The sequence below is a fragment of the Kitasatospora sp. NPDC051705 genome, from assembly GCF_044453265.1.
Classification (GTDB): Bacteria; Actinomycetota; Actinomycetes; order Streptomycetales; family Streptomycetaceae; genus Kitasatospora.
On record NZ_JBITCO010000035.1, the window covers coordinates 1 to 57,671 of the forward strand.

Below are 57,671 nucleotides of genomic sequence, written 5' to 3' on the forward strand. Positions count from 1 at the left end.
TTCGGTCTGCCTTCCAGCAGGCCCTCCGGGCGCTTCGTTCTTTCGTGTTTCCAGCTTATCAGATGTTTTCCGCTCCGTTTTCCCGGAGTTTCATTCACCCGACTGGCTTTTTGCCTTTCGGCGCTCCCGAACTCTACCAGAGTTTTCCGGGCCGTTTTCCGCGGTCATTCCCGAATTCATATTCGAGAACTTCCGGCGGGGCCGTCCCGTGGGGCAACCCGGAGAACATTACGCACCGGGCTGCCCCACGTCAAACCGGGACCGGCCTGGCCCGCTCCTGCGGGGTGGCACCCCTCAGGAGCCGGCCCGGGCCAGGGACCAGGCCCTCACGGCATCAGACCTCGACGACGACCGGGAGGATCATCGGCCGGCGGCGGTAGTTGTCCGCCACCCACTTGCCGATGGTCCGGCGGACCAGCTGCTGGACCTGGCGCGGCTCCAGGACGCCGTCGCTCGCCGAGCGGTCCAGGGCCTCCTGGAGCTTGGCGACGACCGGCGCGAACGCGCTGTCCTCGATGCCGGAACCGCGGGCCTGGATGGTCGGGCCGCCCACGATCTTGCCGTTGGCCGAGTCGACCGCGACGAAGACCGAGATGAAGCCCTCCTCGCCGAGGATTCTGCGGTCCTTCAGCGAGGCCTCGGTGATGTCACCGACCGAGGCACCGTCCACGTAGACGTACCCGGCCTGCACCTTGCCGACGATGCGGGCGACGCCGCTCTCGAGGTCGACGCAGACGCCGTCCTCGGCGATGACCACGCGGTTGCGCGGCACACCGGTGGCGATGCCCAGGTCGGCGGCGGCGCGCAGGTGCCGCCACTCGCCGTGGACGGGCATCAGGTTGCGCGGCTTGCAGATGTTGAAGAAGTACAGCAGCTCGCCGGCCGAGGCGTGGCCCGAGACGTGCACCTTGGCGTTGCCCTTGTGCACGACCTTGGCGCCCCAGCGGGTCAGGCCGTTGATGACCCGGTAGACGGCGTTCTCGTTGCCCGGGATCAGCGAGGAGGCCAGGACGACGGTGTCGCCCTCGACGATGCGGATCTGGTGGTCGCGGTTGGCCATCCGGGACAGCGCGGCCATCGGCTCGCCCTGCGAGCCGGTACAGATCAGCACGACCTCCTTGTCCGGCAGGTCGTCCAGCTGCTTGACGTCGACGACCATGTTGCCGGGGACCTTGAGGTATCCGAGGTCGCGGGCGATGCCCATGTTGCGGACCATCGAGCGGCCGACGAAGGCGACCTTGCGCTTGTACTCGTGCGCGGCGTCCAGCACCTGCTGGATGCGGTGCACGTGGCTGGCGAAGGAGGCGACGATGATGCGCTTGTCGGCGTTGGCGAACACGTTCCGCAGCGCGGCCGAGATGTCCCGCTCGTGCGGGATGAAGCCGGGGACCTCGGCGTTGGTGGAGTCCACCAGCAGCAGGTCCATGCCCTCCTCCGCCAGCTTGGCGAAGGTCGGCAGGTCGGTGAGGCGGCCGTCGAGCGGCAGCTGGTCCATCTTGAAGTCGCCGGTGGCGACGACCATGCCCGCGGGGGTGCGGACCGCGACCGCGAGGGCGTCCGGGATGGAGTGGTTGACCGCGATGAACTCGCAGTCGAAGGGACCGATGCGCTCGCGCTGGCCCTCCTTCACCTCCAGCACGTACGGCCGGATGCGGTGCTCGGCGAGCTTGGCCTCGATCAGGGCGAGGGTCAGCTTCGAGCCGATCAGCGGGATGTCCGGGTTCTCCCGCAGGAGGAACGGTACGGCGCCGATGTGGTCCTCGTGGCCGTGGGTGAGGACGATGCCGTCGATCTTGTCGAGGCGGTCCCGGATGTAGCTGAAGTCCGGGAGGATCAGGTCCACACCGGGCTGCTCGTCCTCGGGGAAGAGGACGCCGCAGTCGACGATCAGGATGCGGTCCCCGTACTCGAAGACCGTCATGTTGCGGCCGATCTCGCCGAGGCCGCCGAGCGGAGTGATGCGGAGGGCGCCCTCCTTCAGGGCGGGGGGCGCGCCGAGTTCGGGATGCGGGTGACTCAAAAGACTCTCCTCACGACGCACGCCATATGTCCAGGGTCCTCCCCTGGAGACATATGGCGTGCGTTCTCAGTGTCGTTTTCCTACCGGGTCTGTGCTCTCGCGCCTTCGGTCCGGTCCAGCGGCGGGCCCGTGAGGGTCCGGCGAGCCGGGGCGCGCACGTCTGTGTCTGCTACAGGTGTACCCCGCCGGCGGCGAGATCCTTCGTCAATTGCGCGATCTCCTCGGGAGTCGCACCGACCAGGGGCAGCCGCAGCGGGCCGGCCGGGAGGCCCTGGAGCCCCAGTGCCGCCTTGGTGAGGATGACGCCCTGCGTGCGGAACATACCGCTGAACACCGGGAGCAGGCTCTGGTGGATCGCAGTGGCCTTGGCCACATCGCCGGACAGGTACGCGTCGATCATCGCACGCAGTTCGCCGGCCACCACGTGCCCGACGACGCTGACCACACCGGCGGCCCCGACGGAGAGCAGCGGCAGGTTGAGGACGTCGTCGCCGGAGTACCAGGCGAGGCCGGAACGGGCGATGGCCCAGGAGGCCGCGCCGAGGTCCCCCTTGGCGTCCTTGTTGGCGACGATCCGCGGGTGCTCGCCGAGGCGGACCAGCGTCTCGTGGGAGAGCGCGACGCCGCTGCGGCCCGGGATGTCGTAGAGCATGACCGGCAGGCCGGTGGCGTCGGCGATGTGCACGGTGTGCCGGTACAGGCCCTCCTGCGGGGGCTTGCTGTAGTACGGGGTGACGACCAGCAGGCCGTGGGCTCCGGCGGCCTCGGCCTGGCGGGCCAGTTCGGCGCTGTGGTGGGTGTCGTTGGTGCCGACGCCCGCGACCACGTGGGCACGGTCCCCGACCGCCTCCACCACGGCGCGGACGAGCTGGGCCTTCTCGGCGTCGCTGGTGGTCGGGGACTCACCGGTGGTGCCGTTGACGACGAGACCGTCGTTGCCGGAGTCGACGAGGTGCGTGGCGAGGCGCTGGGCGCCGTCGAGGTCGAGTCCGCCGTCGGCGGTGAACGGGGTGACCATCGCGGTCAGGACCCGGCCGAAGGGCGTCTGGGGGGTGGAGGTCGGAGCCATGCGTCCAAAGCTACTCGTAGGCGGTGGGGCGGTACCCACACCGGTCCAGGGTTCGGACATCGGGCAGGTGCCGTGAGCGGCCGAAACGGGCGGCGGCCGGACGGGGCCGGGCGGGGGGAACGGCGGAGGGGTGGGATCCCGGTGCTGCCCGCTCGGGGGTTCGGGCAGCACCGGGATCCGTGTTCACGAATGTAGGGAGCGGCCAGAAAAGCCGCAATCCAGACATGCCAGACACTCAGGCCATATGCCCATCGCCCCAGGTCAGGGGGCGACCCGGCCGTGCTTCTCGAAGGCCGCATGGGTGAGCGGCATCAGCCTCGCCCACTCCTGCTCCATCTGCTCGGCGACCATCTCGATCTCGCGCTGCGGGAAGGACGGCACCGCCGAGTTCTCCCGCTTGGTCCGCAGCGACAGGAAGTGCATCAGCGAGCGGGAGTTGCAGGTCGCGTACATCGAGGAGAACAGGCCGACCGGCAGCACCGCGCGGGCCACCTCGCGGGCCACGCCGGCCGCCAGCATCTCCCGGTAGCGGGCGTAGGACTCGCGGTACGCCGCCTCCATCGCCTCCGTGGTGGTGCGGTGCTGCTCCGGGGTGCCCTCGACGAACTCGTAGCGGCCCGGGCGGCCCTGCTGGACGAGCTTGCGCTCCTCCGCCGGGACGTAGAAGACCGGCTGCAGCTCGCGGTAGCGGCCGGACTCCTCGTTGTACGACCAGCCGCTGCGGTGCCGGTGGAACTCGCGGAACACGAAGATCGGCGCACTGATGAAGAAGGTCATCGAGTTGTGCTCGAAGGGCGTGCCGTGCCGGTCCCGCATCAGGAAGTTGATCAGGCCCGCGGACTTCTCCGGGTCCTCCCGCACCGCCTCCAGGGACTGCTCCCCCGCGGTCGAGACCCGGGCCGCCCAGATGACGTCCGAGTCGGCGGCGGCACTGCGGACCAGCTCCACCGTGACGTCGCTGCGGAAGCCGGGGACCGGCGCTTCGTCGCTCACGCGTTGCTCCTTGCGGGATCGGTGCTGTGCAGCCTGATGGCGTGCTGCATGGTCTTGCGGGCCCGCGGGGTGTCACCGGCGTCGGCGTACGCCACCGCGAGGCGGAACCAGACCCGCCAGTCGGCCGGCGAGGCCTCCGCCTCCGTCCGGCGCCGGGCGAACACCGCGTCGGCCGAGGCACGGTCGATCCGCCCGCCCCCGGTGCGCACCAGCTCGTCCACGGGCAGGCCGCCCTCGGCCTCGAGCTGCCGGGCGAGCAGCTCGCTGGCCCGGCCGAAGCGGACGGTCTGGCGCAGGAACCAGACGCCGATCACCGGGATCACGAAGGCGCACACCCCGATGCCGATGCCGAGCGGCTTGCCGGTGGCGACCAGCTGGACGCCCTCCCCCACGCAGATCAGGGCGACCAGCAGCAGCACGCCGGACAGGACGAAGAAGCCGGTACGGGAGGTCATGACGCGCTCCTGGGGATCGGCACGGTCACAGGTCCAGGAAGTGCTCGAGGCCGAAGGTCAGCCCCGGGTGGTCGACGACCTTGCGGACGCCCAGCAGGATGCCCGGCATGAAGCTGCTGTGGTGCAGCGAGTCGTGCCGGATGGTCAGCGTCTCACCGGTGTCGCCGAACATCACCTGCTGGTGCGCGAGCAGGCCGCGCAGCCGGACGGCGTGCACCGGCACCCCGTCCACGTCGGCGCCGCGGGCGCCGGGCAGGCCGTGGGTGGTCGGGTCCTGCTGGGGCGGCCGGCCGGCCTCGGCGCGGGCCGCGGCGATCAGCTGCGCGGTGCGGGTGGCGGTGCCGCTGGGGGCGTCGGCCTTGCGGTCGTGGTGCAGCTCGACCACCTCGACCGACTCGAAGTACCGGGCCGCCGTCTGGGCGAACTTCATGCCGAGGATCGCACCGATGGAGAAGTTCGGCGCGATCAGCAGACCGAGCTCCGGCGCCCCGGCCAGCAGGCCGCGGACGGTGTCGAGCCGCTCGTCGGTCCAGCCGGTCGTGCCGGTGACCACGTGGATGCCGTGGTTCAGGCAGTAGTCGAGGTTGCCCATCACCGAGTCCGGGTGGGTCAGCTCGACGGCGACCTGGGCACCGGCCTCGGTCAGCTCCTGCGGCTTCGACCCGCGGCCGAGGGTGGCGACCAGCTCCATGTCCGGAGCGGCCTCCACCGCCTTGACCGCCTCGGAGCCGATCCGTCCCCGGGCGCCGATCACGGCGACACGCAGCGTCATAGCGGTAGTCCTCTCACACCAGCAGGTCGGCGAGCTTGGCCGCCCGCCTGTCGTTGACCGGGCCGATCAGCGCCAGCGACGGCCGGTACGCGCCCAGCACATCACGGGCCACCTCGTGCACGTCGTCCAGGGTCACGGCCGCGATCCGGCCCAGCATCTCGTCCACCGACAGGTGGTGGCCGTAGCTGAGCTCGGCCTTGCCGATCCGGTTCATCAGCGAGCCGGTGTCCTCCATGCCGAGCACGGTGGAACCGGAGATCTGGCCGATCGCGCGCTGCAGCTCCTCCTCGGTGATGCCCTCGGCGACCACCTTCGCCAGCTCGGCGCGGCAGATCCGCAGCACCTCCTCGACCCGCTTGGGCTGGCAGCCGGCGTAGATGCCGAACAGGCCGCTGTCCGCGTAGGAGGAGGAGTACGAGTACACCGAGTAGGCGAGGCCGCGCTTCTCCCGGACCTCCTGGAACAGCCGGGAGCTCATCCCGCCGCCGAGGGCGGCGTTGAGCACGCCCATCGCCCAGCGGCGCTCGTCGTGCCGGGGCACCCCGGGCACGCCCAGCACCAGGTGGGCCTGCTCGGTGGAGCGGTTGAGCACCTCGACCTTGCCGGCCGTGCGCAGCGCCTTGACGCCGCGGCGGGCCTCGGCGGGGGCCGCCTCCGAGCGGGCCAGCACCGGCGCGAAGGCCTGCTCGACCTGCTTGACGACCTTGCGGTGGTCGAGGTTGCCGGCCGCCGAGACGACCAGGTTCTCGGGCCGGTAGCGGCGGTGGTAGAAGCCGGCGATCTGGTCCCGGGTGAGCGCCTTGATGGTCTCCTGGGTGCCGAGGATCGGGCGGCCGAGCGGGCCGCTGCCGTAGATCACCCTGGCGAAGAGGTCGTGCACGACGTCGCCCGGGTCGTCCTCGGCCATCGCCATCTCCTCGAGGATGACGCCGCGCTCGGCGTCGACGTCCTCGGGGCGGATCAGCGAGCCGGTGAGCATGTCGCAGACCACGTCGATGGCCAGCGGCAGGTCGGTGTCCAGGACCCGGGCGTAGTAGCAGGTGTTCTCCTTCGCGGTGAAGGCGTTCATCTCGCCGCCGACCGCGTCCAGGGCCGCCGAGATGTCCAGCGCGCTGCGCCGCTCGGTGCCCTTGAAGAGCAGGTGCTCCAGGTAGTGGGTGGCGCCGTTGAGCTGCGGGGTCTCGTCCCGCGAGCCGACGCCGACCCAGATGCCGAAGGTCGCGGAGCGCACCGTCGGCAGGGTTTCGGTGACGACCCGCAGGCCGCCGGGGAGGACGGTGCGGCGCACCGTGCCGGCGCCGTCGACGCCCTTGAGCAGGGTCCGGGTGGTGCCGGGGCGCTGCTTCGCCGCCGGGGCCTGAGCCACGGGGGGTACCTCCAGAGGAAACGCGCGCGGGAACGCGCGGACGAACGCGGGGGCAACAGGGTGCGGCCCGCACGCCGGGAGGCGTACGGGCCGCAAGGGGTCAGCTAGCGGCGCTTCACTCGGAAGCGGCCTCGCCGCCCTCCTCGCCCTCGATGACGGGGATCAGGGAGAGCTTGCCGCGCGGGTCGATCTCGGCGATCTCGACCTGCACCTTGGCGCCGACGCCGAGGACGTCCTCGACGTTCTCGACGCGCTTGCCGCCGGCCAGCTTGCGGATCTGCGAGATGTGCAGCAGGCCGTCCTTGCCCGGCATGAGCGAGACGAACGCGCCGAACGTCGTGGTCTTCACCACGGTGCCCAGGTAGCGCTCGCCGACCTCCGGCATGGTCGGGTTGGCGATCTGGTTGATCGTGGTGCGGGCGGCCTCGGCGGCCGGGCCGTCGGCGGCACCGATGTAGATGGTGCCGTCGTCCTCGATCGTGATCTCGGCGCCGGTGTCCTCCTGGATCTGGTTGATCATCTTGCCCTTGGGGCCGATGACCTCGCCGATCTTGTCCACCGGGATCTTGATGGTGATGATGCGCGGCGCGTTCGGGGACATCTCGTCCGGGGAGTCGATGGCCTCGTTCATCACGTCGAGGATGTGCAGGCGGGCGTCGCGGGCCTGCTTCAGCGCGGCGGCGAGCACCGACGCCGGGATGCCGTTGAGCTTGGTGTCCAGCTGCAGGGCGGTGATGAAGTTGCGGGTACCGGCGACCTTGAAGTCCATGTCGCCGTACGCGTCCTCGGCACCCAGGATGTCGGTCAGCGCGACGTAGTGGGTCTCACCGTCGATCTCCTGGGAGATCAGGCCCATGGCGATGCCGGCGACGGCGGCCTTCAGCGGCACACCGGCGTTCAGCAGCGACATGGTGGAGGCGCAGACCGAGCCCATCGAGGTGGACCCGTTGGAGCCGAGCGCCTCGGAGACCTGGCGGATGGCGTACGGGAACTCCTCGCGCGAGGGCAGGACGGGGATGATCGCCCGCTCCGCCAGCGCGCCGTGGCCGATCTCGCGGCGCTTGGGCGAGCCCACGCGGCCGGTCTCGCCGACCGAGTACGGCGGGAAGTTGTAGTTGTGCATGTAGCGGCGGCGCGTCTCCGGGGAGAGCGTGTCCAGCTGCTGCTCCATGCGCAGCATGTTCAGCGTGGTGACGCCCAGGATCTGGGTCTCGCCGCGCTCGAACAGGGCCGAGCCGTGCACGCGCGGGATGGCCTCGACCTCGGCGGCCAGGGTGCGGATGTCGGTGACACCGCGGCCGTCGATGCGGACCTTGTCCTTGATGACGCGCTCGCGGACGATCTTCTTGGTCAGCGCGTTGTAGGCGGCGCTGATCTCCTTCTCGCGGCCCTCGAACTCGGGGAGCAGCTTCTCGGCGGCCAGCGCCTTGACGCGGTCCAGCTCGTTGTTGCGCTCCTGCTTGCCCGGGATGGTCAGGGCCTGGGCGAGCTCGTCCTTGACGGCGGCGGTCAGCGCGGCGAGGACGTCGTCCTGGTAGTCCAGGAAGACCGGGAACTCGCCGGTCGGCTTGGCGGCCTGGGCGGCGAGCTGCGACTGGGCGGCGCAGAGGACCTTGATGAACGGCTTGGCGGCGTCGAGACCGGCCGCGACGACGTCCTCGGTCGGGGCCTCGGCACCGTCGCCGACCAGCTTGATGGTCTTGTCGGTGGCCTCGGCCTCGACCATCATGATCGCGACGTCGCCGTCCGGCAGGACGCGACCGGCGACGACCATGTCGAAGACGGCCGACTCCAGCTCGCTGTGGGTCGGGAAGGCCACCCACTGGCCCTTGATCAGCGCGACGCGGACGCCACCGATCGGGCCGGAGAACGGCAGGCCCGCCAGCTGGGTGGAGGCGGAGGCGGCGTTGATCGCGACCACGTCGTACAGGTGGTCGGGGTTGAGCGCCATCACGGTGACGACGACCTGGACCTCGTTGCGCAGGCCCTTGACGAAGGACGGACGCAGCGGGCGGTCGATCAGGCGGCAGGTGAGGATCGCGTCCTCGGAGGGCCGGCCCTCGCGACGGAAGAACGAGCCGGGGATGCGGCCCGCGGCGTACATCCGCTCCTCGACGTCCACGGTCAGCGGGAAGAAGTCGAAGTGCTCCTTCGGCTGCTTGGACGCGCTGGTGGCCGACAGCACCATGGTGTCGTCGTCCAGGTAGGCCACGGCGGAGCCGGCGGCCTGACGGGCCAGGCGGCCGGTCTCGAAGCGGATGGTACGGGTGCCGAAGGAGCCGTTGTCGATCACGGCCTCGGCGTAGAACACGTTCTCTTCCACCTGGAAGATCTCCTCTTTCGTACGTCTCCGGGAGAGCGTCCCCGCGTACTGCCTGCCGGCCGACCGGGTCCTCCCGTCAGGGAAGCCGGCAGTCGGGCCGGTCTTCGATCGAAGCCTCCGGGGCTCCCCGCTCGTCCGGCGGGGTTTCCGGGGGCCACTACCGAGGACCGGCGCCTCACGGCTGCCGGGCCGGGGCGGGCGGTCCGCGTCTGGACGCTCTCTCGGATGCGGGCGGCTTCCGTTTGAAGCCTTCGGCCCGCGGGGGTTCGGGTCCTTGTGCCCGGGTGGCGCGCTGGTGCGCCATCACCCGGCATGCCCACAACCCTACGGTGCAATCCTCGGGCACCCGGGGAGGTGCGCGCGAGTTGTTATGTCCGGGCGCCGCGGTTCGAACACCGCGGCATACGCGCGAGGGGCGGCTCCCCGGTGTGGGGAGCCGCCCCGAGCGGCGGTCTTAGCGGGCGCCGCCGGCGGCACCACGACGGATGCCCAGGCGGTCGACGAGCGTACGGAAGCGCTCGATGTCCTTCTTGGCCAGGTACTGCAGCAGGCGGCGACGCTGGCCGACCAGGATCAGCAGGCCGCGGCGCGAGTGGTGGTCGTGCTTGTGGGACTTCAGGTGCTCGGTCAGGTCCGAGATGCGACGGGAGAGCATGGCCACCTGGACCTCGGGGGAGCCGGTGTCGCCCTCCTTGGTGCCGAACTCGGCGATGATCTGCTTCTTGACGTCAGAGGCGAGAGCCACTGCAACTCCTTCGGGGTCTACCGAGCGGTCCTGGTCGACAGCACAGGACTCAGTGAGAACTCGGTGTCGTACGAGCGCGGCCGGCGGTCTGCGACCCAAGGGGGCGGACACACGGCTGCGCTCGAAGGCCAAGCGTACCAGTGCCGCCCACGCCACCGGTCGGCGGGCCGGGGCGGGCGGCCGCGGAGGGGTGCGGGCCGGTCAGCCGGTGGCGCCGCGGACCAGCCGGTAGACGTCCAGCACGGCGAGCGCGAGCGGGACCAGCGAGATCAGCGTGAGGCTGTCGACCAGGTCCAGGATGCGCCCCCAGAACGGGGAGACGCCCAGCCGGGGCACCACCAGGGCGATCGCGGTGAGCAGCGCGGCACCGAACGCGATCGAGGCGGCCAGCCAGACGGTGCGCAGGTCGACCTGGGCGGCGCTGGTGGCGCGCAGGACGTACTGCGGGGTGTGCAGGGACAGGCCGACGATCAGCAGGGAGAGGCCGAGCAGCCCGGCGATGGTGAGGCTGAAGACCTGCGCGGTGTAGCGGAACAGCCGGGCGCGCAGCATGGTGGCGATCCCCAGGGCGAGCGCGAGCAGCTCGGGGAAGGTCCGGTCGGTGAAGCCGAGCACCGCGCAGGAGCCGACCACGACCGCGGCGCAGCCGCCGACCAGGCCGACCAGCACCTCGTGGCCGCGGCGGGCCTGGTGGGCGATCCGCTCGTACTGGACGGCCTCGGCGCGCTCCGCCTCCTCGTCGTAGTCGCGGCTGCGGGTGCGCGTCTGGCCGGGGGCGCTGAAGCCGACGGGCAGCCGGGCGAAGCGGGCGGACAGGCCGGGCAGGAAGCCGACGGCGGCCACCGCGGCGACGCCGGTGACGGCGGCGATGTGGCCCGCCGGGGTCTCCGGCAGCAGGACGGCGGCGAAGGTGGCGAGCGCACCGGCGGCGGCGACCAGCGCGGCGGCGACGAACACCGCGTCCTGCTCGGGCAGCAGGCCGACCAGCAGCACGGCGACGACCAGGACGGTGACGCAGCCGGCCAGGAACTGGAGCCGGCCGGGGCCGTCCCACGGGTGGGTGACGGCGATCAGCCCGCTGCCGCCGATCATGGCGTGCGGCAGGGCGCCGAGGCCGAGCGCCAGGGCGGCGTGGGCGTCCTGGTAGACCCGGGCGCGGACGCCGGCCAGTGCGGTGAGGACGACGGCGGTGACGCCGGCCAGGACGCCGGGCAGGCCGTGCATGTCGTGGCGCAGGTCGGAGAACCAGAGCGCGAAGCCCAGCAGGGTGAGCAGGAGCCCGGCGCCGATCAGGCCGAAGGCCCGCATCAGCTCGGCGCTCCAGAACCGGCGGTCGGCCTCGACGGCGCTGGCGATGGCGTCGGCGACGTCGTCGTAGACGGCCGGCGGGAGCGACTCGGCGAAGGGGCGCAGCGCGAGCAGGTCGCCGTCGCGGACCTGCTGGGCGGCGAGCGGCAGGCCGCTGTCGAGGACGGTGCCGTCCCGGCGGACCAGGTAGAAGCCGGTCGGGGCGCCGTCGGGCTGGGACTGGTTGGCCAGCCGGAGCACCTCGGGGTAGACGTCCGCGAGCGGGACGTCCTCGGGCAGGGCGACGTCGATCCGGCGGTCCGGGGCGACGACGGTGACCCGGCAGTAGCCGGTCGCGGCGGCGCTGCTCATGCCCGCCCCCCGCTCCGCCCGGCGGGTGCTCCGACGACGGGCCCGCGCTGCTCGCTCATGCCCGCACCTCGATCCTTCGACGCACTGGGCGCTCCCCCTCGTTGACGGTGCCGCGGCACGGCGGCACTCGGTGTGGCTGCTGCGCGGGCGTCCGGTCGTCCGTGAACGGGCCCGGCCGGGCCGCCGGTTGGCGCGGCGTTACCCTACCGCTCGCTCCGTGCCCGGCGGCGGCGCGGGGCCGGGGCCGGCGGCCGGTGCGGGGCCTGGCGGGGGCGGCGGCGACGACCGTTAGGATCGGCGCCTGCGCACGGTACGGGGCGGCGGGCCCGACCCGGTACCTGCGGTCGGCGGAGCGGGGGCGGCGCCGTGCAGGCGCGTCCTCACCCGTGGTGAAACCCGTACGAGCCGTGCGGGTCCAGTTGCGTGAGGGCTGATGCCGAAGTGATCGATCGACGCCGCGGGGTGGATGACACATGGGTGTGATCACGGTCAAGCGCCCGGCCAGGGCCTATCCGCCGGCGGTGCCGGACGAGCCGGTGGAGCTGGTGAGCCCTCCCGAACTGCCCCGGCAGGGCGGCGAGGACTGGCTGATGAGCATCCTGCCGATGCTCGGCATGGGCGGCTCCGCGGTGTTCTTCTTCGCGCCCGGCGCGGCGGCCCCGATGAAGATCATGGGCGGTCTGATGATCGCCTCGACGGTCGGCATGGTGCTGGCGCAGATCGTGCGGGCCCGCAAGGGCGGCTCGACCGCGCTGGCGGACGAGCGCCGCGACTACCTCAAGTACCTGCAGCAGATGCGCCGCCAGGTGCGCCGCACCGCGGAGCGCCAGCGCGGCGCGCTGCTGTTCCTGAACCCCGCGCCGGACCAGCTGTGGTCGATCGTCGCGGACGGCCGACGGCTCTGGGAACGCCGCACCGGGGACGGCGACTTCGCCCAGATCCGGGTGGGCCTGGGCCCGGTGCAGCTGTCCACGCCGCTGGTGGCCCCGCAGACCGCTCCGATGGACGAGCTGGAGCCGCTGTCCTCGGCCGCCATGCACTCCTTCCTCAAGGCTCACGGCACCCTGCAGGACCTGCCCCTGGCGGTGTCGCTGCGCGCCTTCTACCACATCACCGTCTGCGGGGACGCGGACTCGGTGTACGGCAACGTGCGCGCGATGATCGCCCAGTTGACCACCCTGCACTCCCCCGACGACCTGCTGGTCGCGGTGGCCGCGGCGCCGGGCGCCGCCGAGGAGTGGGAGTGGACCAAGTGGCTCCCGCACAACCAGCACCGCAAGGAGGCCGACGGCGCGGGCTCGCGCCGGCTGGTCGCCACCGACCTGGGCGAGCTGGAGCACCTGCTCCAGGAGGAGCTGGCCGGCCGCCAGCGGTTCGTCCGGGACGCCTCCCCGGTGGCCGACCAGCCGCACCTGGTGGTGGTGATGGACGGTGCCGGGGTGCCGCACGACTCGCTGCTGGCGGGCTCGGAGGGCGTGCAGGGGGTGACCGTCATCGAGGTGGTCCCGGGCGACCTGGACGAGCCGAGCGGGCACCTGATGGTGACGGTCGGCCCGCAGGAGCTGGTGCTGCGCTCGGCCTCCGGGGCGACGTACACCGGCAAGCCGGACCTCCTGTCGGTCTGGCAGTCCGAGGCGCTGGCGCGCCAGTTGGCGCCGTACCGGATCTCGGCCGGCGGTGACGACGAGCCGCTGCTGTCCAACCTGGACTTCACCGACCTGATGAACTCGGGCGACCCGGGCTCCTTCGACGTGACCCGCAGCTGGCGCCCGCGCGCGCAGCACGAGCGGATGCGGGTGCCGATCGGCGTCGGCGCCAACGGCGAGCACGTGTACCTGGACATCAAGGAGGCCGCGCTGGAGGGCATGGGCCCGCACGGCCTGTGCGTCGGCGCGACCGGCTCCGGCAAGTCGGAGCTGCTGCGCACCCTGGTGCTGGCGCTGGCGATGTCGCACTCCTCGGAGATCCTCAACTTCGTCCTCGCCGACTTCAAGGGCGGCGCGACCTTCTCCGGCATGGCCGACATGCCGCACACCTCCGCGGTGATCACCAACCTGGAGGGCGAGCTCACCCTGGTCGACCGCATGCGCGACGCGATCGAGGGCGAGCTGCACCGCCGCCAGGAGCTGCTGCGCTCGGCGGGCAACTACGCCAACATCCACGAGTACGAGCGGGCCCGGGCGGCCGGCGCGGCGCTGGACCCGCTGCCCTCGCTGGTGCTGATCATCGACGAGTTCTCCGAACTGCTCACCGCCAAGCCGGACTTCATCGAGATGTTCATCCAGATCGGCCGGATCGGCCGGTCGCTCGGGGTGCACCTGCTGCTGGCCTCGCAGCGCCTGGAGGAGGGCAAGCTGCGCGGTCTGGACACCTATCTCTCCTACCGGATCGGTCTGCGCACCTTCTCGGCGGCCGAGTCGCGGGCGGCGATCGGGGTGCCGGACGCGTACCACCTGCCGCCGGTGCCCGGCGTCGGGTACCTCAAGTTCGGCGAGGACGTGATGGAGCGGTTCAAGGCCGCGTACGTCTCCGGGCCCTACCGGGCGCCGGGGCAGCAGCGGTCGACCGGCGGGCACCGGGTGAACGCGCGACCGGTGCTGTTCACCGCGGCCCGGGTGGAGCTGCCGGAGCCGGCGGCCGAGCAGGAGGTGCCGCAGACCCCGGAGCAGGACGACGCGCTGGTCGACACCGTGCTCGACGTGTTCGTGCAGCGGATGACGGGCCAGGGCCCGGCCGCGCACCAGGTGTGGCTGCCGCCGCTGGAGGAGGCGCCGAGCATGGACCACCTGCTGCCGCCGCTGCAGGTGGTGCCGGAGCGCGGCCTGACCGCGCCCGGCTTCCCGATGGGCCGGCTGCGGGCGCCGATCGGGATCGTGGACAAGCCCCGGGAGCAGAAGACCGACATCCTGGAGGTGGACTACGCGGGGGCGGCCGGCCACGGCCTGGTGGTGGGCGGCCCGCGCTCGGGCAAGTCGACGGTGGTGCGCACCACCGTCGCCTCGTTCGGGCTCACCCACACCCCGCTGGAGGTGCAGTTCTACCTGCTGGACTTCGGCGCGGGCAGCTTCCGGTCGCTGGCCGGGCTGCCGCACGTCGGCGGGGTCGCCGGGCGCCTGGACGTCGACAAGGTGCGCCGGATGGTCTCCGAGGTGCACGGGGTGCTGAACCGGCGCGAGGAGCTGTTCCGGGCCGCCGGGATCGACACCATCGGGACGTACCGGGCGCGCCGCGCGGCCGGGCAGCTGCCGGACGAGGCGTTCGGCGACGTGTTCCTGGTGATCGACGGCTGGAACACCTTCAAGCAGGAGTTCGAGGTGCTGGAGCCGGTGATCGGCGACATCGCCCAGCGCGGCCTCGGCTACGGCGTCCACCTGATCATCACCGCGGCGCGGTACGCGGAGGTGCGTCCGGCGCTGAAGGACCTGCTGCAGAACCGCACCGAGCTGAAGCTCGGCGACGCGATGGAGTCCGAGGTGGACCGCCGGGTGGCGCAGAACGTGCCGCCGCTGGCCGGGCGCGGCATCACCCCGGAGCGGCTGCACTTCCTCTCCGGCCTGCCGCGGCTGGACGGGGCCTCCACGGTGGACGACCTGCAGGACGGGGTGGCCGGCCTGGTGGCCGCCGTCGACGGGGCCTGGAGCGGGCCGCGCGCCCCGCAGGTCCGGATGCTGCCGGCCGTCCTGGACGGGCACGCGCTCCCGAAGGGCTTCGAGCACCCGGAGCGCGGCGTCGCGTTCGGCGTGGACGAGGCCGAGCTGGCACCGGCCTTCGTGAACTTCGAGACCGATCCGCTGTTCATCGTCTTCGGCGACACCGAGTCCGGGAAGTCGGCGCTGCTGCGGATGCTGGTCAAGCAGATCACCGAGCGGTACACGCCGGACCAGGCGGGCATCGTGGTCGGCGACTACCGCCGCGCGCTGCTGGGCGCCGTCCCGTCGGAGTACCTGGTGGAGTACGCGGCGGCGCAGCCGGCCATGGCGTCCGTCGTGGACATGCTGCGCGGGGCCTGCGCCCGCCGCCTGCCCGGCCCGGACGTGACCGCCGAGCAGCTGCGCAACCGCAGCTGGTACAGCGGCAAGGACATGTTCGTGATCGTGGACGACTACGAGCTGGTCGCGACGAGCTCGGGCAACCCGCTGGCGCCGCTGGCCGAGTTCCTGCCGTTCGCGCGGGACATCGGCCTGCGGGTGATCGTGGCGCGCAGCGCGGGCGGCGCCGGGCGCTCGCTGTACGAGCCGGTGCTGCAGCGGATGCGCGAGCTCGGCGGGCAGGGCGTGATCCTCTCCGGGAACCGGGACGAGGGCGCGCTGCTGGGGGCGGTCCGGCCGATGCCGCTGCCGCCGGGGCGCGGGGTGTTCGTGTCGCGCCGGGCGACCGGCGGGCAGATGGTCCAGACCGGCTGGCTGCCGGTGGCGTGACGGCGGTCCGGCTACGGACGGTGAGCAGAGGGGCCGGACTCCGGGAGTCCGGCCCCTCCGCGTCCCAGGTGCTGAAACGTTACCTAGATCTTTCCGGGCCGGGGCTGCGGTTCCCGCACCCCGGGCGGGGGCCGCCGGACACGTCGGAGGTGCCTGGGCGTACCACTGTCCACCCGGGTCGACGCCTTTGAATATCAGCCTTCAACACTCTGTTCACCTTGGATTCACACGCGATGTGGCCGAGGTAACAAGGCGGACAAACCTCGCAATGACTGAAAGCGATCATCAGATCGCATGTTTATGCCCCGTACTGCAACGGATTCCGAAGCAGTTCCGGCGTTGACGCGATCAATACGCCCAAGGTTCCATTGCGCCCCGGGAGCGACCGACGAAGGACCCGAGCAGCCAGCCAGCGGAGGCGATACCGCTCCCACCCCCAGGACCGCACAGAGCCGATCGGAAGCCAGATGACCGACACGCTTCGCCCGCCACAGACCGTAGCCGCCACGGCGGCCGAGGGCGCCGCTCCCCAGCAGCTCAAGCGCTCGATCGGCGTCGTGGGCGGCACGCTGCTCACGCTGTCGTGCGTCACCCCGGCCTCCACGCTCTTCGTGATCGTGCCGGAGCTCTTCTCCAGCATCGGCAGCGCCACCGCCCTGGCCATCGCCATCGGCACCGTGCTCTGCGTGGCCGTCGCGTTCTGTTACTCCGAGCTCGGCACCCTGATCCCCAGCGCCGGCGGCGAGTACGCGATGGTCGGCACCCTGGCCGGCCGGCTGATGGGCTGGCTGGTCTTCGTGCTGTCGCTGATCGTGGTGATGATCGTCCCCTCGGTCATCGCCCTCGGCACCGCCGACTACCTCGCCCCCGTGCTGCACGTCGACAAGGCCATCACCGGCGCCGCCGTGATGCTCGCCGCCACCCTGGCCGGCCTGCTCGACCTGCGCGCCAACGCCTGGATCACCGGCATCTTCCTGGTCCTGGAGGTCATCGCCGCCGGTGTCGTCTCGGTCCTCGGCTTCGCCCACGCCAACAGCGGCGCCCCCAGCCTGCTGCACGGCGTCGTCAGCGGGGACGACGGCACCGCCACCACGGTGAGCATCGGCGCCGTCGTCGGCGCGCTCGGCATCGCCCTGTTCATCACCCAGGGCTTCTCCACCGCCGTCTACCTCTCCGAGGAGCTGGAGAACCCCCGCCGCAACGTCTCGCGCACCGTGCTCTGGACGCTCGGCATCTCCGCCGCGGTCATCCTCGTCCCGGTCGTCGCCATCACCGTCGGCGCCCCCGACCTGCAGACCCTCACCTCGGGCGACATCTCCGGCATGGTCACCGCCTGGAGCAACTCCGCGGTCGGCACCTTCATCAGCCTCTGCGTCGCGCTGGCCATCATCAACGCCGGCATCGTCATGGTCATCCAGAACTCCCGGGTGCTGTTCGCCTCCGCCCGCGACAAGGCCTGGCCCGAGCCGGTCAACAAGGCCTTCGCCACCCTGGGCCGGTTCGGCTCCCCGTGGATCGCCACCCTGGCCGTCGGCCTCCCCGGCGCCGCGCTCTGCTTCGTCAAGGGCGAGCTGCTGAGCAACATCACCGGTGTCGCCGTCACCGGGATGTACCTGCTGGTCGCGATCGCCGCGCTGCTCTCCCGCCGCGCCCACCACAAGCACGCCCCCGCCTGGCGGATGCCGCTGTGGCCGGCCGTCCCGGTGGTGCTGATCGCCGTCCTGGTCTACGTGATGACCCAGCTCGACGCCGAGCCCCTGCTGTGGACCGGCGGCATCACCGCCGTCGCCACCCTCTACTGGCTGTTCTACCTGCGCCCCCGGCAGGACACCCGCTGGGTGATCAGCCTCCCCGAGGACCAGCAGTCCTGACCCCCACCTCCCCCACCCCCCACGGCAGTGCCCCGGGCTCCCCCGCCCGGGGCACTGCCGTGTCCGGCACTACTTCTTGAGCTTCCAGACCGCCGCGGTGGCGATCGCCTTCAGCTGGTCGTCGCTCAGCGCCGCGGTGCTGCGGGTCGCCTTGGTCCGCTGGCTGCCGCTGTTGTACGCGGCGACCACCACCCGCAGGCCGTCCGCGTGCAGGGTGTCGACGATCCAGCCCGCCGGGTTGCCGGCCTGCTTGCGGACGACCACCTTGGTGCCGTCCGGCTGGGGCGCGACGCCGTCGAAGATCTCCCCGGCCGGGCTCTTGCCGCCGCTCCAGTCCTGCACGTTGATCTCCACCAGGGACTCGCCCCTGCCGTCGTCGACCACGAAGTTCGCGTAGCCCGGCTGGCCGCCGGTCTTCGCCTCGGTCAGCCCGGCGGGCAGCAGCTTCGCGGCGATCGCGAGGATCTCCTCCTGGCCGTACTCGTGGCTGGTGTCCCGCGGCTTGACCGGCGCGGGCACCGGGATCGCGGCGATCACCCGGTCCCAGGACGCGTCGGTGACGACCGCCTTGAGCTGCTCGGCCGACAGCGGGGGCTGCGGGCGGCTGTCCGGCGAGCCCTTCTCCGCCGGGGAGTTCCACTCGGACAGTTCGATCTGGCGGCCGTCCGCGCCGGTCAGCTTGGCGTTCCACCACTTGGTGGTGGCCCGCTTGTCCGGGTACTCGTAGCCCTGCAGCACCGTCAGCGTGCCGCCGCCGGGCAGCGTGGTGGTGGTGCAGGCGTCGTACGGGACGAGCTTCCCGTCCGGGCAGGTGTTCTCCGCCCGGCCCGGGTCGCCCTCCCCCAGGCGGCCCAGCGAGATGCCCATCGCGGACCTGCCCCTGCCGTCGTCGAAGACCAGCGAGGCGCCGGCGGCGACGCCGCCTCCCCACGGCTTGCCGTCGGCGGGCTCGGTGCCGGTGCCCCGCCCGTCGGTGACCTGCCCCTTGGGCAGCAGGGCCTGGAAGGCGGCCAGCACCTCGTCGCCGCCGACCGGCTTGACCGCCGGGGAGGCGGCGGAGGTCGCGGGCGCGGAGGGGGCCACCGAGGGGGTACCGGAACCGCTGCCGGCCGCCGGGCTCGGGGCGGCGGCCGCGCGCACCGGCGCCGGGCCGGCGGAGCCGGTGAGGTACAGCGTGCCGGTGCCCACCAGGGCCAGCGCGGCCGCGCCGCCCAGCACCGCGGCGGTGGAGCGCCGGCGCCAGCGGCTCCGGCCGCGCCGGTAGCCCCCCGCGACCAGGTCGGCCGGCTCGGTGCGGAAGCCCTCACCGGTGCGGGTCATGGCGTAGAGAAGATCGTCCTCGAACTCTTCGGGTCGGGACATGCGTGGTCACCGTCTCCTTGCGTCGCGGTCTGCGGGACGTGGTGTGCGGGAAGTGGTCTGCGGGAGGTGTCAGCGCGCGGCGAGCTCGGCCAGCGAGTCGCCGAGCAGGGTGCGCAGCCGGGCCAGGGCCCGGGTGGTGCGGGTGCGGACCGCCCCGGAGGAGACGCGCATCGCCTCGGCGGTCTCCTCGACGCTGCGGTCCTCCCAGTAGCGCAGCACCAGGACGGCCCGGTCCTTGGCCGGCAGCCGGCCGAGGGCGTCCAGCAGGGTCAGCCGCAGGGTGCTGTCCGTCTCCCGCCCCTCCGGTTCGGGGAGCTCCCCGGTGGGGCGTTCGGAGCTGGAACGGCGGCGCTGCTGGGCCAGGAAGGTACGCACCATCACGGTGTGGGTGTAGGCCGCCGGGTTGTCGATCCGGTCCCGGCCGCCCGTCCAGGCGCTGCGCCGCCACAGCACGTACATCCGGCTGAGGGCCTCCTGGACGAGGTCCTCGGCGTAGTGGGTGTCGCCGCTGGTGAGCAGGCAGGCCGAGCGGTACAGGTGGCCGGTGCGGACCGAGACGAGTTCCAGGAACTCGGCGTCCTTGGCCTCCCGGCCCGACCTGGTCCACCCCATGCGTACCGCCCCCGTTGCCCGCGCTCCCCGACACCTCTTGGATGCGCCGAGGGGCCCGCGGTGTTACAGGCGCCCCACGGGACTCCTCCGGCCACCGGAGGGGTGCTGCGCACACGGACCGGTCGGCCGCCGTACGCAGCGGTCAGTCGGCGGACCGGCGGCGGTGGTCCCGCAGCACCACGCCGCCGCCGATCAGCAGGGCGACCAGCAGCGCCCCGGCGGCGAGCACGTACGTCGCGGTGCGGCCGTCGCGGTCGGCCTGGGTCTCGCCGAGGCCGACCGGCTGCGGCACGATCGGGGCCGCCGCCAGCTGGACGGGGGCGTCCGGGGCCGGGGTCGCCGGTGCGACGTCGGGCGCCTTGGTGACGGCGCGGACCGGGTCCACCACGCCCCAGCCGATGAACCGGTTCGGGCCGCGCTCGGTGCGCTGCGCGGTCTGCTCGATCCAGGCCCGCACCTGGGCCGGCTTCCAGTCCGGGTGGGCGCCGACCAGCAGCGCGGCGAGCCCGGACACGTACGGCGCGGCGAAGCTGGTGCCGTTGTCCACGCACTGGCCTCCGCGCGGGACGGTGGAGAGCATGTCGACCCCGGGCGCGGCGACCTTCACGAAGGAGCCGTACTGGGAGAACGGGGCGCGCTCGTTGTTGCGGTCGGAGGCGCCGACGGCGAGCACGGTCGGGAAGGCGCCCGGATAGGTGTCGCCCTCCTTGCCGTCGTTGCCGGTGGAGGCGACCACCACGGCGCCGCCGTCCTCGGCGGCCTGGATCGCGGCCTTCAGCTCGTTGTAGCCGCCGAACGCCGCGGTGCCCGCGCCGCGGACGTCCTGGGAGATGTTGATGACCCTGGCCTTGGCCCGGACCGCCTCGTTGACGGCCTGGACGAGGGTGGAGACGTCCCCGTTGCCGTCGCTGTCGTTCTGCCGGATCGAGAGGATCCGGGCGTCGGGGGCGAGCCCGACGAAGCCCGTCCGGTCGCTGCGCCCGGCCGCGATGATGCCGGCCACCTTGGTGCCGTGGCCGACCGGATCGTCCTTGGAGCCGCCCGGGACCTTCTCCTTGGTCTCCCGGTTGACCAGCAGGCTGGGGCCCTCCAGGACCTTGCCGGCCAGCTGCGGGTTCTGGTCGTCCACACCGGTGTCGATGACCGCGACCAGCACGTCCCTGCCGGTGGTCCGCCCGCCCTGCCACAGCTCGTCCAGCAGCAGCCGCTGCAGCGACCACGGCACGGTCGGCACGTCGGGCGCGTTCTTGGGGCAGTCGCCCGCGGCGGCCAGTCCGGGGCCGCCGTCTGCCGCCGCCGGGGCCGCGAGCGGGCCGCCCAGCACCGCGAGCGCGGCCAGCACCGCGGCCGCCTTCCGGTACCCGCGTCCGGACACCCTGCCACCCCTCATGTCGTCCACCCCTGCCGCGCACCGGGGGCGGGCACCCGGAGCCCGGGTACCCGCCCCCTCACGTCCCCGCCCGGGGACGCGTCGTCACTGCCAGAGCTTGGCGTTGTTGTCCTCGGTGGTCTTGTAGCTGGTCGCCGCGTTGTCCAGCGAGGTGGCGATCTGCGCGCAGACCTTCTGCAGGTCCGCGGCGCGGGTGTCCCACTGGGTCTGGTAGGTCTGGTAGCCCTGCTGGGCGGCGCCCTGCCAGCTGCCGGAGACCTTCTGGACGTCGCTCTTGAGGTCGTTCAGCAGGTGGTCGATGCGGCCGGCCGAGGCGCGCACCTCCTCCGCCGCGTGGTGGACGGTCTCGAAGTTGACGAGGATGTTGTCGGACACGGTGACTCCTTGACGAGGAATGCGGGGCGCCGCACGATCGGCCGCGGGCGCCCCGCCGAGCGGAAGGTCGGAACAGGCGGGTGGTCAGCGCGGTGCGGTGATCAGCCCTGCGCGGAGGCGAACAGCGCCTTCTGCTCCTCTTCGGTGCTCGCGTAGTGCTTGGTGGTCAGCTCGATCGCGTGCTGGATCGCCGTCAGCGACTCCTTCAGCTTCGCGATGTCGGTGTTCACCTGCTCCTGCAGGGTCTTGTAGGCGGTGGCCGCCTGGCCCTGCCAGCCACCGGTGACGCCGTCGACCGTGCTGATCAGCTTCTGCCGCTCGGCCTCGATCTTGCCGACCGCTTCCTCGATCCGCTTGGCGAACGCCAGCATCTCCTGTGCCGTCATCGTGAACTGACCCTGAGCCATGTTCCACCATCCCCCATGAGACAAGCCGTGTGTACGGAGGGCCTCCCGGCCCGAGCCGCCGCATCACCCGAGTGATGCCCACGTGCACTGTAGTCGGCGGGCGCAACCCGCCCAACACCGAGCACAGAGTAGTTACCAGACCATGACACGGGGGCCAATTCGGTTGTCCGGCCCCGCCCGTCAGGCGTTCTGCGGCTGCACGGCGCTCTTCGCGGTCAGCGGCGGACCGGCCGGCACCAGGTTGGACCACTCGCGCGGCACCGGCAGCGGCTGCAGCCCCTGGTAGCCCAACCGGGCCTGGTTGGCGCCGGGTTCGTCCTGCTGCTGGGGCTGCTGGTCCGGCGCGGTGGCGCCCGGCTGCGGGGTCGGCGACTTCGTGGCGCCGCCCCCGCCCGACTGCCCCCCGGGCGGCGCGGTGGCACCCGCGGACGGCGCGGCGGCGGCACCCCGGCCACCGTCGCCGTTCGCCGGAACGGAGTACCGCAGACCGGTCTCGGTGATCAGGAAGTCGGTGCCGGAGCCGCCCACGGTGTTGTCCATCGCCCGGTAGAAGAGGCCGTGACCGGGGGTCACGTAGGCCGCGCCGGCACCGTTGTTGTACGGCGCCGGGTACGCCGGGCCGGCCCAGACGCTGCGCCTGGGCGTGCGGCCGTCCTCGCCGACGCCGTCGAAGGTGCTGCAGACCACCAGGCGCGGGTCCTGGCGGTCCTGCCAGTTGTTGGCCGGCGCGGCGGCCTTCAGCGGCCAGTCGTCCCCGGCGTTCGGCAGCCGGGTGTCGCCGCCGAACGCGGCGTGGTCGGCCGGGGTCATCTCGTCGCTGCGCGGCTTCCTGTCCGCGTCGTACTTGTAGAGGACCTGGTAGGCCGGGTTCTGCCGGATCAGCTCCGCCTGGAAGGCCGTCACCAGGTACAGCCGGTCCTTGCCGACCACGTAGTTCCGGTCCTGGTAGTGCACCAGCCGGCCGATCCGGCGGTCGGCCTGGTTGCCCAGCGCCACCGAGGAGTTCGGCCCCTGGCTGTCCGCCACCCCGTCGATCTGCGGGAAGACCACCGGGCTGCCCGGCACCAGGGTGTCCAGCCACTCGCGCTTGACCCGCTGCGGCACCGCATTGGGCCCGAAGACCGCGGTGATCAGCGCCTTGCGCTCCTTGTCGTCCGCCTGCGGGGACCCGATCTCGTGCTTGCGCCCCTGCGCGTCGACCAGGAACACCTTCGCGTCTCCCGGCCGGGCGCCCGGCTGGCCCGGCGCCGGCTGCACCGAGACCTGCTGCTCGTCCGCCTGCTGCACCAGCAGCAGTTGGTCCGGGCCGAGCATCCGGTCCCTGGCCGAGAGGGCCGCCGCGTCCTGGCCCGCCGCCACGAACACCGCCTGGTTGACGGTCTCCTGCTTGTCGTCCGAACCCGGGCGGTCGCAGACCGACCACTTCATCGGCCGGCCCGCGTTGTCCTTGCTCGGCAGCTTGTCCGGCGCGTACGGGATGCCGATCGTCGGCCCGTGGTTGGGGTAGGCGTCGAGCACCCCGTCGTCCACCACGACCACCTTGGCGTCGGCCGGCAGCACCAGCCGCGCCGAGGACATGTTCAGCACCTGGTGCAGCCGCTTGGTCCGGCCGTCCGGATCCGTCAGCACCACGTACCGGGTGGTCGACTTCTTGCCCTGGATGACGCTCTTGCCGTCGTCCCAGTGCAGCGGCGCGCTCGGCTTGAACACCCCCCACAGGCCGAACCCGGCGACCACCAGCGCCCCGACCAGGACGCTCGGCAGCACCGCCTTGACCGGCCGCGGCGCGTCCTCGTCGCTGCCGCCGCCGGCGGGCTGCAGGAACGCCCCCACCGTGCGCTTGCGCGCGAACGTGTACGCGTTCAGCTCGTCCCGGCGCGATGCCATCCTCGTCGTCCCCCTCGTCGGACATGGTCAGACCGGCCTGCCCCGCCGCCCGCACCCGCCGGGCGGCGACCCGCGCGAACCCTCTACGATGCGGCAGCAGCCGGTGAGTACCGTACGGGTAGGGTCCGCGAACCAGCCAGCCGGGCCGCGACAACCGATCAGAGAGGTCACCGGGGGATGCCAAGCCAGACCGCTCCAGGACGCCGCGACCCGGCAACGGGCGGGAGGTCGCGCCGCTCCGGCCGGGCGCAGCGCGGCACCGCGGCCGCCGGGGCCGCGCCCGAGCCGCCGCAGCCCGGTGGCGGCGGGCCCGTCGCGGTCCGGGTCAACCCCCGGCCCGGCCTGCTCGGCGGCCGGCTGAAGCTCCAACAGCTCGTCCTCGTCGAGGTCGCGGCCGCGCTGGTCGCGGTCGGCTGGACGATCAGCCGACCGGTCGCCGCCGGGTTCGGCGCGGTCGCCCTGGTCCTGGTCGTGTGCGCCGCGGTCCCGCTGCGCGGGCGCACCGTCGCCGAGCTGCTGCGGGTGCGCGCCGCCCTCAAGTCCCGCCGCCGGCAGGCCCGCAGCACGCTCCCCCCGGCCGGCACCGACCCGGCGCTCGCGCCGGCCCTGGAGCTCGAACCGGCGCTGCGCACCTGCACCCACGCCACCGAGGCCGACCTCGGCGGCCGCCCGGTGCGCCGCGAGACCGGCATGGTCGGCGACGGGACGTTCCTCAGCTCCGTCCTGCTCGTCCAGGCCAAGGACCAGCCGCTGCGCCCGGTGCGGACCGCACTGCCGCTGCCGCTGGACGTGGTCTGCTCCGCGCTGACGGTGGACGACATCACCCTGGAGTCGGTGCAGCTCGTCCAGCACACCCAGCCGGCCCCGGCCCCGCACCTGCCCGAGCAGTCCCTCGCCGCCCGCGCCTACCGCGAACTCCCGGACGGCACCGCCACTCCGGGCCTCCGGCTGACCTGGGTCGCCCTCAAGCTCGACCCCGAACGGGCCGCGGCCGCCGTCCGGGCCCGCGGCGGCGGTGAGGAGGGCGCCCGCAAGGCGCTGCAGCGGGTCACCGACCAGCTGGCCGGGCGGCTCAACAGCGCCGGGTTCAACGCCACCGTGCTGGACGAGCGCGAACTGATCGCCGCCCTGGCCATCTCCACCTGCGCCAATCCGATCGCGGTGGCCGGTCGCCAGGGCACCGGCAGCGGCGGCGGCACCACCCGCCGCACCCAGGAGGGCAACCGGTTCTGGCGGATCGACGACCGCTGGCACAGCACCTACTGGATCTCCCGCTGGCCGCAGCTCAGCCGCCCCGGCGGCGCCCCCGGCCGGATCGCCGCCCCCGACCTGGTCAACCTGATCACCGGCACCCCGGCGCTGGCCAGCACCTTCAGCCTGACCGCCGGGCACGGCACCGGCGGCTCGGTCACCGTCAGCGGCCACCTGCGGGTCACCGGGCGCAGCGAGAGCGAGGTGGTACAGGTCGGCCGCCAGGTGGAGACCCGGGCCCAGGGCGCCGGGCTCGGCCTCGTCCGGCTCGACCTGGAACAGGCCCCCGGGGTGCTCGCCACCCTGCCGCTGGGAGGAGCGTCCTGATGGCGTACCAGACCTATCCGGCCCCCGGCCCGCAGCACGGCGCCGAACGGCCCCGGGTGCGGGCGCGGATACTGCCCGGCTTCGGGCTGCGCGGCCCCCGGCGGGAGAAGCACGTGCTCGACCCCGCGGACCTCGGGGCGCTGGCCTTCCCGGTCGGCGACGACGGCGTGGTGATCGGCGCCGACCCGCAGGGGCAGCCCGCGGTGCTCGGCCTGTTCCGGCCCAGCGCCTACGACCTGGTGCTGGTCGGCGGCGTGTGGACGGCCCAGGTCATCGCGCTGCGCGCGGCCGCGACCGGCGCCCGGGTCGCGGTGGAGACCGCCCGCGGGCAGCTCTGGGGCCCGCTGGCGCAGGCCGCCGGCGGGGGACAGCCGTGCGTGACGGTCCACCAGGTCGGCCGGCTCGGCCCGCAGGGCGCCTCGGTGACCTCGCCGGTCCTCGTCGTCCGCGACCTCGGCGCCCGCCCGCCGCGCAGCCGGCTCTCCGCCGCCCCCTGGCAGACCACCCTGACCCTGCTGCCCTACCTGGGCCCCAACGCGGCCCGGGTGCTCAACGCGGCCGACCTGGTGGGCCTGCAGCGGATCTCCCCGCAGGAGGCGGAACTGACCGGCCGGGTGCTCTCGCTCCCCCCGGAGGACGTCGCCGCCCTGCCCGCCCTCGGCGACGACCTCACCCTGTGGACCACCCGGATGCGCCGTCAGTACGTGCGGGCCGTCGCCGGGCCGGCCGAGCAGCAGGTTCTCGGCGGGCCGCGCCGGATGGACTGAGCCGCCGATCCCGGCCGGGGCCCCGGTCGGGATCGGACGCCGCCTTCAAGGGGGGTTGCCGCACGGCCTAGTCTGTGATGCGGCAACGGCACCGCTGAACAAGCGGCGGCGAACACGAGGGAGCCCTAGTGAGCAGCGATCGGGACGGCGTCTACGTCGGCGACAACGCGGCGGAGGACGACGACGACTGGTCGGACGCGCCTGACTACACTCCCCCGTCCTGGTACGTGCAGACGGACGCCGCGGCGGCACCGGCGACCCCGGCCCCGAACCCCGCCGGGCCGACCGCCCCGGTGGCTCCGGCCGCTCCGGTGGCCCCCGTCCCCCCGTCGGCACCGACCGCACCGGCCACCGCCGCCCAGGCACCCGCCGCTCAGGCACCGACCGCCCCGGCCCCCGCCGGCCCGGCTCCGGTGGGCCCCGCCGCCGGCCCGTACCCGTCCGCGCCGGCCCCGGTGCCCGCGCAGGCGCAGCCCCAGGCGCCCGTGGCCGTCCCACCCGTCCAGGCCGAGGCGCAGCACGTCCCGTTCCCGGTGGCCGCCCCGGCGCCGGACCGGGCCGCCCCCGCCCCGGTCGCCCCGCAGCCGGTCCCCGCCCCGGTCACCCCGCAGCCGGTCCCCGCCCCGGTCGCCCCGCAGCCGCAGCCCGCCGCCGCCGAGTACCCGCAGGCCGTCGCCCCGGGCTGGCCGGCGGCCGAGGCCGCGGCACAGCCGCACCCGCAGCCCGCACCGCTGCAGCAGCCCGGCCCCGTCCCGGCCGCGCAGCAGCCGTACCCGGTCCCGGCCGCTCAGCCGGCCCCGGCCGCCCAACCGGTGGCGCCCGCCCAGCCGGTGGCGCCGCAGGCGTACCAGCAGCCGGTCCCCGCCCACCAGCCGCAGGACCCGCAGGCCGCCGCGTGGGGCGCCGCCCCGCAGGCCCCGTTCCAGCCGGACCCGGCCCAGCCGCAGCCCGCGGCCCCGCAGCCGGCGCCGGTGGACCCGCGCCAGGGAGGCTGGCCGCAGCCCGCCGCCTACCAGCAGCCGGCCCAGCCGCAGCAGCCCGGCCCGGGGCAGCCCTGGCCGCCGCAGGGCGGCCAGCCGCAGGCGCAGCCCGCCGCGTTCCAGCAGGCCGCCGCGCCGCAGCAGGTCGCGCACGGCGCTCCGCTGGGCTACACCGCCGCGGTCGAGCTGTCCTCGGACCGGCTGCTGCGCAGCCAGCCCAAGCAGCAGCGCCAGCAGCCGCGGTTCCAGTTCGGCGGCAAGGCGGCGGCCGCCGAGAAGTCCCGGAAGCTGGAGATCATCCGCACCCCGGTGCTGAGCTGCTACCGGATCGCCGTGATCAGCCTCAAGGGCGGCGTCGGCAAGACCACGACCACCACCGCGCTCGGCGCGACCCTGGCCAGCGAGCGCCAGGACAAGGTGATCGCGATCGACGCCAACCCGGACGCCGGCACCCTGGGCCGCCGGGTGAAGCGGCAGACCGGCGCGACCATCCGCGACCTGGTGACGGCCATCCCGCACCTGCGCAGCTACATGGACATCCGTCAGTTCACCTCGCAGGACCTCAACTCGGGCCTGGAGATCCTGGCGAACGACGTCGACCCGGCGGTCTCGACCACCTTCAACGACTCGGACTACCGCCAGGTCATCGACGTGCTGGGCCGCCAGTACCCGATCATCCTGACCGACTCCGGCACGGGTCTGCTGTACAGCGCGATGCGCGGGGTGCTCGACCTGGCCGACCAGCTGATCATCGTCTCCACCCCCAGCGTGGACGGTGCCTCCAGTGCCTCGACCACCCTGGACTGGCTCTCCGCGCACGGCTACGCGGACCTCGTGCAGCGCAGCATCACGGTGGTCTCCGGAGTGCGCGAGACCAGCAAGATGATCAAGGTCGAGGACATCGTCGCGCACTTCCAGACCCGCTGCCGCGGGGTGGTCGTGGTGCCCTTCGACGAGAGCCTGGCGGCCGGCGCCGAGGTCAACCTCGACATGATGCGGCCCAAGGTCCGCGAGGCCTACTTCGAGCTGGCCACCCTGGTCGGCGAGGACATCGCCCGGGCCCAGCAGGCCGCCGCCCAGCAGGCCGGGTGGCAGCAGCAGGCGCAGGCAGTCCCGTACCCGCCGCAGGGCGGCCAGCCGGCCCCGCAGCCGTACACGGGACAGCAGGGACTGCCCGGCCAGGCCGCCCAGCCGGCCCCCGGGGCGCCCTGGGCACCGCAGCCCGGCCAGACCCCGCCGCCGGCCGGGTACGGATACCCGCCGCCGCAGCCCGCCCCGACGGCCTGGCCGCAGCCCGGCCAGCAGCCCCCCGCCCCGCAGCCGGGCCCGGGCTACGGCTACCCGCCCGCCCAGGGCCAGCCGTCGCAGCCCGCGCCGCCGGCCCAGCCGGAGGGCTACCAGCCGCCGCCCGGGTACGGATACCCGCCGCCGCAGCCCCAGCAGTGACGCCGAAGGGCCCGCCGACCTCGTGGTCGGCGGGCCCTTCCGCGCGGGCGGTGCGGCGCTCGACGGCCGGCGCTCGACGGCCGGCGCTCGACGGCCGGCGCTCAGCAGCCGGTCAGCGGCCGTCGGTCAGCTCGCGGGCCTGCTTGACGTCGTCGGCCATCCGGTCGAGCAGCGCCTCGATGGAGTCGAACTTCTCCATCCCGCGCAGGTACGCCAGGAAGTCCACCGCCACGTGCAGCCCGTAGAGGTCCAGGCCGACCCGGTCGATGGCGTAGGCCTCGACGGTGCGGCTGGTGCCGTCGAAGGTCGGGTTGGTGCCCACCGAGATGGCCGCGGGCATCCGCTCGCCGTCGGCGGTCAGCCAGCCCGCGTACACGCCGTCGGCCGGGATGGCGCTGTGCGCCACCGTCTCCACGTTGGCGGTCGGGAACCCGAGCTCGCGGCCGCGCTGGGCGCCGCGCACCACCGTGCCCTCGACCCGGTGCGGGCGGCCGAGGACCTCTCCGGCGCCCGCCATGTCGCCGGACTCGACCAGGCTGCGGGTCAGCGTGGAGGAGAACGGCCGGCCGTCCCCGGCGCTGCCGCTCACCTGGAGGTCGACCACCTCGACGTCGAAGCCGGCCGCCCGGCCCAGCTCGGCGAGCAGCGCGACGTCCCCGGCGGCCCGGTGCCCGAAGCGGAAGTTGGGGCCCTCGATGACGGTCCGTGCGTGCAGCGCGTCCACCAGGACCTGCTGCACGAAGGTCTCCGGCGACTCCTGGGAGAGCTCCGGGGTGAACGGCAGCACCAGCACCGCGTCCACGCCGAGGCCCGCGATCAGCTCGGCGCGGCGCGCCTGCGGGGCGAGCAGCGCCGGGTGGCTGCCCGGGCGGATCACCTCGCGGGGGTGCGGGTCGAAGGTCACCACGACCGTGGGGAGGCCGAGTTCGCGGGCACGCTCGACGGCCCGGCCGATGATCAGCTGATGCCCGCGGTGCACCCCGTCGAACGAACCGATGGTGACGACGCTGCGTCCCCAGTCACCGGGGATCTCCTCCAGGCCACGCCAGCGCTGCACCCTGACCGCTCCTTGTTCCGTACGGCGCGTACCCTCTGTACGCTCAAACGCTCAAACCCGAACCCCTATAGCGTGCCATGCGCCTGCTCCTGCTCCGGCACCGGAATACGGGTTGACCGCACCTGCGCCCGTACGGCCCGCCCGGCGGCGGTCCGCTCCGCCTCCGCGGCGGCGCTCCGGGGATCCCGGCCGGCCGCCACCAGGCCCCGCATCCGGGCCAGCCGGGGGCCCTCCGGCGGAGCCGGGGCGGCGTCCTGCGGCCACTCGGCGAGCAGCCGGGCGAAGGCCGCCGAGCGTCCTGCGCAGCCCACCAGCACCTCGTCCGCCGACGCCAGCGCGGGCGCCGCCCGGGCCAGCACCGCGCGGGCCCGGGCCGGCCGCTCGGCCGCGCAGTGCTCGGCCAGCCCCTCCACCGCGGCGGTCAGCACCGCCGGGTCGGCCTCGGTGGCGAGCAGGGTGTCGAGCAGCTCGCAGCGCAACGCGTCCGCCGCCGGGTCGGCCACCGGGGCGGACAGCACCCGGGCGAACGGGCGGCGCACGGCGGGCGACCGGGCCGCCAGGGCTCCGCCGAGCAGCACCCGCAGCTCGAGCCGGGCCGCCGGGCCACCGGTCGCCGCGCGGGCCAGCCGCCGGCCCAGGTAGTCGACGGCCACCGGGCCGGCCAGCTCCGGCCGCTCGCGCAGCAGCCGGGCCGCCAGCTCGGCGCCGCGGCGGGTGGCCACCGGGGCCGTCGCGTCGGCGAGCACCCGCAGGGTCTCGGCGACCGCCCCACCGGGGGCGGCCAGCCGGTCCGCCAGCGCGGCCAGGACGGGCTCCGGGTCGCTCTCCAGCGCCGGTGCGAGCGCCGCGGCGGTGAGGAAGGCGTCGCCGCCCGCCCGGTGCAGCGCCAGCGCGGCCGGGAGGTGCCCGGCACGCGTCGCCGGATCGCCGAGCAGCAGGGCGAGGGCGGCTCCGTGCAGGCCCGGCTCGTCCTCGCGGGCGAGCAGGGTCTGCGCGGTGAACCGCAGCAACCCGGCGGCGGCGCCGACGGCGTGCGGGGCGACCCGCAGGGCGTGCACGGCGGCCGCCACGTGCCGCTCGGGCCGCCGGTCGTGGCTCCAGCGGTCGACCGCCCGGCAGAGCGCGGAGGGCTCCTCGGCGGCGAGCAGGGTGAGCAGCGCGTCCGCCCGCGGGTGCGCGGCGTCGACCAGCGCGTCCGCCAACTCGTCCAGGGCGAGCCGGCGGTGGGCGTGCAGCAGGTCGTGGGCGAGGTCGGCGACGGTGTGACCGGGGCGCCCCGGCAGCCCGCGTCCGTCCTCGAACCAGCCGCAGAGCAGGGGGAACACCGCGACCGGGTCGGCGCGCAGCCGACCGGCCACCGCGGCCAGGTGGCCCTGCCCGGGGCCGTCCGCGACCACCAGGCGGCGCAGCAGGGCTAGTTCGGCCTCGACCGGCAGGCCGAGGCCGGTCCAGAAGGCCGGACCGAACGCCGCTCCCCCGTCGGCGGCCCGATCGGCCAACTGCTCCAGCAGCGCCAGGTGTTCGACCGGGTCCGGGCTGGCGGCCAGCCCGGCGGTCAGCAGGCGTCCGGCCCACCAGGCGGGTTCGCTGCCGGGCGGGCGCAGGTCCAGCGCCCGCCCGATCCGGTGCAGCCACGGGTCGAGCGCCGGCGCGCCCCAGGCCTCCGCCAGCTGGCGCAGCGCGGCGACGACCGGGCCGATCCGGTGCCGGGGGACACCGCACGCCCGGCCCGCCGGGACGCGCCCCCCGGCCGACCCGGTGGGCGTGTCCTCGGCCTCGCCCAGCAGCAGCCGCAGCGCGACGTCCAGATCCAGGTGCGAGCCCTGCAGCCAGTCGGCGAACTCCCCGTGCGCGAACCGGAAGCCGGTGCCGGCCGGGACGAACAGGCCCTCCGCGAGCACCGCGGTGGCCCAGCCGCCAGCCGCCGGGAACAGCTCCTCGAAGGCCTCCCGGCCCAGCCCGCCCGGATCGGCGCCGAGCATCCGCCGGGCCGCCTCGTGCACCCGCCCGGCGACCGCCGCCGCCAGCCGCCGCACCCGCCCCTGCGCCGGACCGGCCGGCGCGCCCCGCCGGTGGGCGCCGGGGCGCCGGGGCCGGGGGTCCTCGACGAGCCGCCGGGCCACCCGCAGGCACTGCAGGTCCAGGTGGCCGCCGAACAGCTCCGCCCGCCCGCCCGGCTCCCCGCGCAGGCCCTCCGCCCAGAGCTCGCCGGCCAGCCGCACGGCCAGCGGGTGCCGGGCGTCGGCGGCGGCCGGCCACCCCGGCGGCAGCCCGTAGCGGCGGCGCACGCGTTCGGCCGCCTCGGCGGGCAGCGGCCCGAGCCGGTGGCCACCCAGGCTGGGGGCGCCCGGGCCGGCGCCGTCCATCCGGACGGTGGGGGCGCTGGCCAGGTCTCCGTACGGGGCCGGCTCCTCGTCGTACCCGGCGCGGGCCGCGCCGCCGCCCCACGTCTCGGCCGCCAGCCGTTCCCAGGTCTCCTCGGCGCAGGCGGTCAGCAGCCGCGCCCCGCAGCCGGTGAGCCAGTCCCCGGCGCCGCGCAGCCAGCGCGGCTCGAGCGGCGCGGGCGCCTCCTCCGGGCCGTCCAGGACCACCAGCAGCGGGCGGCCGGCCGCCGCGCACAGGGCCGCCACCGGCTCCGGCGCGGGCGCGGGGGTGCCCAGCTCGGCCGCGGCGGCGGCCAGGGCCCGCTCCACCGGCTCGGCCAGCGAGCGGTCCCCGGCCCGTAGGTCCGCGCCGCGCAGCCACAGGGTCGGCAGTTGCCGGGCGCCGTCGGCCCGGCGGGCGGCGAGGGCGGCGAGTTCGGTGGTGCGCCCGCTGCCGGGGGCGCCGACCACGGCGGTGACGGTGGTCCGCGGCTCGTCCCCGGTCAGGCCGTCGGGCCGGTCGACCCGGTCGGCGGCGAGCCCGGCCACCCGGCCCGGTCCGGCCCCGGCGGCGGCCAGCTGGACGGCGGCCAGCCGCAGCACCCCGGCCAGGTTGAGGGCGGGCCCGTAGGCGGGCACCGCGGCGGCGTTGCGCGCCAGGAGTTCGGCCAGCGCGGGGGCGGCCGCCGCCGCGCCGCCGCCGGCCGGCACCGCGGCGAGCGCGCCGCCGTGCCGCGGGCCGCCCAGGGCGGGCGCGGCCAGCGCGACCACGGCGCCGCTGCGGGCGTCGAGCACCGGCGAGCCGGCCGGCACCGAGGCCCCGGCGACCACCAGCGGGTCCAGCAGCAGCACGCCGCCCGGCAGGTGGCGGCCGTCCGGCCCGGTGTACCCGAGGCCGGTGACGCCCAGCAGGCCGCAGCGCAGCGCCACCGCCCGGTCGTCCTCCCCCGCCAGCGCGGGCACCACCACCTCGTGTCCGGCCGCGAGCGCGGCGACCGGCAGCGCGGGTACGGGCAGCCCGCCGACCGCGTCGGTGCGCAGCAGGGCGAGTCCGTGCCCGGGCAGCGCGAGGACGGCGTCGGGGCCGAGCACCCGGGTCTGCCCGCCGGGGGTGTGCAGCACGAGGCGGTCCAGGCCGGCGACGGCCTCGTGCGCGGTGAGGACGGTGCCCCTCGGGTCGGCGACGAACCCTAAGCCGTGCAGCCGCCCGTTGAGGTCCCGGATCCGCAGCAGGTACCGCCCCGGGTCCCCCGCCACCCCGTCGCCGTCCGGCATGCCCGCCATGTGCTCCGCCCCCTCGACTGGCGCCGGCCGCCTCGGGGGCGCGCCGGGTGCCCGCGGCCGTCGCTGCGGGGCCCGTCCCACCGGCGGCCCCGCTCCGTCCGCGGTGGCACCGGCGCGCCTCCTCGGCCTGCTCGCGCGAGGCCCTCGGGCCCGGTTCCGGACCCGCCGGGGAGCCTGCCCGGAGCGGCGGCGGCCCGACCGCGCCCGCGCCGCTCACCACCGGCGTTCACCTCGCGCGCTCCCCCGCACGAGTGAAACCCCCGCCGGGACGGATCCCGACGGGGGTGACAGCAGGGGCGTGCGGGGCGCGTCAGCCGACGAAGACCGCGACCGGCTTCGCCTGGCCGTCCTTCTCCTCGACCAGCGCGAGGAAGCGCCCGTCCGGCCCGTACACCGCGATCGGCCCGTCCACGCCGAGCCCGGGCGCCTTCAGCCGGGCGCCGTGCGACAGCTTCTGCGCGGACGCCTCGTCCAGGTCCCAGCGCGGGAACGCGGCCGCGGCGGCCTCGCCGATCGGCAGCACCTCCAGGCCGGTGGCGGCCTCGCCGGTGACGGCGGCCTCCAGCTCCTCCAGCGTGCGCGCCGACTCCACCGCGTAGGGCCCGACCCTGGTGCGCCGCAGCGCGGTCAGGTGCCCGCCGACGCCGAGCCCGGCACCCAGGTCGCGGGCCAGCGCCCGGATGTACGTGCCGGAGGAGCACTCCACGGTCACGTCCAGGTCGATCACCGGCGTGCCGTCCTCGGCCACCGCCGCGCGCTGCCCGTGCACGGTGAAGGAGTGGATCGTGGTGGGCCGGGCGGCGAGCTCGAACTCCTCGCCCTCGCGCACCCGCGCGTACGAGCGCTTGCCGTCGATCTTGATGGCGCTGACCTTGGACGGGACCTGCATGATCTCGCCGGTCAGCGCCGCGATCCCGGCGTCGATCGCCTCCCGGGTCACCCCGTCGGCCGGGGTGGCGGAGGTGACCTCGCCCTCCCGGTCGTCGGTGACGGTGGTCTGGCCGAGCCGGACGGTCGCCTCGTAGGTCTTGGCGGTCAACATCAGGTGGCCGAGCAGCCGGGTGGCGCGCTCGACGCCGATCACCAGCACGCCGGTGGCCATCGGGTCCAGCGTGCCGGCGTGCCCGACCTTCCGCGTCCCGGCCAGCCACCGCATCTTGGCGACGACCCCGTGCGAGGTGATGCCCTCGGGCTTGTCGACGATCACCAGGCCGTCCGGGCCGGTGCCTTTGCGCTTCATCGGGTTCTTTCTCTCAGGAGCGGTCAAGAGGTGATCAAGGTACCGGCCGCAGCGCGGCCCGGAACCGTTCGACCACCGCGGGCACGTCCTCCCGCGCGCTGAACCCGGCGGCGAAGACGTGCCCCCCGCCGCCCAGCTCGGCACAGGCCGCGGCGACGTCCACCGCGCCCTTGGAACGCGAGGAGCCCCGCAGGGTGCCGTCCGGGTCCTGCTTGAGCACCAGCGCCACCTCCGCCTCGGCGGGGCGGCGCAGGATGTCGATCAGCCCCTCGATCTCCTCGACCGTGACGCTGAACAGCACCAGGTCCTGGTACGGCACCCAGGTCCACACCAGCCCCAGCCCGCCGGCCGCGTCCGGTTCGTAGACGGCCCGGTCGAGCGCGCCCGCGAGCACCTTGAGGTAGCCGAAGGAGGAGGTGTCCCACAGCTGCCGGGAGATCAGGTCGTGCCGGATGCCGGTGGCCAGCAGCCGCCCGGCGAGTTCGTGGGTCGCGGGCGTGGTGGCCCGGTACTTGAACGAGCCGGTGTCGGTGGCGACGCCGGTGTAGAGGCAGGTGGCCAGGTCCTGGTCGAGCTCGACGCCGAGCCGGCGCAGCAGTTCGTCGACCAGCACGGCGGTGGCCGGGGCGGTCGGGTCGATCAGCTGGTGGGTGCCGAAGCCCGGGTTGGAGGCGTGGTGGTCGATCACCACCAGGACGGGCGCGGCGAACGCCTTGTCGTGCAGCAGCCCGAGGCGGCTCTCCGCGGCCACGTCGAAGCAGAGCACCAGCTCGGGGACGTCCGGGACGTCGGCCGCCGGCACGATCAGCTCCTGGCCGGGCAGGAAGGCCAGCGACTCGGGCACGATCTGCGGGTCGTCGCCGAAGGAGACCCGCACCTGCTTGCCGAGCCCGCGCAGCGCCAGCCCCGCCGCCAGCGAGGAGCCCAGCGCGTCGCCGTCCGGGCAGATGTGGCAGATCAGGTCGATCGAGCGCGCCCGCCCGATCTCCGCCACCACCTGCTGCCAGAGCAGCTCGAAGCCGCTCTCCTCGGCGCGCGGCCCCGGAAGCGCCGCGAGGGCACCCTCCACCGTGCTGGTGGAGGACGCCCCCGTGGTCGAACCGGCTCGCGAGGCGGCCTGCGCCGGCTCACCCGCCATGTCTACTCGTCCTCGTCGTCACGCTCGGACGCCGGAACCTTGTACGGGTCCGCGTCGCCGGCGTAGGCCGCCCCCGCGGCGGTGGTGCGCACCGCCGCGTCGATGGCCTTGGCCCGGTCGAGCAGGTCGTCGATGTTCCGGGCGTTGTCCGGCAGCGCGTCCGCGACGAAGGTCAGCGTCGGGGTGAAGCGCACCCCGATCTTGCCGACCTCGGAGCGGATCACGCCCTTGGCGCTCTCCAGCGCGGCGGCCGTGGCCTCGCGCTCGGTCTCGTCACCGAAGACGGTGTAGAAGACGGTGGCCTCGCGCAGGTCGCCGGTCACCCTGGTGTCGGTGATGGTCACGAACCCCAGTCGCGGGTCCTTGATCCGTCGTTCCAGGGTCTGGGCGACGACCACCTGGATGCGGTCGGCGAGCTTGCGCGCCCTTGCGGTGTCGGTCACGTTGCCTCCTCGTGCAGTGGGCCCGGTACCCGGGTGAGCTGCGCACCCGTCGGGGCCCACGCCCCAAAGTACCGGCCCGCGCCCGGCCTTGCGGGCGCTCCGGGTCCTGATCTGTGTGAGAACGGCGACTTCCGCCGACCGCCTCCACAGCTCTCATTCGTCGTCGTCGTTGTGGTAGCGCCTCCTCGCGGAGAGGAGCTGCACCTCGGGGCGGCCGGCGACCAACCGCTCACAGCTGTCCAGGACCTCGGTGACGTACCCGGCTTCGCCGGACACCACCGCCAGGCCGATCTCGGCCCTGCGGTGCAGGTCCTGGTTCCCGGTCTCGGCAGCGCACACGCTGTACTTGCGCTGCAGTTCGGCCACGATGGGCCGCACGATCGAACGCTTCTCCTTGAGCGAGTGGACGTCGCCCAGCAGCAGGTCGAAGGTGAGTGTTCCCACGAACATGTGTGACAGGTCTAGCCGACCTGAAGGCCTCGGGGGCACCGCCCGGAACCGGGCCGGTGCTTCGTCGTTCGACTACCGGGACCCTACACAGCGAGACCGGGGCCGGTCGACGGAAATACCACCCGTCGACCGGCCCCGGATTCCACCGACTACGAGCGCGGCTTCTCGCGCATCTCGTAGGTCTCGATGACGTCGTCGACCTTGATGTCGTTGAACGACCCCAGGGTGACACCGGCCTCGAAGCCCTCGCGGACCTCGGTCGCGTCGTCCTTGAAGCGGCGCAGACCCTCGATGGTGAGGCTCTCCGCCACGACCTTGCCGTCGCGGATGAGGCGGGCCTTGGCGTTGCGGCGCAGCAGGCCCTCGCGGACCAGCACACCGGCGATGTTGCCGAACTTGGAGGAGCGGAACACCTCGCGGATCTCCGCGGAGCCGAGGCGGACCTCCTCGTACTCCGGCTTGAGCATGCCCTTGAGGGCGTTCTCGATCTCCTCGATCGCCTGGTAGATGACCGAGTAGTACCGGACGTCCACGCCTTCCTTGTCGGCCGCGGTGCGCGCACGGCCTTCGGCGCGCACGTTGAAGCCGATGATGATGGCGTCCGAGCCCATCGCCAGGTCCACGTCGGACTCGGTGATGGCACCCACACCGCGGTGCAGGACCCGGAGCTCGACCTCCTCGCCCACGTCCAGCTTGACGAGGGCGTCCTCGAGGGCCTCGACCGAACCGGAGACGTCACCCTTGATGATGAGGTTGAGCTGCTCGATGGAGCCGGCGGCGATGGCCTTGTCCAGGTCCTCCAGGGACACCCGGACCCGGCGCTGCGCGAAGGCGGCGTTGCGGTCGCGGGCCGAGCGCTTCTCGGCGATCTGGCGGGCGGTGCGGTCCTCGTCGACGACGATGAAGCTGTCGCCGGCGCGGGGCACCGAGGTCAGACCGAGCAGCAGCACCGGGCGGGACGGGCCGGCCTCGGAGAGGCTGTTGCCGTTCTCGTCCAGCATCGCGCGGACGCGGCCGTAGGCGTCGCCCACGACGATCGAGTCGCCGACGCGGAGGGTACCGCGCTGCACGAGCACGGTCGCCATGGCGCCGCGGCCCTTGTCGAGGTGGGCCTCGATGGCGATGCCCTGCGCGTCCTGGTCGGGGTTGGCCCGCAGGTCGAGCGAGGCGTCCGCGGTGAGGACCACGGCCTCCAGCAGCTGGTCGATGTGCAGACCCTGGCGCGCGGAGATGTCGACGAACATGGTGTCGCCGCCGTACTCCTCGGCCACCAGACCGAACTCGGTCAGCTGACCGCGGACCTTGGTCGGGTCGGCGCCCTCGACGTCGATCTTGTTGACGGCGACCACGATCGGCACGCCGGCGGCCTTGGCGTGGTTCAGCGCCTCGACCGTCTGCGGCATGACGCCGTCGTTGGCCGCGACCACCAGGATCGCGATGTCGGTGGACTTGGCACCACGGGCACGCATGGCGGAGAACGCCTCGTGACCCGGGGTGTCGAGGAAGGTGATCGGGCGCTGCTCGCCGTTCACCTCGGTGACGACCTGGTAGGCACCGATGTGCTGGGTGATGCCACCGGCCTCGCCGGCCACCACGTTGGACTTGCGGATCGCGTCCAGCAGTCGGGTCTTACCGTGGTCGACGTGACCCATGACGGTGACGACCGGCGGACGCGGGGCCAGCTGGTCCTCGTCGCCCTCGTTGGCGCCGAAGTCGATGTCGAACGACTCCAGCAGCTCGCGGTCCTCGTCGTCCCGGCTGACGATCTCCAGGACGAAGCCCATCTCGCCGGCCAGCAGCTCGAGGGTCGCGTCGGAGACCGACTGGGTCGCGGTGACCATCTCACCGAGGTTGAACATCACCGAGACGAGCGCGGCCGGGTTGGCGTTGATCTTCTCGGCGAAGTCCGTCAGGGACGCACCGCGCGACAGACGGACCGTCTGGCCGTTGCCGCGGGGCAGCATCACACCGCCGACGGACGGGGCCTGCATGGCCTCGTACTCCTGGCGCTTCGCCCGCTTCGACTTGCGACCGCGCGCCGGGCGACCGCCCGGGCCACGACCGAAGGCACCCTGCGTGCCACCACGGGCACCCGGGCCGCCCGGACGGCCGCTGAAGCCACCGGGACGCGGACCGAAACCGCCGCCGCCACCCGGGGCACCGCCACCGGGACGCGGGCCGCCGAAGCCGCCGCCACCGGCCGGGCGCGAGCCCGGACCGGCCGGACGGCCCTGGAAGCCGGGACGCGCGCCGCCCGGAGCACCCGGACGACCGCCGGGGCCACCGGGGCCACGACCGCCGGGGCCCGGACGCGGGCCGGGAGCCGGACGCTGCGGCATCATGCCCGGGTTCGGGCGCGGCATGCCGGACGGGGTCGGGCCGCCGGGACGCGGCGCGGCCGGACGCGGCATGCCATCGGGACGCGGAGCACCACCCGGACGGGGGGCACCGGCACCCGGAGCACCCTGGCCACCCGGACGCGGACGGTCGCCGCCCGGACGCGGGGCACCACCGGGACGCGGCGCACCGGCACCCGGCGCACCGGCCGGACGCGGGGCACCGGCACCCTGGGCACCGGCCGGACGCGGACGGTCGCCGCCCGGACGCGGACGGTCGCCGCCCTGGGCGCCCTGACCGGCCGGACGCGCACCCGGCGCGCCGGGACGGCGGTCGCCGGGGCGGGCCATGCCGGTGGCGCTGCCCGAGGTGAACGGGTTGTTGCCCGGACGCGGGCCGGCCGGACGCGGGCCCGGACGGGCGCCGCCGCCGGCGGCGGGACCGGCCGGACGCGCGGCCGGGGCGGCCGGACGCTGCGCCTGGGTCTCACCGGCGGGAGCCGGCGAGGAGAACTCGGCCGCGGGCGCGGCCGGGGCCGCCGGGGCGGCGGGACGCGCCGCCGGGCGCGGGCCCGGGGTCGGTCCGGCCGGCTTCGCGGCGGGGGCGGCCGGAGCGGCGGGAGCCGCGGCGGCCGGGGTCGGACGGGGACCGGGGGTCGCGCTGGGGCGCGGACCCGGGGTCGGAGCACCCGGCTTGGGTGCACCCGCGGCGGCAGAGCCGCCGGCGGGCTGGGGCGCCGCGGTCTTCCGCGGGCCCGGCTTGGCAGCGGAGCCACCACCGGTGGGGGCAACGCCAAGCGCGTCAGTCAGCTTGCGCACGACCGGCGCCTCGATCGTCGAGGACGCCGAACGGACGAACTCACCGAGCTCGGTCAGCTTGGCCATGACGGCCTTGCTCTCCAAGCCAAGCTCCTTGGCGAGTTCGTAAACCCGGACCTTAGCCACTTCACTCCTGTCTATGAGTCCGGGGTGTCTCGTCCGCCGGACCGTCGCTACTTCATGGGCGTACCCATCGCGTACTCATCGCGTACTCATCGAGTGCTCATCGCAATCTCGACCTACTTCCACATCGCGAGGTACCTGACTGGTGGCACGGCGCGCGGCTGCCCGCGCACTGTGCTTGTTGCGGTGGTTCTTCCGCCGCCTGAGCTGAGCGGCGGCCGTTGCGGGCGGCCGCACCGGGCGCTCAGGGCGCCGGGGTGTCGCCGGTCCGCTCCTCGATGAACCCGCGGAGCCGCTCCGTGTCGAGCGCGCCCTGGAGCCGGAAGGCCCGGGGGAACGCCCTACGGCGGACCGCGAGGTCGAGGCAGGCCGGATCGGGGTGCAGGTGCGCGCCCCGGCCCGGCAGTGCGCCACGGGGATCGGGGACGCAGACGCCCTCGACCGCCGTGACACGCAACAGCTGGTGCTTGGCCGCTCGCTTGCGGCAGCCCACGCAGGTGCGTTCCGGGCGTGCTCGGACGTGCGTCCGGCCAGACGAAGGCAAGTCTACCCCTCCGAAGGGACATGGCGCCGCCCCGCCGATCCCGCCCGGACTGGCGAAGCGTCTAGGACAACACTGACGACCGGGTGGATGCCACCCGATTACGACCGGCCGTGACCGCCCTCGGGGCGGTCGCCGTCCTCCGGCTGCCCCTCGGTGTCCGGCCGGATGTCGATCCGCCAGCCGGTGAGACGGGCGGCGAGGCGGGCGTTCTGCCCCTCCTTGCCGATCGCCAGCGACAGCTGGTAGTCGGGCACGATCACCCGTGCGGAGCGCTGGGCGGCGTCGACGATCTCCACGCTGGTCACCCGCGCGGGGGACAGCGCCGCGGCGACCATCTCGCGGGGGTCCTCGGACCAGTCCACGATGTCGATCTTCTCGCCGTGCAGCTCGCCCATCACCGCGCGCACCCGGCTGCCCATCGGGCCGATGCAGGCGCCCTTGGCGTTCAGCCCGGCCCGGCGCGACCAGACCGCGATCTTGGTGCGGTGGCCGGCCTCGCGGGCGATGGCGGCGATCTCCACGCTGCCGTCCGCGATCTCCGGGACCTCCAGCGCGAACAGCTTCTTCACCAGGCTCGGGTGCGTGCGCGACAGCGTGACCGAGGCCCCTCGGACACCGCGGCGCACCGCGACCACGTAGCACTTCAGACGGGTGCCGTGCCGGTAGTCCTCGCCCGGGACCTGCTCCTGCGGCGGCAGGATGGCCTCCAGCTTGCCGATGTCGACCAGCACGTTCTTCGGGTCGTTGCCCTGCTGGACGACACCGGTGACGATGTCGCCCTCCTTGCCCGCGTACTCGCCGAAGGTCTGGTCGTCCGCGGCGTCGCGCAGCCGCTGCATCATGACCTGGATGCCGATGCTGGACGCGATCCGGCCGAAGCCGTTCGGGGTGTCGTCGAACTCCTTCGGCTCGACGCCCTCGTCCAGCTCCGCCGGGTCCTCCGTCGCCCACACGGTGACGTGGCCGGACTTGCGGTCCAGGTGCACCCGGGCGCGGCGGCGCGAGCCCTCGGTGCGGTGGTACGCGGTGAGGAGGGCGGACTCGATGGACTCGACCAGCAGGTCGAAGGGGATGTTCTTCTCGTTGACCAGCGTGCGCAGGGCACTCATGTCGATGTCCACGGCTACGCCTCCTCGTCTTTCGTCACGTTCGTCATGGTCCAGGCGGTGCGCAGGTCACTCCGCACCGTCGTCCCCCTCCTCGGAGGCGTCGCCGTCCGCGAAGTCCGCGGTCTCGTCGAGGAGCTGCTCGTCCTTGCGGTTGAACTCGACCTGCACGCGCGCCCGGTCCACCTCGGCGTACTCCAGCCGACGCTCCTTCGGGCGGCCGCGGCCCTTCACCGGCTGCACCTCGACCAGCGCGCCGTCCTCGTCGGCCTCCAGCACCCGGGCGACGATCTCCCCGCCGTCGACCAGGTGGATCGCGGCCAGCCGGCCCTGGGCCCGCTGCCAGTGCCGGGGCAGGAGCAGCGGACGCTCGGCGCCCGGCGAACCCACCTCCAGCAGGTAGGCCTCGTCACCCATCAGGTCCGACTCGTCCAGGGCCTCGCCGACCACCCGGCTGAACTCGGCGATGGTGTCCATGTCCACGCCGCCGTCGGTGTCGACGTCGATCTGCACCTGCCGGCGGTTGCCCGCCCGGGTGACCTTGACGTCCTCCAGGTCCAGACCGGCCTGCGCGGCCAGCGGCTCCAGCAACGCGCGCAGCCGGTCGGTGTGGGTGGTGCTCATCCGGGTGGACTCCTCGGCCGCGTCTGCTGTTGTCAGAAGGTCGCGCCGCGACCCCGGCGCCGGGGTACGGCGCGCACCGGGTCACGGCAGCTCGGCCCAAAGCCTAGCCGGTGAAGCCGCCAACCACCGATTCCGGACCACCCCCGACCGGTCGCACGCCACCCACTGCGAGCAAGCTCACACCGGTCCGGACAGGCCTTCGTGATCCGAATCAGTGCCCGGAAACATGGGGATTCTGTAATCATTCACGCCTACGAGGGCAGGCGGGGAGTCCGTCCTCCCGTACACGCCCCGGAGTGACACCGATGCAGCCGCCCAGCCGACGGACCCTCCTGGCCCTCGGACTGCTCCTCCTCGCCACCGCCTGCACGGGCGGACACGGCGGCAACGGCGCGGCGCCCGGCGACCGCGGCACCGCCCCCAACCCCGACGAGCCGGTCATCCTGCGCGCCGTCGCCGCCACGGACACCCTGCTCACCGGCTACGACACCCTGCTCGCCACCCCGGCCGGGGCCGCGGACAAGGACCTGGCGGCGCTGCGCGCCGAGGTCGTCCGGCACCGGGCCGCCCTCGCCCACGACCTGCCCGCCGCCTCCGTCCCGCCCGCGCCGGGCGCCGCCCCGGCCACCTCCGGCAGCGCGAGCACGGCCCCCGGCCCGACCGCGACCCCGCCGGCCACCGCCGTCGGCACCCCCGCCGCGCTGGCCGCCCTGGAACGCCAGACCGCCCGGACCCGGCTCGCCGACCTGGCCGCAGCCCGCCCGCCGCTGGCCCGGATCCTGGCCTCGATCGCCACCTCCGACGTGCTGCACGCCGTCGCGCTCGGCGACAACACCCCGCTGGTCACCCCGCCGCCCGCCCCGACCGCCGCGCCCACCGGCACCCCGTCCGGCCCGGCCGCCCCCGGCTCCGCCGAACCGTCCGGCTCCCCCTCGCCGGCCGCCGCCCCGCCCACCACCGCCACCAGCCCGGCCGCCACCGCCCCACCCGGCGCCGTCGCCGCCCTCCAGGGCGCCCTCGGCGCCGAGCACGCCGCCGTCTACGGCTACGGCGTGGTCGGCGCCCGGCTCCCCGACGACCAGCAGCGCGCCGACGCCCGCACCGCCTACGCCGCGCACGAGGCCCGCCGGGACGCCTGGCAGCGGCTGGTCGGTTCGCTCGGCGCCACCCCCTCCGCCGCCGCGGCCGGCTACCAGCTCCCGTTCGCCGTCACCGACGCGGCCGCCGCCGGCCGGCTCGCCGCCCACCTGGAGACCCGGCTCACCACGGTGTACGCCGACCTGGTCTCCGCCGTCCCCGGGCCGGAGCGCACCGCCGCCGCCGACGCGCTGCGCGAGTGCGCCCTCCGGGCCCACCGCTGGGGCGCCCCCGACCAGGCCTTCCCCGGCATCCCCGACACACCCCCCGGCCCGTCCCCGTCAGCCCCGGCGACCGCCTCCGCCCCGGCCACCGCAGGCAGCACGGGCTGAGCGCCCCGCCCGCCCTGCCCCCGCACTGACCCGTGCCACCGACCACGCGGCACTGACCTGCGAGTTCACCCGCATGACCGACAATGGACGGAGCAGTACCCACGGGGGAGCGTCAACCGGAAGGCCGGCATGTCGGGAGCAGCAGCACAGATCACCGTCCCCACCTGGCTGGCCCGCGGCGTCACCGCGGGCGAGGGCGACCGGGGCCGGCAGTGGCTGGCGGGCCTCCCCACCGCGGTGGCCGCCCACCTCGCCCGCTGGGACCTCACCCTGGAACGGGTGCTCGACCCGGGCGGCAGCCTGAGCCTGGTCGCCTACGTCCACCGCGACGACCTCTCCCCCGCCGTCCTCAAGGCCGGCCTGCGCACCCACGAGACCGCCCACGAACACGCCGCCCTGTCCCACTGGGCCGGCCGCGGCGCGGTGCTGCTGCTGGACGCGGACCCGGCCGAGGGCGTCCTGCTCCTGGAACGGCTGCACGGCGACATCCCGCTGCGCTCGCTGGCGGAGGCGAAGGCCATGCTGGAGGCGACCAGCCTGCTGCACCGACTCTGGACCCCCCTGCCCGAGGGGCACCCCTTCGCCACCCTCGCCGAGCGGGCCGCCGACACCGCGCAGCGGCTGGAGCGGCACCGCACGCTGCCCGGCGCGGCCGAGGCGCAGCCCCTCGTCACGGAGGCCCTGGAGACGGCCCGCGCGCTCACCGGGTCCGCGGCCGAGACCTTCCTCCTGCACGGGGACTTCCACCACGGCAACGTGCTCGCCGCCGACCGGGCGCCCTGGCTGGCGATCGACCCGCGCCCGCTGGCCGGGGAACGCGCCTACGACCTGGCCCGGCTCGCCCTGGAACGCGCGGACACCCTGATCGGCTCCCCCGGCGCGCCCGCGGCCGTCCGCCGCCGGCTGCACCAGCTCGCCGACGCCCTGGACGTCGACCGGGAGCGGCTGCGCGGGTGGACCCTGTTCCGCTCCGTCGACCTCGGCCTGCGCGCCCTGGCCGCCGGCCGCCACGAGGACGCCGAACTGCACCTGGAGTTCGCCGGGCAGCTCTGAAGCCGCGCCGCCGGCACCGGGACCCGCCGGCCCCGGAATCCGCCCGTCGCCGGGCGGCGGTCAGGACCGGCCGGACGGCCCGGGCCCCCGCAGCGGCAGCCGCGCCCCCATCACCGCGTACAGCCGGTCGGTGGCCGGGAACCGCACCGCGCGGGCCAGGTCCTGGTACCCCAGCGCGCGGTAGAGCCGCCGGGCCGGGGTCTCCGCGTCGATCGCGGAGAGGATGCTGCGGTCCAGGCCGGAACGGTCGCAGAGGGCCCGGATCAGCCGCGAGCCCACGCCCTGCCCCTGGAAGTCGGGGAGCACGTGCAGCTCGGTGACGGCGAACACGCCGTCCAGCCAGTCCCCGTGGCCGCGCGCGGTCAGGTACGGCTCGATCACCGTGCTCCACCAGTGCTCGCGCTGGTTGGGCATGCCGTAGCCGAACCCGACCAGCCGGCCGCCGCTCATCGCCCCGAAGGCGACCACCCCGGGCTGGCGGGCGTGCCGGCCCACGATGTGCAGCCGTACCGCGACCTCCTCGGGGGTGAGCCCGAAGGCCACGGCCTGGACCTCCAGCGCCGTCGGCGCCCAGGCCGCAAGGTCGATGGCCTCGATCGTCACCCCGGTCAGCTGATCCATGCTCCGGACGTTACTACCCGCGCGGCCGTGGCGCGGGCGAAGATCGGAACCGGACCGCGCGGGACCGGACCGGACCGCCGGCCCCGCGGAAGGGCTCAGAACAGCACGCTCATGAACGCCCCGACCTCGCGGAACCCCACCCGCCGGTAGGCGGCCCGGGCGCGCAGGTTGAAGTCGTTGACGTACAGCGAGACCACCGGCGCGACCTCGCGCAACGCGATGCCGAGGACGGCGGCCATGCCGGTCTCGGAGAGCCCCTGGCCGCGGTGCTCGGGCGCCACCCAGACACCCTGGATCTGGCAGGCGCCCTCGGTGACGGCGCCGATCTCGGCCTTGAAGACGACCCGGCCGTCCTCCCCGAACCGCGCGAACGACCGCCCGGTGGAGACCAGTTCGGCGACCCTGGCCTGGTAGAGCAGGCCCCCGTCGCCGGCCAGCGGGGAGACCCCGACCTCCTCCGTGAACATCGCGACGCAGGCCGGCATCAGCGCCTCGACCTCGTTGCGCCGCACCCGCCGCACCAGCGGGTCCGGGGCGATCTCGGCCGAGGGCGCGGTGGTGGCCAGCAGCGGCTGGTGGGCGCGGACGTCCCGGGCCGGGCCCCAGCTGCGCTCCAGCAGCGCCCAGAAGGCCGCGGTGGACTCCGCCGGCCCGACGATCGAGGAACAGCGCCGGCCCTGTCGGCGGGCCCGCTCGGCGAAGGAGGCCACGGCCTCGGGCCCGGCGTTGACCAGGACGAGGTTGGCCCCGGCGTAGCAGAGCGCGGCCAGCGCGCCGTCCCCGTCGTACCAGCCCCACATCTCACCGCCGAGCCGCCAGGGGTCGAGACCCACCGCCTCGACCCGGGTGGCGACGAACGCGTTGGCGACCGGGTCGCGGTGGAGGATCTCCAGGGCGTCCGCCAGGTCCGGGGGCTCCAGCACGCGGGTGGTGGCCAGGGCGCGCGCGGCCTGGAACGAGCTGGGGAGCATCACACCTCGATCGAGCATCGAGACAGCACCTCACTGAGACGACTCTGGCCGCACCCTACTCCGTGGCCCCACCCGGCTACGGCCGCGGGGCCGTCCGCGCACGGACGGCCCCGCTTCCGGAAGAACAGCGCGCGGCGGACCCGCGCGGACCCCACCTGCTCAGTCGGCGGCGACGACGGTCGGCGCACCGGCCTCGACGCCGTCCTCCTGCATCTGCTCGGCGAGCTTGAGGGCCTCCTCGATCAGGGTCTCGACGATCTTCGACTCGGGGACGGTCTTGATGACCTCGCCCTTGACGAAGATCTGGCCCTTGCCGTTGCCGGAGGCGACACCGAGGTCGGCCTCGCGGGCCTCGCCGGGGCCGTTGACGACGCAGCCCATGACGGCGACGCGCAGCGGCACCTCCATGCCCTCCAGGCCGGCGGTGACCTCCTCGGCGAGCTTGTAGACGTCGACCTGGGCGCGGCCGCAGGACGGGCAGGAGACGATCTCCAGGCCGCGCTGGCGCAGGTTCAGCGACTCCAGGATCTGGATGCCGACCTTGATCTCCTCGGCCGGCGGCGCGGAGAGCGAGACCCGGATGGTGTCGCCGATGCCCTCGGCGAGCAGCGCGCCGAAGGCGACGGCGGACTTGATGGTGCCCTGGAAGGCGGGGCCGGCCTCGGTGACGCCCAGGTGCAGCGGGTAGTCGCAGGCGGCGGCGAGCTGGCGGTAGGCCTGGATCATCACGACCGGGTCGTTGTGCTTGACCGAGATCTTGATGTCGCGGAAGTCGTGCTCCTCGAACAGCGAGCACTCCCAGAGCGCCGACTCGACCAGCGCCTCGGGGGTGGCCTTGCCGTACTTCTCCAGCAGGCGCTTGTCGAGCGAGCCGGCGTTGACGCCGATCCGGATCGGGACGCCGGCGTCCTTGGCCGCCTTGGCGATCTCGCCGACCTTGTCGTCGAAGGCCTTGATGTTGCCGGGGTTGACGCGGACCGCGGCGCAGCCGGCGTCGATCGCGGCGAACACGTACTTCGGCTGGAAGTGGATGTCCGCGATCACCGGGATCTGGGACTTCCTGGCGATGATCGGCAGCGCGTCGGCGTCGTCCTGGGAGGGGACGGCCACCCGGACGATCTGGCAGCCGGACGCGGTGAGCTGGGCGATCTGCTGCAGCGTGGCGTTGATGTCCGAGGTGACGGTGGTGGTCATCGACTGCACCGAGACCGGGGCGTCGCCGCCGACCGGGACGTTGCCGACCATGATCTGCCGGGATACGCGGCGCTTGGCCAGCGGCTTGAGCGGCAGGGACGGAATACCGAGCGAGATCGCGGTCATGTGCGCAGGGTTCCCCGGGGTTGAGGTGTGGTCGTCCGCCCCGCCGTCGGGACGGCGGAGGCCGGGCGCGCCTCGATCGCGCACCCGGCCTCCACGGTACGGCACGGCGCAGGGGCCCAGCACACCCGCCGTACCCGAACGCCCTAGCCGATCTTCACCGGGTTCACCAGGTCGGCGACCATCACGAGCAGGGTGAAGCCGATGAAGATGCTGGCCACGACGTAGGCGACCGGCATCAGCTTGGCGACGTCGAACGGTCCCGGATCGGGCCGGCGGAACATCCGTGCGAGCCGTCGGCGGACCGCCTCCCAGGCCGCACCGGCGATGTGACCGCCGTCCAGCGGCAGCAGCGGCAGCATGTTGAACAGGAACAGCGACAGGTTGATGCCCGCCAGCAGGTTGACGAACATCGCCACCCGCTGTTCGGCGGGGAGGTCCAGGTTGGCCAGCTCGCCGCTGACCCGGGCCGCGCCGACCATGCCGATCGGGGAGTCCGGATCGCGCGGGGCGTCACCGACGACCGCGTTCCACAGACCGGGGATCTTCCCGGGCAGGGCGGCCAGCGACTTCACGCCGCCCTCGGCCATGTCGTACATCCGGTCGACGGACTGCCCGAAGCCCAGCCGCACGACCCCCTGGCCGGGGGTGAACCCGAGGAAGCCCGCCTGGACGGTCTGGCCCTTGAGGGGGAGGCCCCGGTCGTCGTACTTCTGCACGTCGTTGACGGCGATGACGGGCGACAGGGTGAGCTGCTGCCCGTCCCGCTGGACGACGATGTCCACCTTCTGCCCGGCCGACCTGCGGATGTCCGCCTGGAGCTGGTCGTAGTCGTGGATCCGGTCGCCGCCGAAGGAGAGGACCTTGTCCCCCTGCCGCAGGCCGACCTCGTTGGCCGGGGTCTTGGGCGCGTCGGCGGGGCACACGTCGGTGGGCTGGCCGGCCTTGACGACGCACTGCGCGACCGAACCGATGGTCGGGATCGCGGTCTTGACGCCGAAGCCCATCATGACCGTCAGGAACAGGCCGAAGGCCAGCACCAGGTTCATGAACGGCCCGGCGAACATGACGATGATCCGCTTCCACGGCTTGCGGGTGTAGAACAGCCGCTGCTCGTCGCCCTCCTGGAGCTCCTCGTAGGAGGCCTCCCGGGCGTCCTCGATCATCGTGCGCCAGGGCGAGCTGCTGCGCTTGGTGATCCGGCCGTCCTCGCCGGGCGGGAACATCCCGATCATCCGGATGTAGCCGCCCAGCGGGATCGCCTTGAAGCCGTACTCGGTCTCGCCCTTCCTCCGCGACCAGACCGTCGGACCGAAGCCGACCATGTACTGCGGCACCCGGATGCCGAACAGCTTGGCCGTGGACAGGTGGCCCAGCTCGTGCCAGGCGATCGAGATCAGCAACCCGACCACGAAGACCAGGATGCCGACCACCCACATCACCGTTGCCACCGCTGCTCCTCCGTCATGCCGCTCCGCTCTTCGTCTTGTCTTACCGCAGTCGCGCCCGTGCCGGTACCGGCACGGGCCCACCCGGGCGGGCGCGACCCGGACCGCCGGACCGCCGCCGTCAGCCCGCCGCGAGCTCGCGGGCCCGGGCGCGGGCCCAGTCCTCCGCGTGCAGGACGTCCTCGACCGTCAGGGAAGTTCCCGACCCGGGCGTCCCGTGCTCCGCGACGACCTTGGCAACAGTGTCCACGATCCCCGTGAAGGCCAGGCGGCCCTTCAGGAAGGCCTCCACGCACTCCTCGTTGGCCGCGTTGAACACCGCGGGTGCCGTCCCGCCCAGCGTGCCGACCTCGCGGGCCAGCTCCACCGCCGGGAAGGCCTCGTCGTCCAGCGGGAAGAACTCCCAGGTCGCGGCCTTGGTCCAGTCGCAGCCGGGGGCCGCGTCCGGCACCCGGTCCGGCCAGCCCATGCCCAGCGCGATCGGCATCCGCATGTCCGGCGGGCTGGCCTGCGCCAGCGTCGAACCGTCGGTGAACTCCACCATCGAGTGCACCACCGACTGCGGATGGACCACGACCTCGATCCGGTCGAAGGGCACGTCGTACAGCAGGTGCGCCTCGATCACCTCCAGGCCCTTGTTGACCAGGGTGGCCGAGTTGATCGTCACCACCGGGCCCATCGCCCAGGTCGGGTGCGCCAGCGCCTCCTGCGGGGTCACCCCGGCCAGCTGCTCGCGGCTGCGGGTGCGGAACGGGCCGCCGCTGGCCGTCACCACCAGCTTGCGGACCTCGGCGCGGGTGCCGCCGGCCAGCGCCTGGAACAGCGCGGCGTGCTCGGAGTCCACCGGGACGATCTGCCCCGGCCTCGCCACCGCCTTCACCAGCGGGCCGCCCACGATCAGCGACTCCTTGTTGGCCAGCACCAGCACCCGGCCCGCCGCCAGCGCGGCCAGCGTCGGGCGCAGACCGATCGAGCCGGTGATGCCGTTCAGCACCGAGTGGCACTCCACGGCGGCCAGCTCGGTCGCCGCGTCCGGGCCCGCCAGCACGGTCGGCAGCGGCGCACCCGCCGCCTTCGCGGTCAGCGCCGCGCGCAGCGCCGGCTCCGCGGCCGGGTCCGCGACCGCCACCGTGTGCACGCCCAGCCGCAGCGCCTGCTCGGCCAGCAGCTCCACCCGGCCGCCGGCCGCCGACAGGGCGACCACCCGGAAGCGGTCCGGGTTGCGGAGCACCACGTCGATGGCCTGGGTGCCGATCGACCCGGTGGAACCGAGGATCACCAGCTCCCGGGGGCCGGAGGGGTCCTGCACGGTGGGCGTGAAGCGCAGCTGCGGGTGGGCGAGCGAAGTCATGCGCCCATTGTGTCCTGCCCCGGGCCCTGCCCAGGCCGCGTCCGGCGGATCCGCGCCCCCGGGGCGCTCCCCGACCGGACCGCACTCCCCCGCCCTCCCGCGGGACGGCGCCTCCGCGCGGGCCGCCGGCCGGCCCACGGGCTCCGTTCGAGCAGCGCGCTCGGGACCTTCGTCCGGTACTGAGCGCGGTACCGCGCTCCGCAGGACGGGGACACCCGCCCCGGGCTACCGTCGGAGCCATGCGTACCGTCATCGCCGGGGGACACGGACAGATCGCGCTGAAGCTCGAACGGCTGCTCGCCGCCCGCGGCGACCGGCCCGCCGGGATCATCCGCCGCCCCGAACAGGCCCAGGACCTCACCGCGGCCGGCGCCGAGCCGCTGCTGCTCGACCTGGAGTCCACCACCGCCCCCCGGCTCGCCGAACTGCTCACCGGCGCCGACGCGGTGGTCTTCGCCGCCGGCGCCGGACCGGGCAGCGGGACCGCCCGCAAGAACACCGTCGACCGCGACGCCGCCGTCCTGCTCGCCGACGCCGCCGAACTGGCCGGCGTCCGGCGCTACCTGATGGTCTCCTCGATGGGCGCCGACGCCAACGCCCACCACCCCGCCGACGAGGTCTTCGAGACCTATCTGCGGGCCAAGGGCGCCGCCGACGACGCCGTCCGGGCCCGGACCACCCTGGACTGGACGGTGCTGCGGCCCGGCCGGCTCACCGACGGCCCCGGCACCGGCCTGGTCCGGCTGGCCCCCTCCGTCGCCCGCGGTGCCGTCGACCGGGCCGACGTGGCCGCCGTCCTCGCGGCGCTGCTGCACGAACCGGGCACGGCCGGACGGACGCTGGAACTGGTCGCCGGGAACGCCACCGTCGAGGAGGCCGTCGCCGCCGCCGGCGGACACGACGGCTGAGGCCCCTCCCGGGGCCCGGAGGCCTGCACGGGCGCCGGGGCCGGAGGCCTGCACGGGCGCCGGGGCCCGCGGCGACCCGGGCGCGGACACGCGAAGGGCCCGGTCGGTCGACCGGGCCCTTCGTCCACGGGGAATCCGTCCGGTCAGAGGTCGAGGCCGGTGAGGACCAGGACCTTCTCCACCGTGTAGTCGTCCATCGCGTAGCGGACGCCCTCGCGACCGACACCGGAGTCCTTGACGCCGCCGTACGGCATCTGGTCGGCGCGGTAGGACGGCGCGTCGCCGATGATCACACCGCCGACCTCCAGCTCCCGGTGGGCGCGGAAGGCGGTCTGCAGGTCGTGCGTGAACACGCCCGCCTGCAGGCCGAACGGCGAGTCGTTGACGGCCGCGAAGGCCTCCTCGACGCCGTCCACCCGGTGCAGCGACATGACCGGGCCGAACACCTCGGCCTTGGCCAGGATCGCGTCCTCCGGCAGCTCGGCCAGCACGGTCGGCGCGTAGGTGGCACCCTCGCGCGTCCCGCCGGTCAGCACCTTGGCGCCCTTGGCGACGGCGTCGTCCACCCAGGACTCCACCCGCTTCGCGGCGTTCTCGTCGACCAGCGGGCCGACGTCCGTCGCGTCCTCGTTCGGGTCACCGGTGACCTGCGCCCCGACCTTGGCCACGACCTTCTCCACCAGCGCGTCGTACACCGACGCGTCGGCGATCACCCGCTGCACCGAGATGCAGGACTGGCCGCCCTGGTAGTTGGCGAACATCGCGATCCGGGTCGCCGCCCAGTCGAGGTCGGCCTCCGAGGACCAGTCGGCGAGCACCACGGCCGCGGCGTTGCCGCCCAGCTCCAGGGTGGTGTGCTTGCGCGGCACCGAGTCCATGATCTGGTAGCCGACCTTGTCCGAACCGGTGAACGAGATCACCGGCAGGCGCTTGTCCTGCACCAGCGCCGGCATCCGGTCGTTCGGCACCGTCAGGACGCTCCACGAACCGGCCGGGAGGTCCGTCTCGGCCAGGATCTCGCCCAGCACCAGCGCCGACAGCGGGGTCGACGGAGCGGGCTTCAGGATGATCGGGGCACCCACCGCGATCGCCGGCGCGACCTTGTGCGCGACCAGGTTCAGCGGGAAGTTGAACGGGGCGATCCCCAGCACCACACCGCGCGGGAAGCGGCGCACCACCGCGAAACGGCCCACGCCGCCCGGGTCGGTGTCCAGCCGCATCGTCTCGCCGTTGGTCCGGCGGGCCTCCTCGGCCGCCCAGCGGAAGACCGACACCGCGCGGCCGACCTCGCCGCGCGCCCACTTGATCGGCTTGCCGTTCTCGGCGGTGATCAGCCGGGCGATCTCCTCGGTCCGCTCGGCCAGGCGCTTCGCCACGTGGTCCAGCGCGGCCGCACGCTGGTGCGCCGGGGTCGCCGCGAACACCGGCAGCGCGGCGACGGCGGCGTCCAGCGCCTCCTCGACCTGGGCCTCGGTCGGGATGCTCACCTTGCCGACCAGACGGCCGTCCCAGCTGTTGTGCACCTCGAAGTCGGCGTCACCGCTCGCCCGGCGGCCGGCGAGCCAGAAATCGTACGTGGTGGTCACCGTGGTACCGGCCCTCTCCTCGTCGTCGTCGGACCCACGGACGTGGGGCCTGAACCCGAGGGTAGGGGCGGCGACGCGCCGACCGGATTGGACGACTAGGAGCGTTCCGCCCCGAGGCCACTCCATCCCGTCCAGCCGAACGGCCCGGGATCCGCTACCCCGGGCCGACCCGCGGCCACCGGCCCCGCCGCGGCCCTCCCGGCCCGCCGACCGGCCGGCCGCCTGCTCGCTCCCGCCTACTCCTCGCCGGAGCGCAGCGCCAGCCACAACTCCATCCGGACGTCCGTGTCGTCCAGCGAACGGCCGAGCAGCTCCTCCACCCGGCGCATCCGGTAACGCAGCGTGTGCCGGTGCACCCCGAGGTCCGCCGCCGCGGCGTCCCACTGCCCGTGTCTGGACAGCCACGCCCGCAGCGAGGCCACCAGATCGCCGCGCGCCGTCCGGTCGTGCTCGCGCAGCGGCCGCAACAACCCCTCCGCGAACGCCGTCACCGCCTCCTCCCCGAGCAGCGGAAGCAGCGAACCCGCACCGACCTCCTCGTGGTCCACCGACCGGCGGCCACCGCGCAGCGCCACCGCCAGCGCCCGCTCGGCCTGCGCGTGCGCCGTCCCCGCCTCCTCCAGCGAAGCCGGCGCCGACACGCCCAGCGACAGGCCCTCGTGCTCCTCCACCGCGCCCAGACAGGCCCGGTGCACCGAGCCGTTGTCCAGCGCCAGCACCATCAACCGCGACCCGTGCGCGCCGTCCTCCCGCGCCACCAGCAGCTTCTCGCCCACCCGGGCACCCGCCTGCTCGGCACGGTCCCCCAGCTCACCGAGCGCCTCGGCCGCCTCCGCGTTCGGCCCCGCACCGGCCACCAGAACCCGTATCGTCCCCTCCGGCAGACCGCCGAACAGCCCCACCGCCACCTGGCGGGCCGTCGCCACCTCCCCCGCCAGCACCATCCGCAGCAGCGCCGCGCCCATCCGCTCCTCCGCCTGCCGCAGCTCGCGCGACCGCTCCAGCGTCAGGGTCAGCAGCGCCACCGCAGCGTTCAGCACGTACCGCTCGGTCGGGGTGATCCGGTCCTCGGTCCCCACCGCCAGGAACCCGCGCGCCCGCCGGTCCGCCCCCAGCGACTGGACCACCACGTAGTCCTCGTCCGCCGTGTCTATCCCCGGCGCCCGCCCCTGCAACGCCGCACTCGACGGCGCCGGCCGCCGACGCAGCCGGTCCACCTCCGCGGCCAGCCGCCCCGCCCGGCGCGCCGCCCAGTCCGGCGCCACCACCGACAGCGCCCCCGAACCGTCGTACAGCGCCGCCCAACCGCCCAGCCGCGCCGCCAACCGGCGCACCACGGCCGTCGTGCCGTCCTTGCCCAGAGCAGCCCGGGTCAGCTCCTCCTGCGCCTCGAAGGACGTCGTCACCGCCTCGTACTGCTCCGCCGCCAGCGCCGCCGACACCACCTTGCTGATCGCGATGAACGGCGTCGGCTCCGGCACCCGCAGCAACGGCAGCCCCCGCTGCGCCGCCGCGTCCACCAGCGGCTGCGGCACCTCCGTGTGCGACAGCCCCACCCCCAGGCCCAGACCCACCACCCCGGCATCGGCCAACCGGTGCACGTACGCCTGCAACTGCGCCGCCGTACGACCCAGCTTGATCCCGGTGGTGAGCAGCAGCTCGCCACCCTCCAGGAACGGCGTCGGGTCGTCCAGCTCACTGGTGTGCACCCAGCGGACCGGCCGCTCCAGATGGTCCGCACCGGCGAGGACCGTCAGATGGAGCGAACTGTTGCGGACGACGGAGGCGAGTGTGGGGGGCATGGCACCTTCGGGGGATCGACCTGACCGCGCCGTTGCGGCCGGGCGAGGAGAGGGCAATGGGACAAGTGAGAAACTCTCCCCTTCATTATGGACGCTCCGGACAACCCGCACTGCCGAATCCACCTCGAAGGCGAGCTTCCTCCCCCGCGCCCCTCACCCCCGCAGGTCCACCAGCAACGGCGGCACCTGCTCCCCCGACACCGCCGTCAACGACACCACCGCGTGCCCCGCCGGCAACGCGTGCGCCAGATCCGACGGCGACCACCGCAACCGCTCCACGTCCCGCGTCGTCACCGACTCCGTCTGCGCCGCCGTCCCCGACAACGCCTTCCGCCCCACCCGCCCGGCCCGCCGCATCACCCCACCGGAGGTGTCGGGGGTGTGGGTCACCGCGGTCTCCTGCACCAGGTGCGTCCCCCAGGCCTCCGAGAACAGCCGGCCGTCCCACGGCGCGATCCCCGGGAACGCCATCCGGCACCCCACCGCCCCGAACAGCGGCGCCCGCAAGGCCTCCGGCAGATCCACCAGCGTGCGCAGCAGCAGCACGGCCCCCGCGTTCGCCCCCCGCATCCGCTGCAACCCGCGCACGGCCGTCGCGTCCAGCGCCGCCGAGGCGTCGTCCACCACCAGACCCGCGAAGAGCGAACGGTCCTCCCGCGCCCCCGCCGCCTGCACGAACTGCCCCACCACCAACCGCGACAGCATCCGGGCGGCCTCCGGGTGGCTGCGCTCCGGCAGCCGCACCCGCACCCGCAGCGGATGGTCCAGCACCCGCATCGCGAACGGCGGCCGGCCGGTCCCGTCCGTCGCGAAGGCCCCCTCGAAGGCCGGCCGGTCCAGCAGCGCCAGCCGGTCCGCCAGCAACGCGCCCGGATCGTCCGCCCGGCCCCGCTGACGCTCCCGGTGCTCCAGATCGCGCTCGAACACCCCCAGCCGGCCCGCCACCCCCAACGCCTTCACCAGCGCCGCCGACGCGTCCGGCTCGCCGAGCAGCAGGGCCCGCAGCTCCCGGACCCCGGGATAGCGCCGGTACGCGGCGTGGAACGGGCCCACCACCTGCTGCAACGCCGTCCGCGCGTTCTCCGCCCGCGCCGTCAGCTCGTCCGGCAACAGCGCCTCGGCCAGCCTGGCCGCCGCCTCGTCCGGATCCTGCGCCGCGCCGTACAGGTCCAACCCGTACACCGAGGCCGGATCGCCGGGCGCGATCACCACGTCGTACCAGGTGTCCGGGCCCAGATCGGCGTCCGCCGCCCCGACCACCACCACGCACGCCGTACCGGCCAGCGCCTGCAGGCACAACGCCTCCGCCACCGGCCGCGCCAGCCGCGCCGTCTTCCCCGTCCCCGCAGGGCCCACCGCCAGCAGCGAGGTGCCCAGCACCGCCGGGTCCAGGGCGAAACCCGCCGCCCGGTGGGCCAGGGAGTTCTTCGGCACGTCCTGGGTCGTCCCCAACCGGACCTGACCCAGCAGCAGATCGTGCCGCTCGCCCCGGCCCGGCAGCTCACGCGACTCCGAGGGGTGCGCGAACGCCGCCCCACCGCGCGCCACCACCTGCCCGACGAACGCCGGCACGAACGCGGGGTCCGCCTGCGCCGACTCCCACGCCCGCAGGATCCGCACGTAGTCGACGTCCCCGACCGCGTCCCGCTCCAGCCGCCCCGCCGCCTCGGCCGCCCCGCCCTGCCGCAGCCCGTCCCACGGGTCCGACCGGCGCGCCGCCTCAGCCACCGCCCGGCCGCCGTCCTCGGCGGGCTCCTCCTGCGTCACCGTCCGCGACAGCAACGGCGCCACGTACCGGCGCCACACCTCCGTCCAGCGGCCCATCCGGCCGAAGACCTTGATGACGACGCCGATCACCAGCACGTTCAGGGTCAGCACGACCGACGTCGCGACGAACGCCGACCTCGACGGGAGAACGCCGATCGCCGTCGTCCCGGCCTCGGCGAGCTCGACACCGTAGACGTAGACCAGCCACCCCACCACCGCGTTGAGCCCCGCCCGCAGGAGCAGGGGCCAGGCGGCGACCTGGGCGGCCTCGGCCCGTTCGGGGTCGATCGGGCGGTAGCCGAGCCGGAAGACGCCGGGTTCGGCCTCGGGTCGCGGGGTGCCGGCCCAGGTGGGAAGGTCGAAGGCGGGCCGGCCGCCCACCGGGCCGCCGGGGCGTTGGTGGGGCATGGGGGTCGGGGGTCTGGTGGTGGTGCGATCCGTGTGGTGGTGTGCCCCGTCCTGCGCCATGTACGGCCCCGCTCCCTCGCCCGCCCGGCCCGACCGCCGTCGGTGCCGCCATACCCATGCCGCCGTACCGGCGACACGCCCGCGCTCAATGTAGTGGAGCGGGGCCTACGGGTAGTCGTGCCGCCCGGGCTGGCCGCGTCGGACAAGTCGGACGGCCCAGTGCTACCGAGTGGCGCATGCCCGGCCGGTCGGGGCGGCCGTAGCCTGCGAAGCACCGAGCCGAGAAGTCTGGAGAACCCCATGAGCGCCGCAACGCCGCTCCCGCAGGAGCGCCGCCTGGTCACCGCGATCCCCGGTCCGAAGTCGCAGGAGCTGCAGGCCCGCAAGCTGGGTGCGGTGGCGGCCGGCGTCGGCACCACCCTGCCGGTGTACGTGTCCCGTGCCAACGGCGGCGTGCTGGAGGACGTGGACGGCAACTCGCTGATCGACTTCGGGTCCGGCATCGCCGTGACGAACGTCGGCAACAGCGCCGAGGCCGTGGTGGCCAAGGCGAGCGAGCAGCTGGCCGCGTTCACGCACACCTGTTTCATGGTGACCCCGTACGAGGGTTACGTGGCCGTCGCCGAGCAGCTCAACGAGCTGACCCCGGGTGACCACGACAAGCGCACCGCGCTGTTCAACTCGGGTGCCGAGGCGGTCGAGAACGCGGTGAAGATCGCGCGCGCCTACACCAAGCGCACCGCCGTCGTGGTGTTCGACCACGGCTACCACGGCCGCACGAACCTCACCATGGGCCTGACGGCGAAGAACATGCCGTACAAGCAGGGCTTCGGTCCGTTCGCGCCGGAGATCTACCGGGTGCCGGTGGCCTACCCGTATCGCTGGCTGACGGGTGCGGAGAACTGCGCCGCCGAGGCCGCCGCGCAGGCGATCGACATCATCAACAAG

42 protein-coding genes (1 of these 42 running past the window's edge) are annotated in these 57,671 nt (G+C 74.2%); 9 read left to right on the plus strand and 33 right to left on the minus strand.

From position 1 onward, the window contains the following. Positions 1-334 precede the first annotated feature (334 nt). The 9 genes from ACIA8Q_RS30290 to eccD form a co-directional block, all read right to left on the minus strand. Positions 335-2,020, minus strand: a complete 1,686-nt coding sequence (locus tag ACIA8Q_RS30290) for a ribonuclease J (protein WP_360214390.1) — start codon at positions 2,018-2,020, stop codon at positions 335-337. A gap of 169 nt (positions 2,021-2,189) precedes the next feature. Then, positions 2,190-3,089, minus strand: a complete 900-nt coding sequence (gene dapA / locus ACIA8Q_RS30295; protein ID WP_360214392.1) for a 4-hydroxy-tetrahydrodipicolinate synthase — start codon at positions 3,087-3,089, stop codon at positions 2,190-2,192. 261 nt (positions 3,090-3,350) lie between these two features. Then, positions 3,351-4,082 (minus strand): FAD-dependent thymidylate synthase, encoded by a 732-nt coding sequence (gene thyX, locus ACIA8Q_RS30300; RefSeq protein WP_360214394.1) that lies wholly within the window; start codon positions 4,080-4,082, stop codon positions 3,351-3,353. Next, a complete protein-coding gene (locus tag ACIA8Q_RS30305; protein ID WP_360214396.1) occupies positions 4,079-4,537 on the minus strand; it encodes a tetratricopeptide repeat protein in 459 nt (152 codons plus the stop codon). The genes thyX and ACIA8Q_RS30305 overlap by 4 nt, the downstream gene beginning before the upstream one ends. 25 nt (positions 4,538-4,562) lie before the next feature. After that, complete coding sequence (gene dapB, locus ACIA8Q_RS30310; protein ID WP_360214398.1) at positions 4,563-5,309, minus strand: 4-hydroxy-tetrahydrodipicolinate reductase; 747 nt, start codon at positions 5,307-5,309, stop codon at positions 4,563-4,565. Positions 5,310-5,322: 13 nt separating this feature from the next. After that, positions 5,323-6,675, minus strand: a complete 1,353-nt coding sequence (locus ACIA8Q_RS30315; RefSeq protein ID WP_360214400.1) for a pitrilysin family protein — start codon at positions 6,673-6,675, stop codon at positions 5,323-5,325. A 115-nt stretch (positions 6,676-6,790) separates the two neighbouring features. Next, positions 6,791-8,998, minus strand: a complete 2,208-nt coding sequence (locus tag ACIA8Q_RS30320) for a polyribonucleotide nucleotidyltransferase (protein ID WP_360214402.1) — start codon at positions 8,996-8,998, stop codon at positions 6,791-6,793. 454 nt (positions 8,999-9,452) lie between these two features. Further along, entirely contained in the window at positions 9,453-9,743 is a 291-nt protein-coding gene (gene rpsO, locus ACIA8Q_RS30325; protein WP_360214403.1) for a 30S ribosomal protein S15, read from the minus strand. Positions 9,744-9,944: 201 nt separating this feature from the next. Next, on the minus strand, positions 9,945-11,402 hold the full coding sequence (gene eccD / locus ACIA8Q_RS30330; protein WP_360214405.1) for a type VII secretion integral membrane protein EccD: 1,458 nt from the start codon (positions 11,400-11,402) through the stop codon (positions 9,945-9,947). Positions 11,403-11,875: 473 nt separating this feature from the next. Here eccD and eccCa point away from each other — a divergent pair, with 473 nt between their 5' ends. Next, positions 11,876-15,820 carry a type VII secretion protein EccCa gene (gene eccCa / locus ACIA8Q_RS30335; RefSeq protein ID WP_360214407.1) on the plus strand — a complete coding sequence of 1,315 codons (3,945 nt, stop codon included), beginning with the start codon at positions 11,876-11,878 and terminating at the stop codon, positions 15,818-15,820. Between the two features lie 467 nt (positions 15,821-16,287). Further along, the gene (locus ACIA8Q_RS30340) at positions 16,288-17,691 is read left to right on the plus strand and encodes an APC family permease (RefSeq protein ID WP_360214409.1); all 1,404 of its coding nucleotides are present in this window, start codon (positions 16,288-16,290) and stop codon (positions 17,689-17,691) included. Positions 17,692-17,760: 69 nt separating this feature from the next. On the opposite strand, the gene ACIA8Q_RS30345 is transcribed toward ACIA8Q_RS30340, so the two are convergent. From ACIA8Q_RS30345 to ACIA8Q_RS30370, 6 genes are all read right to left on the minus strand, one after another. Then, on the minus strand, positions 17,761-19,053 hold the full coding sequence (locus tag ACIA8Q_RS30345) for a hypothetical protein (protein ID WP_396318009.1): 1,293 nt from the start codon (positions 19,051-19,053) through the stop codon (positions 17,761-17,763). A 69-nt stretch (positions 19,054-19,122) separates the two neighbouring features. Further along, positions 19,123-19,665 (minus strand): SigE family RNA polymerase sigma factor, encoded by a 543-nt coding sequence (locus tag ACIA8Q_RS30350; RefSeq protein ID WP_360214413.1) that lies wholly within the window; start codon positions 19,663-19,665, stop codon positions 19,123-19,125. Positions 19,666-19,807: 142 nt separating this feature from the next. Beyond that, entirely contained in the window at positions 19,808-21,040 is a 1,233-nt protein-coding gene (gene mycP / locus ACIA8Q_RS30355; RefSeq protein ID WP_360214415.1) for a type VII secretion-associated serine protease mycosin, read from the minus strand. Positions 21,041-21,139: 99 nt separating this feature from the next. Beyond that, positions 21,140-21,430 carry a WXG100 family type VII secretion target gene (locus tag ACIA8Q_RS30360; RefSeq protein WP_360214417.1) on the minus strand — a complete coding sequence of 97 codons (291 nt, stop codon included), beginning with the start codon at positions 21,428-21,430 and terminating at the stop codon, positions 21,140-21,142. A 101-nt stretch (positions 21,431-21,531) separates the two neighbouring features. Continuing rightward, positions 21,532-21,837, minus strand: a complete 306-nt coding sequence (locus ACIA8Q_RS30365; protein WP_360214419.1) for a WXG100 family type VII secretion target — start codon at positions 21,835-21,837, stop codon at positions 21,532-21,534. Positions 21,838-22,017: 180 nt separating this feature from the next. After that, complete coding sequence (locus tag ACIA8Q_RS30370) at positions 22,018-23,724, minus strand: type VII secretion protein EccB (protein WP_396318010.1); 1,707 nt, start codon at positions 23,722-23,724, stop codon at positions 22,018-22,020. A 177-nt stretch (positions 23,725-23,901) separates the two neighbouring features. Between ACIA8Q_RS30370 and eccE the strand changes: the two genes are divergently transcribed. From eccE to ACIA8Q_RS30385, 3 genes are all read left to right on the plus strand, one after another. After that, positions 23,902-25,302 carry a type VII secretion protein EccE gene (eccE, locus tag ACIA8Q_RS30375; protein WP_360214423.1) on the plus strand — a complete coding sequence of 467 codons (1,401 nt, stop codon included), beginning with the start codon at positions 23,902-23,904 and terminating at the stop codon, positions 25,300-25,302. Then, the gene (locus ACIA8Q_RS30380; RefSeq protein WP_360214425.1) at positions 25,302-26,069 is read left to right on the plus strand and encodes a hypothetical protein; all 768 of its coding nucleotides are present in this window, start codon (positions 25,302-25,304) and stop codon (positions 26,067-26,069) included. The genes eccE and ACIA8Q_RS30380 overlap by 1 nt, the downstream gene beginning before the upstream one ends. A gap of 128 nt (positions 26,070-26,197) precedes the next feature. Then, positions 26,198-28,495 carry a MinD/ParA family protein gene (locus ACIA8Q_RS30385; protein WP_396318011.1) on the plus strand — a complete coding sequence of 766 codons (2,298 nt, stop codon included), beginning with the start codon at positions 26,198-26,200 and terminating at the stop codon, positions 28,493-28,495. A 112-nt stretch (positions 28,496-28,607) separates the two neighbouring features. Here the strand turns inward: ACIA8Q_RS30385 and ACIA8Q_RS30390 are convergent, their stop codons facing one another. The 10 genes from ACIA8Q_RS30390 to rimP all read right to left on the minus strand — a co-directional run bounded on the left by ACIA8Q_RS30390 (position 28,608) and on the right by rimP (position 42,022). Further along, a complete protein-coding gene (locus ACIA8Q_RS30390; protein ID WP_360214429.1) occupies positions 28,608-29,552 on the minus strand; it encodes a bifunctional riboflavin kinase/FAD synthetase in 945 nt (314 codons plus the stop codon). Positions 29,553-29,617: 65 nt separating this feature from the next. Beyond that, on the minus strand, positions 29,618-33,199 hold the full coding sequence (locus ACIA8Q_RS30395) for a serine protease (protein ID WP_396318012.1): 3,582 nt from the start codon (positions 33,197-33,199) through the stop codon (positions 29,618-29,620). A gap of 310 nt (positions 33,200-33,509) precedes the next feature. After that, positions 33,510-34,439 carry a tRNA pseudouridine(55) synthase TruB gene (truB, locus tag ACIA8Q_RS30400; protein WP_387907383.1) on the minus strand — a complete coding sequence of 310 codons (930 nt, stop codon included), beginning with the start codon at positions 34,437-34,439 and terminating at the stop codon, positions 33,510-33,512. Positions 34,440-34,473: 34 nt separating this feature from the next. Further along, positions 34,474-35,577, minus strand: coding sequence for a bifunctional oligoribonuclease/PAP phosphatase NrnA (locus ACIA8Q_RS30405; RefSeq protein WP_360214435.1), 1,104 nt, complete (start codon positions 35,575-35,577; stop codon positions 34,474-34,476). Between the two features lie 2 nt (positions 35,578-35,579). Continuing rightward, positions 35,580-36,020, minus strand: coding sequence for a 30S ribosome-binding factor RbfA (gene rbfA / locus ACIA8Q_RS30410; RefSeq protein WP_360214437.1), 441 nt, complete (start codon positions 36,018-36,020; stop codon positions 35,580-35,582). A 153-nt stretch (positions 36,021-36,173) separates the two neighbouring features. Beyond that, positions 36,174-36,470 carry a DUF503 domain-containing protein gene (locus tag ACIA8Q_RS30415; protein ID WP_030289887.1) on the minus strand — a complete coding sequence of 99 codons (297 nt, stop codon included), beginning with the start codon at positions 36,468-36,470 and terminating at the stop codon, positions 36,174-36,176. Positions 36,471-36,619: 149 nt separating this feature from the next. Further along, a complete protein-coding gene (gene infB, locus ACIA8Q_RS30420) occupies positions 36,620-39,751 on the minus strand; it encodes a translation initiation factor IF-2 (protein WP_360214439.1) in 3,132 nt (1,043 codons plus the stop codon). 241 nt (positions 39,752-39,992) lie between these two features. Further along, positions 39,993-40,292: a YlxR family protein gene (locus tag ACIA8Q_RS30425; protein WP_360214441.1), complete on the minus strand. Its 300-nt coding sequence runs from the start codon at positions 40,290-40,292 to the stop codon at positions 39,993-39,995. Between the two features lie 98 nt (positions 40,293-40,390). Continuing rightward, entirely contained in the window at positions 40,391-41,413 is a 1,023-nt protein-coding gene (gene nusA, locus ACIA8Q_RS30430) for a transcription termination factor NusA (protein ID WP_360214443.1), read from the minus strand. 54 nt (positions 41,414-41,467) lie between these two features. After that, entirely contained in the window at positions 41,468-42,022 is a 555-nt protein-coding gene (rimP, locus tag ACIA8Q_RS30435) for a ribosome maturation factor RimP (protein ID WP_360214445.1), read from the minus strand. An 839-nt stretch (positions 42,023-42,861) separates the two neighbouring features. On the opposite strand from rimP, the gene ACIA8Q_RS30440 reads away from it, so the two are divergent. Continuing rightward, positions 42,862-43,491, plus strand: a complete 630-nt coding sequence (locus tag ACIA8Q_RS30440; protein WP_396318021.1) for a ferritin-like domain-containing protein — start codon at positions 42,862-42,864, stop codon at positions 43,489-43,491. A gap of 129 nt (positions 43,492-43,620) precedes the next feature. Then, entirely contained in the window at positions 43,621-44,544 is a 924-nt protein-coding gene (locus ACIA8Q_RS30445; protein ID WP_360214447.1) for an aminoglycoside phosphotransferase family protein, read from the plus strand. 60 nt (positions 44,545-44,604) lie between these two features. Here the strand turns inward: ACIA8Q_RS30445 and ACIA8Q_RS30450 are convergent, their stop codons facing one another. The 5 genes from ACIA8Q_RS30450 to dxr form a co-directional block, all read right to left on the minus strand. Next, entirely contained in the window at positions 44,605-45,165 is a 561-nt protein-coding gene (locus tag ACIA8Q_RS30450) for a GNAT family N-acetyltransferase (RefSeq protein ID WP_396318013.1), read from the minus strand. A 95-nt stretch (positions 45,166-45,260) separates the two neighbouring features. Further along, entirely contained in the window at positions 45,261-46,136 is an 876-nt protein-coding gene (locus ACIA8Q_RS30455) for a GNAT family N-acetyltransferase (protein WP_360214491.1), read from the minus strand. 159 nt (positions 46,137-46,295) lie between these two features. Then, on the minus strand, positions 46,296-47,456 hold the full coding sequence (gene ispG / locus ACIA8Q_RS30460) for a flavodoxin-dependent (E)-4-hydroxy-3-methylbut-2-enyl-diphosphate synthase (protein WP_396318014.1): 1,161 nt from the start codon (positions 47,454-47,456) through the stop codon (positions 46,296-46,298). 143 nt (positions 47,457-47,599) lie between these two features. Further along, a complete protein-coding gene (locus ACIA8Q_RS30465) occupies positions 47,600-48,904 on the minus strand; it encodes a site-2 protease family protein (RefSeq protein WP_360214453.1) in 1,305 nt (434 codons plus the stop codon). 118 nt (positions 48,905-49,022) lie between these two features. Beyond that, complete coding sequence (dxr, locus tag ACIA8Q_RS30470; RefSeq protein ID WP_360214455.1) at positions 49,023-50,252, minus strand: 1-deoxy-D-xylulose-5-phosphate reductoisomerase; 1,230 nt, start codon at positions 50,250-50,252, stop codon at positions 49,023-49,025. Positions 50,253-50,491: 239 nt separating this feature from the next. Between dxr and ACIA8Q_RS30475 the strand changes: the two genes are divergently transcribed. Beyond that, positions 50,492-51,160, plus strand: a complete 669-nt coding sequence (locus tag ACIA8Q_RS30475) for an NAD(P)H-binding protein (RefSeq protein ID WP_360214457.1) — start codon at positions 50,492-50,494, stop codon at positions 51,158-51,160. Positions 51,161-51,303: 143 nt separating this feature from the next. Here the strand turns inward: ACIA8Q_RS30475 and ACIA8Q_RS30480 are convergent, their stop codons facing one another. The 3 genes from ACIA8Q_RS30480 to ACIA8Q_RS30490 all read right to left on the minus strand — a co-directional run bounded on the left by ACIA8Q_RS30480 (position 51,304) and on the right by ACIA8Q_RS30490 (position 56,723). Next, entirely contained in the window at positions 51,304-52,746 is a 1,443-nt protein-coding gene (locus ACIA8Q_RS30480) for an aldehyde dehydrogenase family protein (RefSeq protein ID WP_360214459.1), read from the minus strand. Positions 52,747-52,982: 236 nt separating this feature from the next. Further along, a complete protein-coding gene (locus ACIA8Q_RS30485) occupies positions 52,983-54,548 on the minus strand; it encodes a PucR family transcriptional regulator (protein ID WP_396318015.1) in 1,566 nt (521 codons plus the stop codon). A gap of 153 nt (positions 54,549-54,701) precedes the next feature. Continuing rightward, positions 54,702-56,723, minus strand: a complete 2,022-nt coding sequence (locus tag ACIA8Q_RS30490) for an ATP-binding protein (RefSeq protein ID WP_396318016.1) — start codon at positions 56,721-56,723, stop codon at positions 54,702-54,704. 300 nt (positions 56,724-57,023) lie between these two features. On the opposite strand from ACIA8Q_RS30490, the gene gabT reads away from it, so the two are divergent. After that, on the plus strand, positions 57,024-57,671 hold the 5' end (the start) of the coding sequence (gene gabT, locus ACIA8Q_RS30495) for a 4-aminobutyrate--2-oxoglutarate transaminase (RefSeq protein ID WP_360214465.1). Its footprint extends 693 nt past the window's final position; the window shows 648 of its 1,341 coding nt (coding positions 1-648); it begins with the start codon at positions 57,024-57,026; its stop codon lies beyond the right edge, outside the window.

Excerpts from the sequence above, each read along its gene's own strand:
- dapA (WP_360214392.1), bottom strand. The coding sequence starts at position 3,089 with ATGGCTCCGACCTCCACCCCCCAGACGCCCTTCGGCCGGGTCCTGACC.
- ACIA8Q_RS30305 (WP_360214396.1), bottom strand. The coding sequence starts at position 4,537 with ATGACCTCCCGTACCGGCTTCTTCGTCCTGTCCGGCGTGCTGCTGCTG.
- dapB (WP_360214398.1), bottom strand. The coding sequence starts at position 5,309 with ATGACGCTGCGTGTCGCCGTGATCGGCGCCCGGGGACGGATCGGCTCC.
- eccD (WP_360214405.1), bottom strand. The coding sequence starts at position 11,402 with ATGAGCAGCGCCGCCGCGACCGGCTACTGCCGGGTCACCGTCGTCGCC.
- eccCa (WP_360214407.1), top strand. The coding sequence starts at position 11,876 with ATGGGTGTGATCACGGTCAAGCGCCCGGCCAGGGCCTATCCGCCGGCG.
- ACIA8Q_RS30340 (WP_360214409.1), top strand. The coding sequence starts at position 16,288 with ATGACCGACACGCTTCGCCCGCCACAGACCGTAGCCGCCACGGCGGCC.
- ACIA8Q_RS30345 (WP_396318009.1), bottom strand. The coding sequence starts at position 19,053 with ATGTCCCGACCCGAAGAGTTCGAGGACGATCTTCTCTACGCCATGACC.
- ACIA8Q_RS30350 (WP_360214413.1), bottom strand. The coding sequence starts at position 19,665 with ATGGGGTGGACCAGGTCGGGCCGGGAGGCCAAGGACGCCGAGTTCCTG.
- ACIA8Q_RS30365 (WP_360214419.1), bottom strand. The coding sequence starts at position 21,837 with ATGGCTCAGGGTCAGTTCACGATGACGGCACAGGAGATGCTGGCGTTC.
- ACIA8Q_RS30370 (WP_396318010.1), bottom strand. The coding sequence starts at position 23,724 with ATGGCATCGCGCCGGGACGAGCTGAACGCGTACACGTTCGCGCGCAAG.
- eccE (WP_360214423.1), top strand. The coding sequence starts at position 23,902 with ATGCCAAGCCAGACCGCTCCAGGACGCCGCGACCCGGCAACGGGCGGG.
- ACIA8Q_RS30380 (WP_360214425.1), top strand. The coding sequence starts at position 25,302 with ATGGCGTACCAGACCTATCCGGCCCCCGGCCCGCAGCACGGCGCCGAA.
- ACIA8Q_RS30395 (WP_396318012.1), bottom strand. The coding sequence starts at position 33,199 with ATGGCGGGCATGCCGGACGGCGACGGGGTGGCGGGGGACCCGGGGCGG.
- truB (WP_387907383.1), bottom strand. The coding sequence starts at position 34,439 with ATGAAGCGCAAAGGCACCGGCCCGGACGGCCTGGTGATCGTCGACAAG.
- ACIA8Q_RS30405 (WP_360214435.1), bottom strand. The coding sequence starts at position 35,577 with ATGGCGGGTGAGCCGGCGCAGGCCGCCTCGCGAGCCGGTTCGACCACG.
- ACIA8Q_RS30415 (WP_030289887.1), bottom strand. The coding sequence starts at position 36,470 with ATGTTCGTGGGAACACTCACCTTCGACCTGCTGCTGGGCGACGTCCAC.
- rimP (WP_360214445.1), bottom strand. The coding sequence starts at position 42,022 with ATGAGCACCACCCACACCGACCGGCTGCGCGCGTTGCTGGAGCCGCTG.
- ACIA8Q_RS30445 (WP_360214447.1), top strand. The coding sequence starts at position 43,621 with ATGTCGGGAGCAGCAGCACAGATCACCGTCCCCACCTGGCTGGCCCGC.
- ACIA8Q_RS30450 (WP_396318013.1), bottom strand. The coding sequence starts at position 45,165 with ATGGATCAGCTGACCGGGGTGACGATCGAGGCCATCGACCTTGCGGCC.
- ACIA8Q_RS30455 (WP_360214491.1), bottom strand. The coding sequence starts at position 46,136 with ATGCTCCCCAGCTCGTTCCAGGCCGCGCGCGCCCTGGCCACCACCCGC.
- ispG (WP_396318014.1), bottom strand. The coding sequence starts at position 47,456 with ATGACCGCGATCTCGCTCGGTATTCCGTCCCTGCCGCTCAAGCCGCTG.
- dxr (WP_360214455.1), bottom strand. The coding sequence starts at position 50,252 with ATGACTTCGCTCGCCCACCCGCAGCTGCGCTTCACGCCCACCGTGCAG.
- ACIA8Q_RS30475 (WP_360214457.1), top strand. The coding sequence starts at position 50,492 with ATGCGTACCGTCATCGCCGGGGGACACGGACAGATCGCGCTGAAGCTC.
- ACIA8Q_RS30485 (WP_396318015.1), bottom strand. The coding sequence starts at position 54,548 with ATGCCCCCCACACTCGCCTCCGTCGTCCGCAACAGTTCGCTCCATCTG.
- ACIA8Q_RS30490 (WP_396318016.1), bottom strand. The coding sequence starts at position 56,723 with ATGCCCCACCAACGCCCCGGCGGCCCGGTGGGCGGCCGGCCCGCCTTC.